At 60.7% G+C, this 55,719-nt stretch carries 54 protein-coding genes (1 of these 54 only partly in view); 36 read left to right on the plus strand and 18 right to left on the minus strand.

What is annotated here, in order from left to right:
* Positions 1 to 56 precede the first annotated feature (56 nt).
* The 4 genes from G502_RS0112910 to G502_RS0112925 are packed head-to-tail and all read left to right on the plus strand — an operon-like array spanning position 57 to position 4,378.
* Entirely contained in the window at positions 57 to 1,118 is a 1,062-nt protein-coding gene (locus tag G502_RS0112910; protein ID WP_022729091.1) for a TRAP transporter substrate-binding protein, read from the plus strand.
* Positions 1,119 to 1,134: 16 nt separating this feature from the next.
* Entirely contained in the window at positions 1,135 to 1,737 is a 603-nt protein-coding gene (locus G502_RS0112915; RefSeq protein ID WP_022729092.1) for a TRAP transporter small permease subunit, read from the plus strand.
* Positions 1,730 to 3,073, plus strand: coding sequence for a TRAP transporter large permease (locus G502_RS0112920; RefSeq protein WP_022729093.1), 1,344 nt, complete (start codon positions 1,730 to 1,732; stop codon positions 3,071 to 3,073). The genes G502_RS0112915 and G502_RS0112920 overlap by 8 nt, the downstream gene beginning before the upstream one ends.
* Positions 3,074 to 3,100: 27 nt before the next feature.
* A complete protein-coding gene (locus G502_RS0112925) occupies positions 3,101 to 4,378 on the plus strand; it encodes a hydroxymethylglutaryl-CoA reductase, degradative (protein WP_022729094.1) in 1,278 nt (425 codons plus the stop codon).
* 12 nt (positions 4,379 to 4,390) lie between these two features.
* Here the strand turns inward: G502_RS0112925 and G502_RS20165 are convergent, their stop codons facing one another.
* The 4 genes from G502_RS20165 to G502_RS20175 are packed head-to-tail and all read right to left on the minus strand — an operon-like array spanning position 4,391 to position 9,028.
* The gene (locus tag G502_RS20165; protein ID WP_022729095.1) at positions 4,391 to 5,164 is read right to left on the minus strand and encodes an HpcH/HpaI aldolase family protein; all 774 of its coding nucleotides are present in this window, start codon (positions 5,162 to 5,164) and stop codon (positions 4,391 to 4,393) included.
* Between the two features lie 15 nt (positions 5,165 to 5,179).
* A complete protein-coding gene (locus G502_RS0112935) occupies positions 5,180 to 5,917 on the minus strand; it encodes an SDR family NAD(P)-dependent oxidoreductase (RefSeq protein WP_022729096.1) in 738 nt (245 codons plus the stop codon).
* The gene (locus G502_RS20170) at positions 5,917 to 8,103 is read right to left on the minus strand and encodes an alpha-ketoacid dehydrogenase subunit alpha/beta (RefSeq protein ID WP_022729097.1); all 2,187 of its coding nucleotides are present in this window, start codon (positions 8,101 to 8,103) and stop codon (positions 5,917 to 5,919) included. The genes G502_RS0112935 and G502_RS20170 overlap by 1 nt, the downstream gene beginning before the upstream one ends.
* Before the next feature lie 16 nt (positions 8,104 to 8,119).
* Entirely contained in the window at positions 8,120 to 9,028 is a 909-nt protein-coding gene (locus G502_RS20175) for an isocitrate lyase/PEP mutase family protein (protein WP_051152228.1), read from the minus strand.
* Positions 9,029 to 9,206: 178 nt separating this feature from the next.
* Between G502_RS20175 and G502_RS0112950 the strand changes: the two genes are divergently transcribed.
* From G502_RS0112950 to G502_RS0112990, 9 genes are all read left to right on the plus strand, one after another.
* Entirely contained in the window at positions 9,207 to 9,968 is a 762-nt protein-coding gene (locus tag G502_RS0112950; protein ID WP_022729099.1) for an SDR family oxidoreductase, read from the plus strand.
* A 36-nt stretch (positions 9,969 to 10,004) separates the two neighbouring features.
* Entirely contained in the window at positions 10,005 to 10,838 is an 834-nt protein-coding gene (locus G502_RS20180; protein WP_051152230.1) for an SDR family NAD(P)-dependent oxidoreductase, read from the plus strand.
* Positions 10,839 to 11,627 carry an SDR family oxidoreductase gene (locus tag G502_RS0112960; protein ID WP_022729101.1) on the plus strand — a complete coding sequence of 263 codons (789 nt, stop codon included), beginning with the start codon at positions 10,839 to 10,841 and terminating at the stop codon, positions 11,625 to 11,627.
* A 2-nt stretch (positions 11,628 to 11,629) separates the two neighbouring features.
* Positions 11,630 to 12,568, plus strand: coding sequence for a 3-hydroxyacyl-CoA dehydrogenase (locus G502_RS0112965; protein WP_022729102.1), 939 nt, complete (start codon positions 11,630 to 11,632; stop codon positions 12,566 to 12,568).
* A 28-nt stretch (positions 12,569 to 12,596) separates the two neighbouring features.
* Positions 12,597 to 13,535, plus strand: a complete 939-nt coding sequence (kce, locus tag G502_RS0112970; RefSeq protein ID WP_026989449.1) for a 3,5-dioxohexanoate:acetyl-CoA acetone transferase — start codon at positions 12,597 to 12,599, stop codon at positions 13,533 to 13,535.
* A gap of 53 nt (positions 13,536 to 13,588) precedes the next feature.
* Positions 13,589 to 14,188, plus strand: a complete 600-nt coding sequence (locus G502_RS0112975; RefSeq protein WP_022729104.1) for a DUF6151 family protein — start codon at positions 13,589 to 13,591, stop codon at positions 14,186 to 14,188.
* Between the two features lie 113 nt (positions 14,189 to 14,301).
* Positions 14,302 to 14,712: a DUF3024 domain-containing protein gene (locus tag G502_RS0112980; protein ID WP_022729105.1), complete on the plus strand. Its 411-nt coding sequence runs from the start codon at positions 14,302 to 14,304 to the stop codon at positions 14,710 to 14,712.
* Between the two features lie 13 nt (positions 14,713 to 14,725).
* Positions 14,726 to 16,417, plus strand: coding sequence for an SWIM zinc finger family protein (locus G502_RS0112985; protein ID WP_022729106.1), 1,692 nt, complete (start codon positions 14,726 to 14,728; stop codon positions 16,415 to 16,417).
* Positions 16,414 to 17,001, plus strand: coding sequence for a hypothetical protein (locus tag G502_RS0112990; protein ID WP_022729107.1), 588 nt, complete (start codon positions 16,414 to 16,416; stop codon positions 16,999 to 17,001). The genes G502_RS0112985 and G502_RS0112990 overlap by 4 nt, the downstream gene beginning before the upstream one ends.
* 49 nt (positions 17,002 to 17,050) lie before the next feature.
* Here the strand turns inward: G502_RS0112990 and G502_RS0112995 are convergent, their stop codons facing one another.
* Positions 17,051 to 19,510, minus strand: a complete 2,460-nt coding sequence (locus G502_RS0112995; protein ID WP_022729108.1) for an ATP-binding protein — start codon at positions 19,508 to 19,510, stop codon at positions 17,051 to 17,053.
* Positions 19,511 to 19,812: 302 nt separating this feature from the next.
* Here G502_RS0112995 and G502_RS0113005 point away from each other — a divergent pair, with 302 nt between their 5' ends.
* Positions 19,813 to 20,937, plus strand: a complete 1,125-nt coding sequence (locus G502_RS0113005; RefSeq protein ID WP_022729110.1) for a zinc-dependent alcohol dehydrogenase family protein — start codon at positions 19,813 to 19,815, stop codon at positions 20,935 to 20,937.
* A gap of 27 nt (positions 20,938 to 20,964) precedes the next feature.
* Here G502_RS0113005 and G502_RS0113010 read toward each other — a convergent pair whose 3' ends face one another.
* Positions 20,965 to 22,212, minus strand: a complete 1,248-nt coding sequence (locus G502_RS0113010; protein ID WP_022729111.1) for an acyl-CoA dehydrogenase family protein — start codon at positions 22,210 to 22,212, stop codon at positions 20,965 to 20,967.
* A gap of 42 nt (positions 22,213 to 22,254) precedes the next feature.
* Here G502_RS0113010 and G502_RS0113015 point away from each other — a divergent pair, with 42 nt between their 5' ends.
* Complete coding sequence (locus tag G502_RS0113015) at positions 22,255 to 23,217, plus strand: LysR family transcriptional regulator (RefSeq protein WP_026989451.1); 963 nt, start codon at positions 22,255 to 22,257, stop codon at positions 23,215 to 23,217.
* Positions 23,218 to 23,221: 4 nt separating this feature from the next.
* Here the strand turns inward: G502_RS0113015 and G502_RS0113020 are convergent, their stop codons facing one another.
* The gene (locus G502_RS0113020) at positions 23,222 to 23,803 is read right to left on the minus strand and encodes an exopolysaccharide biosynthesis protein (protein WP_022729113.1); all 582 of its coding nucleotides are present in this window, start codon (positions 23,801 to 23,803) and stop codon (positions 23,222 to 23,224) included.
* A 339-nt stretch (positions 23,804 to 24,142) separates the two neighbouring features.
* On the opposite strand from G502_RS0113020, the gene G502_RS0113025 reads away from it, so the two are divergent.
* The 10 genes from G502_RS0113025 (at position 24,143) to G502_RS0113070 (ending at position 33,243) form a co-directional block, all read left to right on the plus strand.
* On the plus strand, positions 24,143 to 25,441 hold the full coding sequence (locus G502_RS0113025) for an ABC transporter substrate-binding protein (protein WP_022729114.1): 1,299 nt from the start codon (positions 24,143 to 24,145) through the stop codon (positions 25,439 to 25,441).
* Between the two features lie 80 nt (positions 25,442 to 25,521).
* The gene (locus G502_RS0113030) at positions 25,522 to 26,427 is read left to right on the plus strand and encodes a branched-chain amino acid ABC transporter permease (protein ID WP_022729115.1); all 906 of its coding nucleotides are present in this window, start codon (positions 25,522 to 25,524) and stop codon (positions 26,425 to 26,427) included.
* 3 nt (positions 26,428 to 26,430) lie between these two features.
* Positions 26,431 to 27,435, plus strand: a complete 1,005-nt coding sequence (locus G502_RS20185; protein WP_022729116.1) for a branched-chain amino acid ABC transporter permease — start codon at positions 26,431 to 26,433, stop codon at positions 27,433 to 27,435.
* A complete protein-coding gene (locus G502_RS0113040; protein WP_022729117.1) occupies positions 27,432 to 28,172 on the plus strand; it encodes an ABC transporter ATP-binding protein in 741 nt (246 codons plus the stop codon). Before G502_RS20185 ends, G502_RS0113040 begins: the two co-directional genes overlap by 4 nt.
* Before the next feature lie 4 nt (positions 28,173 to 28,176).
* Complete coding sequence (locus tag G502_RS0113045; RefSeq protein WP_022729118.1) at positions 28,177 to 28,854, plus strand: ABC transporter ATP-binding protein; 678 nt, start codon at positions 28,177 to 28,179, stop codon at positions 28,852 to 28,854.
* Positions 28,855 to 28,943: 89 nt separating this feature from the next.
* On the plus strand, positions 28,944 to 29,690 hold the full coding sequence (locus G502_RS0113050) for an SDR family oxidoreductase (RefSeq protein ID WP_022729119.1): 747 nt from the start codon (positions 28,944 to 28,946) through the stop codon (positions 29,688 to 29,690).
* A gap of 127 nt (positions 29,691 to 29,817) precedes the next feature.
* Positions 29,818 to 30,807 (plus strand): cyclase family protein, encoded by a 990-nt coding sequence (locus G502_RS0113055; protein ID WP_081649807.1) that lies wholly within the window; start codon positions 29,818 to 29,820, stop codon positions 30,805 to 30,807.
* A gap of 119 nt (positions 30,808 to 30,926) precedes the next feature.
* A complete protein-coding gene (locus tag G502_RS0113060) occupies positions 30,927 to 31,649 on the plus strand; it encodes a spermine/spermidine synthase domain-containing protein (RefSeq protein ID WP_022729121.1) in 723 nt (240 codons plus the stop codon).
* Positions 31,650 to 31,780: 131 nt separating this feature from the next.
* Positions 31,781 to 32,596 (plus strand): undecaprenyl-diphosphate phosphatase, encoded by an 816-nt coding sequence (locus G502_RS0113065; protein ID WP_022729122.1) that lies wholly within the window; start codon positions 31,781 to 31,783, stop codon positions 32,594 to 32,596.
* Positions 32,593 to 33,243: a class I SAM-dependent methyltransferase gene (locus tag G502_RS0113070; protein WP_026989452.1), complete on the plus strand. Its 651-nt coding sequence runs from the start codon at positions 32,593 to 32,595 to the stop codon at positions 33,241 to 33,243. The genes G502_RS0113065 and G502_RS0113070 overlap by 4 nt, the downstream gene beginning before the upstream one ends.
* Positions 33,244 to 33,255: 12 nt before the next feature.
* Here G502_RS0113070 and G502_RS0113075 read toward each other — a convergent pair whose 3' ends face one another.
* The 4 genes from G502_RS0113075 to G502_RS0113090 all read right to left on the minus strand — a co-directional run bounded on the left by G502_RS0113075 (position 33,256) and on the right by G502_RS0113090 (position 36,704).
* On the minus strand, positions 33,256 to 34,017 hold the full coding sequence (locus G502_RS0113075) for an ADP-ribosylglycohydrolase family protein (protein WP_022729124.1): 762 nt from the start codon (positions 34,015 to 34,017) through the stop codon (positions 33,256 to 33,258).
* 91 nt (positions 34,018 to 34,108) lie between these two features.
* Entirely contained in the window at positions 34,109 to 34,675 is a 567-nt protein-coding gene (locus G502_RS20190) for a cysteine dioxygenase family protein (RefSeq protein ID WP_022729125.1), read from the minus strand.
* Positions 34,676 to 34,685: 10 nt separating this feature from the next.
* On the minus strand, positions 34,686 to 35,552 hold the full coding sequence (locus tag G502_RS0113085; RefSeq protein ID WP_022729126.1) for an NAD(P)-dependent oxidoreductase: 867 nt from the start codon (positions 35,550 to 35,552) through the stop codon (positions 34,686 to 34,688).
* A gap of 135 nt (positions 35,553 to 35,687) precedes the next feature.
* Positions 35,688 to 36,704, minus strand: coding sequence for a 1-aminocyclopropane-1-carboxylate deaminase (locus G502_RS0113090; protein ID WP_022729127.1), 1,017 nt, complete (start codon positions 36,702 to 36,704; stop codon positions 35,688 to 35,690).
* A gap of 140 nt (positions 36,705 to 36,844) precedes the next feature.
* On the opposite strand from G502_RS0113090, the gene G502_RS0113095 reads away from it, so the two are divergent.
* Positions 36,845 to 37,363, plus strand: coding sequence for an Lrp/AsnC family transcriptional regulator (locus G502_RS0113095; RefSeq protein ID WP_022729128.1), 519 nt, complete (start codon positions 36,845 to 36,847; stop codon positions 37,361 to 37,363).
* Between the two features lie 17 nt (positions 37,364 to 37,380).
* Here G502_RS0113095 and G502_RS0113100 read toward each other — a convergent pair whose 3' ends face one another.
* The 3 genes from G502_RS0113100 to G502_RS0113110 all read right to left on the minus strand — a co-directional run bounded on the left by G502_RS0113100 (position 37,381) and on the right by G502_RS0113110 (position 40,570).
* Positions 37,381 to 38,031, minus strand: coding sequence for a dioxygenase family protein (locus G502_RS0113100; RefSeq protein WP_022729129.1), 651 nt, complete (start codon positions 38,029 to 38,031; stop codon positions 37,381 to 37,383).
* 43 nt (positions 38,032 to 38,074) lie between these two features.
* Entirely contained in the window at positions 38,075 to 39,043 is a 969-nt protein-coding gene (gene acuI, locus G502_RS0113105; protein ID WP_022729130.1) for an acrylyl-CoA reductase (NADPH), read from the minus strand.
* 102 nt (positions 39,044 to 39,145) lie between these two features.
* Positions 39,146 to 40,570: an FAD-binding oxidoreductase gene (locus G502_RS0113110; RefSeq protein ID WP_162140981.1), complete on the minus strand. Its 1,425-nt coding sequence runs from the start codon at positions 40,568 to 40,570 to the stop codon at positions 39,146 to 39,148.
* 231 nt (positions 40,571 to 40,801) lie between these two features.
* On the opposite strand from G502_RS0113110, the gene G502_RS0113115 reads away from it, so the two are divergent.
* Positions 40,802 to 41,887, plus strand: a complete 1,086-nt coding sequence (locus G502_RS0113115; RefSeq protein WP_022729132.1) for an endonuclease/exonuclease/phosphatase family protein — start codon at positions 40,802 to 40,804, stop codon at positions 41,885 to 41,887.
* A gap of 24 nt (positions 41,888 to 41,911) precedes the next feature.
* Here the strand turns inward: G502_RS0113115 and G502_RS0113120 are convergent, their stop codons facing one another.
* Together G502_RS0113120 and G502_RS0113125 are read right to left on the minus strand one after the other, a co-directional pair.
* Positions 41,912 to 43,039: a CaiB/BaiF CoA transferase family protein gene (locus G502_RS0113120; protein WP_026989458.1), complete on the minus strand. Its 1,128-nt coding sequence runs from the start codon at positions 43,037 to 43,039 to the stop codon at positions 41,912 to 41,914.
* A gap of 129 nt (positions 43,040 to 43,168) precedes the next feature.
* A complete protein-coding gene (locus tag G502_RS0113125; RefSeq protein WP_026989459.1) occupies positions 43,169 to 43,918 on the minus strand; it encodes a class I SAM-dependent methyltransferase in 750 nt (249 codons plus the stop codon).
* A 194-nt stretch (positions 43,919 to 44,112) separates the two neighbouring features.
* Between G502_RS0113125 and G502_RS0113130 the strand changes: the two genes are divergently transcribed.
* The 9 genes from G502_RS0113130 to glpK all read left to right on the plus strand — a co-directional run bounded on the left by G502_RS0113130 (position 44,113) and on the right by glpK (position 54,136).
* A complete protein-coding gene (locus G502_RS0113130) occupies positions 44,113 to 44,877 on the plus strand; it encodes a DeoR/GlpR family DNA-binding transcription regulator (protein WP_026989460.1) in 765 nt (254 codons plus the stop codon).
* Positions 44,878 to 45,001: 124 nt separating this feature from the next.
* Positions 45,002 to 46,549: a glycerol-3-phosphate dehydrogenase gene (glpD, locus tag G502_RS0113135; RefSeq protein WP_022729136.1), complete on the plus strand. Its 1,548-nt coding sequence runs from the start codon at positions 45,002 to 45,004 to the stop codon at positions 46,547 to 46,549.
* A gap of 4 nt (positions 46,550 to 46,553) precedes the next feature.
* Positions 46,554 to 47,642: an ABC transporter ATP-binding protein gene (locus G502_RS0113140; RefSeq protein WP_022729137.1), complete on the plus strand. Its 1,089-nt coding sequence runs from the start codon at positions 46,554 to 46,556 to the stop codon at positions 47,640 to 47,642.
* Positions 47,643 to 47,658: 16 nt separating this feature from the next.
* Positions 47,659 to 48,744 (plus strand): ABC transporter ATP-binding protein, encoded by a 1,086-nt coding sequence (locus G502_RS0113145; RefSeq protein ID WP_022729138.1) that lies wholly within the window; start codon positions 47,659 to 47,661, stop codon positions 48,742 to 48,744.
* A gap of 3 nt (positions 48,745 to 48,747) precedes the next feature.
* Positions 48,748 to 49,629 carry a carbohydrate ABC transporter permease gene (locus tag G502_RS0113150; protein WP_022729139.1) on the plus strand — a complete coding sequence of 294 codons (882 nt, stop codon included), beginning with the start codon at positions 48,748 to 48,750 and terminating at the stop codon, positions 49,627 to 49,629.
* Positions 49,626 to 50,423 (plus strand): carbohydrate ABC transporter permease, encoded by a 798-nt coding sequence (locus G502_RS0113155; protein WP_022729140.1) that lies wholly within the window; start codon positions 49,626 to 49,628, stop codon positions 50,421 to 50,423. Before G502_RS0113150 ends, G502_RS0113155 begins: the two co-directional genes overlap by 4 nt.
* A 12-nt stretch (positions 50,424 to 50,435) precedes the next feature.
* The gene (locus G502_RS0113160; protein WP_022729141.1) at positions 50,436 to 50,720 is read left to right on the plus strand and encodes a DUF2160 domain-containing protein; all 285 of its coding nucleotides are present in this window, start codon (positions 50,436 to 50,438) and stop codon (positions 50,718 to 50,720) included.
* Positions 50,721 to 50,796: 76 nt separating this feature from the next.
* Positions 50,797 to 52,518, plus strand: coding sequence for an ABC transporter substrate-binding protein (locus tag G502_RS0113165; RefSeq protein WP_022729142.1), 1,722 nt, complete (start codon positions 50,797 to 50,799; stop codon positions 52,516 to 52,518).
* Between the two features lie 112 nt (positions 52,519 to 52,630).
* A complete protein-coding gene (gene glpK / locus G502_RS0113170) occupies positions 52,631 to 54,136 on the plus strand; it encodes a glycerol kinase GlpK (RefSeq protein WP_022729143.1) in 1,506 nt (501 codons plus the stop codon).
* A gap of 5 nt (positions 54,137 to 54,141) precedes the next feature.
* Here the strand turns inward: glpK and G502_RS0113175 are convergent, their stop codons facing one another.
* Entirely contained in the window at positions 54,142 to 55,167 is a 1,026-nt protein-coding gene (locus G502_RS0113175; protein ID WP_040488275.1) for a YeiH family protein, read from the minus strand.
* Positions 55,168 to 55,347: 180 nt separating this feature from the next.
* On the minus strand, positions 55,348 to 55,719 hold the 3' portion of the coding sequence (locus G502_RS0113180) for a haloacid dehalogenase type II (RefSeq protein ID WP_022729145.1). Its footprint extends 288 nt past the window's final position; the window shows 372 of its 660 coding nt (coding positions 289-660); its start codon lies off the right edge, out of view — the gene reads right to left on this strand; the stop codon is at positions 55,348 to 55,350.

Below are 55,719 nucleotides of genomic sequence, written 5' to 3' on the forward strand. Positions count from 1 at the left end.
ATAACCGGCCCCAAGAAGCTGGAAAGCCGCAAAATACATAATTGGGAGGACAGTAAATGAAAGTTCCCTTTAAAACCTGTGCGCCTGTCGCTGCGGCTGCCGCACTGGCCTTTGGCGTCTCCACGTCTGCTGCAGCACAAGGGCCGTCCGAGTTGGACGTAGCCAGTACCTTTCCGAAAAACCTGACTTATCTGGGCGAGGGCGGTGAGAAGTTCGCTGACCTGCTTGCGGAAGTTACCAATGGCGAAATCACACTGAACATTCATGGTGATGGAGATCTCGTGCCCGCGCTGGAGGTCTTCAATGCCGTCAGCCAGGGCTCCGTCCAGGCTGGCTGGGACTGGATCGGCTATTGGGGCGGCACCGTTCCTGTGGCCGGTCTGGCCGGGGCCATGCCGTTCGGGCCCGATCCGGAGCTGTTTCTCGGCTGGATGTGGGAAGGCGGCGGACTGGAGATTCTCCAGAAGGCCTACGACGAATACAACGTCCAGGTTCTGCCCTGTCACCTGACAGCCCCGGAATCAGGCGGTTGGTTCAATCAGGAGATCAACTCGCCGGAGGATTTCGAGGGCCTGACAATGCGCATCTCGGGACTGGGCGGTAAGGTCCTGAACAAGCTGGGCGCCTCGACGCAGTTGATTCCGGCCAGTGAGCTCTATGTAGCCCTGGAACGCGGTCGCATCGATGCCACTGAATTCTCTCTGCCGATTATCGACGATAGCCTCGGGTTTGCCGAGATCGCCGACTACTACTACTTCCCGGGTTGGCATCAGCCGGCCAGCTGGAACTCCTTCATCATCAACCAGGATGTCTGGGACCAGTATACCGAGGAAGAGCAGGCCCAGTTCTGGGCCGCCTGCAAGGCGAACATCGTCTGGTCCATGGGCTCTGCGCCAGAAGCCCAGGCTGAAGTTCTCGAAAGATTCGAGGCTGAGCATGGCGTCGAGGTGAAGCGCTTCCCCGACGAAGTCCTGGATGCCCTTCGCGAGGCATCCCGGGAAGTCCTTGAGGAAGAGGCCGAGAACGACCCCTACTTCAAGGAAGCCTATGAATCCCTGCAGGCCTATATGGAAACTGCGGGCCGTTGGCAGGAACTGCAGACCTTGCCGAAAGAGTGATCAGGGTTCCTGATCCATGTCCTTTTTCAAAGGAATAGAACGAGTGGGCCGCGTGCTGGGAGAAGCCAGCGCGTGGCCCGGTCGTTTGGCATCCTGGCTGATTCTGCCGGTGATCGTGGCAGCCCTTTGGGTCGTGATCGGAAGTATGCTCGGTGTCGGCACCATCGCTCAATGGGACGAAGCTGTTCTGCTGTTCTCCGACCAGTTGACCCTCACCGGTCTGGTTGAACTGCAATGGCATCTTTTCGGCGTGATGATCATGCTGGGCGGTGCTTATGCCTTGCGGGAGAACAGCCATGTTCGCGTCGACCTGATCTATGCGAACGTTGGGCGGAAATGGCAGCGTATCATAGATATCATCGGCGACCTCGTTCTGCTGCTGCCCTATTGTGCCCTGATTGCGTGGCTTTCCCTGGGCTTCGTCGATATGGCCTTCCGCTCGGGTGAACAATCGGATTATGGGGGTTTGGCGGATCGCTACCTGATCAAGGCGATTTTGCCCATCGGGCTTTGCATACTCTTCCTGGCTGGTCTGGGGCGTATCCTCGAGAACCTGGGGGCACTGCTATCGGGCTCGGATTCCGAGCAGGATAAAGGAACGCAAGAATACAATGGGTGAATACACACTCCCGCTTCTGATGATCCTGGGGCTGATGTGCGGGATCTTCACGGGCTATCCCGTCGCGTTTGTTCTGGCTGGTCTTGGTATTCTTTTTACCTTCATTGCGGACCTGCCCTTTCTCTATCTGGGGTCTGTCGTCAATCGAACCTTCACGGGGGTGATCGGCAACTGGCTTCTGTTGGCGGTGCCCCTTTTCGTGTTCATGGGGCTGATGCTGGAGAAGTCCGGCTTGGCCAAGAACCTGCTTTTGTCCTTGGAGCGGCTTTTCGTAGGCATGCGTGGCGGTCTGGCCGTTTCCGTGGCGTTGCTCGGCATTGTCATGGCGGCCTCGACCGGGATTATCGGGGCCTCGGTTGTGATGCTCGCCATGCTGTCGCTTCCGGTCATGATGAAACAGGGATATGACAAGTCTCTGGCCGTCGGGACCGTGTGTGCAGCTGGGACATTGGGAATTCTCATCCCGCCCAGTATCATGCTGGTACTTGTGGGGGATATTCTGCGCATTTCCGTCGGTGATCTCTTCACGGCTGCAATCCTGCCCGGCCTGCTGCTTGGCGTGATCTATATCGGCTACATCATTGCTGTTGCCATTCTCCAGCCACACAAGGCTCCGGTGAATGTCATTGAGGACGACAGCGGGCGGCTTTCGGTCATCCTGCAATTGGTTAAGGATCTGATTGCGCCCATCCTGCTGATCATGGGGGTGCTGGGGTCCATCATCGCCGGCATCGCAACCCCTACGGAGGCTGCGGCTGTAGGTGCTGCGGGTACGATCCTGCTGGCGGCCATCAACCGGACGCTGAACCTCGATACCCTGCGCAGCTGCGTGTACGAGACAGGAAAAACCTCCGCCATGATCCTCTTCGTGGCGATCGGGGCGACCTGTTTCAGTGCTATCTTCAAGCGCATTGGCGGCGAGGACATGATCTTCGATGCCACGACGGCGCTGGGAACCGGCCCCTATGGCACGCTGATCGTCCTCATGCTGATCATTTTCATTCTCGGCTTCTTCCTGGAATGGATCGAGATCAGCTATGTGGTCCTGCCTCTCTTCGCACCGATCGTGGCGGCGCTGGAATTCGGCCTGGATATGCATAGCGGGGAACGTCTGGTGTGGTTTGCCATCCTGGTGGCCGTCAATTTGCAGACTTCCTTCCTGACACCGCCCTTTGGCTATGCGCTTTTCTACCTGAAAGGCGTGGCGCCGCCGGAAATTTCCATGAAGGACATCTACGGCAGCATACTGCCCTTTGTCCTGCTGCAGCTTGTCGGGCTGGCGTTCTGTCTGGCATTCCCAAGTGTTATCCTCTGGTTGCCGCGTGTCCTGGGGTAGCGCTCTATTCAAGAATGAGTTGAGCCAATGAGTGAAAAGAAATCTTCGCGCATAGGCGGTTTCTATAAGCTTTCCCGTGAAGAAAGACTCGATGCCGTAAAGGATATGGCCGGCCTGGCGCAGGAAGACATCGACAAGCTGCTGTCCAAGGAAACCCTGCCTTTCGAACTGGCGGACCGTCTGGTCGAGAATGCTGTTTCCAGCTTTGGCGTGCCCCTGGGAATCGCCACGAACATGCTGGTAGATGGGCGTGATGTTCTGGTGCCCATGGCCACAGAGGAGTCCTCGGTCATCGCGGCAGCCAGCAACGCGGCCCGCCAATGCCGGGACAGCGGCGGATTCCACACCTCCCTCAGCGCCACGGAGATGATTGCCCAGATTCAGGTTCTCGGCCTGTCCGATCCCTGGGCAGGACGTGCCAAGATCCTGGAGCACAAGGCAGAGATCGAAGAAATCTGCAATGGCTGTGATCCTATGCTGGTCAAGCTGGGCGGCGGTTTTCGTGACCTTCAGGTCCGTGTCCTGCCGTCTTCCCGAGGCAGCATGGTGGTTACCCATATCATAGTCGACACGAAGGATGCCATGGGCGCCAATGCCGTGAACACCATGGCGGAACGCCTGGCACCGACATTGGCTTCCTGGACTGGCGGCCGGCACCATCTGCGCATCCTTTCCAACCTGGCGGATCGGCGCCTGGCGCGTGCACGCGCTGTTTGGCCCAAGGATGCGATCGGCGGTGAAGAGATCGTCGATGCCATGCTGGATGCAGCCGAGTTTGCTGAAGTGGACCCTTATCGCGCCGCCACCCACAACAAGGGCATCATGAACGGCATATCGTCCGTGGCCCTGGCCACCGGAAACGACACTCGGGCGATCGAGGCTGGTGCCCATGCCTATGCGTCGGCCTCCGGCTCCTATCGGCCGCTCAGCCATTACGAGAAGACGGCCGAGGGCGACCTGGCGGGCAGCATCGAGCTGCCGCTGGCGCTGGGTCTGGTGGGCGGTGCCACCAAGGTTCATCCCATGGCCCAGGTCTGCCTGAAGATCCTGGGCGTTGAGAACGTCGTTGAGTTCTCGGGCATCGTGGCGGCTGTCGGACTGGCCCAGAACTTTGCCGCGCTCAAGGCCCTGGCGACCGTGGGCATCCAGAAGGGGCACATGACCCTGCATGCCCAGAATGTCGCCATTGCCGCGGGTGCCACGGGCGAGGAAATCGCTTCTGTGGCCTCAGAACTGGCCCGGCGCGGCGAGGTGCGCGGTGATGTGGCCGAGACCGTCCTGGCGGAGATCAGGGCGAAGAAGTAGCGCCCACTTGTCTCAATTCTTCAGGTGAGCGGTGTAGCGGCTGCAGTAATCCGCCATCAGCAGCTTGTCGGTTCCGATGGTGAAGGCGCTGACCCCCTGAGCCCGCCATTCCTGCATTTCACGGCGTGCCTGGTCCATATCCGGTGAGAAGACGGGCATGATGACCGGTAGGTCCGCTTTCCTGGCTTGCGCTGTCATGGTTTCCAGGGCTGACACGACGTCAGGATGACGGAAATTGCCCTCCTTGCCCATGGCGACCGACAGGTCGAAGGGGCCGAAGAGAACGGCTTTCAGCCCCTGCGTAGCGGCAATGTCCGAAAAGGCTTCCACACCAACCGGGCTTTCGACCAGCGCCATGACCCCGCTGGAGCTGTTGGCCTTGGCCGCGTAGTTCGGCCAGTCGCGCACGAATTGATCACCTGAGCGCACGCAGGGGCAGGCGCCGCGCCGTCCATGGGGTTCATAACGTGCTGCAGCTACGGCAGCCTGTGCCGCTTCGGGGGATTCGATCTTGGGCACCAAAACGGTTCCAGCGCCCGCATCCAGGGCTTTCATGATCATCCAGGATTCGTTCGTGGGCACACGCACGATGGGTTCCAGGCGATTGGCGTTGCAGGCGCGTATCAGATCGGCTGCCGTTTCCAGCCCGAAGACGCCGTGTTCGGTGTCTATGATTGTAAAGGCGAAACCCGAGGCCGCGATGATGTCGACCACCTCCGCCGAGGCGATCTGGGACCAGGTGCCGAGGATCGGCGCTGGCGCGTCCAGAAGGTTCTGGAAGCTCATGAGGATAAGGCTCCTTCAGTTCATGAAGACGCCGCCGTTCACGTCCAGGATGGTTCCGGACATGTAGCTGGCGGCGCCGGTCAGCAGGAAAACGATCGGCCAGGCGATCTCCTCTGGCTCGGCCATGCGGCCGAGGGGTATGCGGGAGAGGTCAAAGTCCTGGCCGCGCGTCATGGGTGAGGAAGTGGCTCCGGGGGCCACGCCATTGACCAGAACACCATGAGGCGAGGCCCGCCGGGCCAGCCACTTGACCAGGGTATTCACACCGCCCTTCGAGGCCACGTAGTGCGGGCTGGCATTCAGGCCGCCCATGCGCCCGGCGACAGAACTGACGATGACCATCCGCCCATCCTTCTGTTCCTGCATGATGGGCAGGCAGGCGCGGGCACAGTGAATCACGCTCAGAACATTGGTCTGCATGACCTCGTCGAACACGGTATCCCAGCCGTCCTCCATCCAATCATCCCAGGGGCACATGGCCGCCAGGGCCACCAGGCCATCAATGCGTCCCGCGTCGCCGATCAGCTGTTCGACGCTGCGCCGATCCGATATGTCACAGGCCTGTGCATGGACTTTTGTGCCTTCTGCCTGGAGTTCTTCCTGAAGCGGTTCGAGGCCGCCCTGGTCGGTCAGGACCAGGTCCGCACCAAGCCGGGCCGTAAGACGCGCAACTGCAGCGCCAATGCCACCGGCCGCGCCCGTGATGACGATCTGCTTGCCCTTGAGGCTAAGGCCGTTCGGTAGGCCGCCCATCACGCGGCCGCCTGCTGGGCTGTGTCCGCAAGCATCCCGCGCAGGGTTTCCTCGATATCGCTTTGTCCAGCGACGGCAGCCTGTTCCAGGACTTTGGAAACCGTGGGGGCCGCCCAGCGCCCGACCACACGCTTGACTGGCTGGTCCAAGTGGTCAAAGCAGCGTCTCTGAATCTCGTCGGAGAGGAAAGCGCCAATACTGGTGCCGCGTGTGCTCTGTTCGACGATGGCAACGTTGTTCGTCTTCCGGACCGAGGCCTCAATGGCGTCGAAGTCGATATCTCGCTGGGACAGGGTGCGCAGGTCCAGGATGTCGGCAGAAACACCCATTTCCTTCGCCGTGTCTCGCGCCAGCTCGCACATGGTCAAGGTGGTGAGCAGGGTTACCTGGTTGCCGTCCGTCACCTTGCGCGCCTTGCCGATGGGTATGTGGTAGTCGAGTTTCTCGGGAATCGGCCCTGTCTTCTTCTGCAGAGACTGATGCTCCACGACCAGGACAGGATCCTGACAGCGCAGGGCCGAATTCATCAGGCCGGCGTAGTCAAAGGGGGTTGCCGGCGCCACGATGCGCCAGCCGGGGAACATGGCGAAGACCGCCGAGGGGTCCATGGAGTGCTGGGAGCCATAGCCTTCCGTCCCCGGTATCCGGCAGCGCAAGACCAGCGGCACCGGATAGCGTCCGCCGAAGAGGTGACGCATCTTCGCGATCTGGTTCAGCAGGGCATCGGTCGCGTTGAACATGAAGTCCGAATACATCAACTCGACGATAGGTTTCATGCCCGCAGACGCCATGCCGGCTGCCATGTTGCAGAAGCCGTTCTCGTTGATCGGCGTGTTGATGACGCGATCCGGAAAACGGTCCATCAGGCCCTTGGTGGCACCCACCGTGCCGCCGCCCATGTTTGCGACATCCTCGCCCAGCACATAGATGCTTTCGTCTTCCGCCATGCGCTCGGCCACCACACGGGGCATGACATCGATCAGGCGCGCATCGTCCAGTTCATTGGCTGCATAGTCCTCCGGTTCCGCAAAGCGTGCACCCTCAAATTCGCTCAGGTCGCCGGTAATGTCATTGTCGACCGTTGCGGGATCGGGCCAGAGGTCGGGTTTGATGCGCGCGGAACTGCCGCGACCTTCGACGCAAGTCTCCACCGCGGCTTCGACTGCTTCCTGTACCAGGCTTTCGATATGCTGGCTGTCGTCCTTGCCCAGGATCTTGCGCTTGTCCAACTCCGCAATGAGAAACTCCACGGGATCCTTCTTGCGCCAGGATTCTTCCTCATCCTTGCTGCGGTAGCCGAAGGCGCTGCCCGGATAGGGCGCGCTCTGGTGGTAATAGCGATAGACATCGGCCTGGATGAGAACGGGGCCCTTCTTGTCGGAGATTTCCTTTGCGGCCCATTCCGCAGCACGGTAGGCGGCAAGCGGGTTCATGCCGTCCAGCTTGATCGAGGGGATACCATGACCCTGGGCCCGGGTCAGGAGCTCGCCCTCCCGCGTCGACTGTTCGATGGACATGGATACGGAATACTGGTTGTTCTCCATGAAGAAGATCATGGGCAGGTCGTAAAGGGCCGCGAGGTTCAGGGCCTCGTGGGCAGTTCCCTGGTGGATCGCGCCGTCACCGAAAAAGGCCACTGTCAGGTCGCCGCTGTTTCGTACTTTCTCGGCCCAGGCGATGCCGCAGCCAATGGCCATGCCGCTGGCGACGATAGCCTGGGTGCCGACAACGCCGACCGCGTCGTTGCGCAGGTGCATGGAGCCGCCACGGCCTCCGGACCAACCTTCCTTTAGCCCCAGGATGTCGGCCAGAAGCGTGCGGGTGATTTCCCGCATGTCGTCAGGCAATTGTTTGGCCTTGGTCGGGTCGAAGTCCTTCGCCCACAGCGCGTGCAGCATCTTGGCCACGACCTGGTGGTGGGCGCGATGGGTCGCTGTGACCTTCGTCATGGGCGTCAGCGCCGCCAGACAGCCGGCGGTGGCGCCTTCCTGGCCGATGCTGGAATGGGCGGGGCCGTGAACAAGACCGCGCTTGTCGAGGTCGAGAATGGCCTCCTCGAAGCGGCGGGCACCCAGCAGCAGGGTGAGCGTGCGCTTGGCCTCTTCCGCCGTGAAAGCCTTCCAGTCCTTTTCCTCAAGGGAGAGTTGATACATCGGAGTCTGGTTGCGAATCTGCTGTGTCTTCATGGGTTCGTTTCTTCCCTCAGCTTTTGTCGTTCTTTGTGGTTTTTGCCTTTTCCCTGTCCCCGTCTCGAGCAACTGCTTCTTCACGCTGTCGCATCCCATCTACGCCTATGAAGTCACTGAACCAGTCGAAGGACGTCATGGCACGCTCCGCGTGATCTGGTGTAACTCGGTCGGCGTCCTTCATCTTCATGTAGAAATCCTGCATCGCGCGCGCCGCAGTGAAAAGCGATGTGAAAGGATATATAACCAGCACGATCCCGAGCGCGCGATAGGTCGCGCTTGTCTCGAAGGAACCCGACCATCCGGGCACGCCGCCGCAGATCGCCAGAGGCCCCTTAACCAGGCGGGAGAGTTCCTGCAGTTCCTCGAATGAATAGTTTTCCGCGGCAAAGCCCAGGTCTGCCCCAGCGGCGAAGTAGCTGTTCAAGCGCTTGGCTGCCGCCTCCAGCCCTTCGCTGTCCTTGGCATCCGTGCGGGCAATGACCAGAAAATCCGTGGAGCGCCGCGCTTGACAGGCGGCACGAATCTTCGCTGACATCTCGTCGGTCGGGATCACCTTGCGCCCGGGCAACCCCCCGCAGCGTTTCGGGCTTCCCTGGTCTTCGATGTGCAAAGCCTGCACGCCCTGCTTTTCCAGGCGTCGGGTGGTTTCCCAGACCTGCGCCGGGCCACCATAGCCGGTATCCGCGTCACAGATGACCGGGATATCGACGGCTGAAACGATCCGTCCGGCAATTTCCACCAGATCAAACAGCCCGGTGAAGCCCAGGTCCGGCAGGCCGAAGCTGCTGGCTTCCACGCCATAGCCAGATATGGAAACGGCCTCGAAGCCGGCTGTCTCGGCTATACGGGCGCTGACGCAGTCGTACACGCCCGGTGCAAGTACACAGTCTCCTTCCGCAAGCTTGCGCTTGAGATCGGTCATTCTTTCAGTCTCCCATCCATCCTTTTTTTGGAGCAACCCTAGCCCATCAGCTTTTGGATCGATAGTCTGTATCTCAAACCGTTTTGCGGCGCTTGGTGACATGCACCGCGAGGCAAGCAGAACAAGGCCTGCCACGGTCTCGTGCAGGACAGGCCATCCAGGGAGACAGGAAACAGTCATGACAAGTGGGGATCAGGACGCTTATGTCGTCGTGACCGGTGGCAGCCGGGGAATCGGGGCTGCGACTGCGCGTGTTGCAGCGCAGGCTGGATACAATCTGGCACTTACCTACAAGAGCAACCGGGCAGCCGCCGATGACGTCATCAAGGCTGTGGAGTCGGAAGGACGCCGTGCGGTGGCACAGTCCTTCGACATGGCCACAGGCAATGTCGAAGAGCTATTCCGTGCCTTCGATTCAGCTGGCCTGGGGCGTCTGCATGGTCTTGTGAACAATGCCGGCATCACGGGACCCATCAAGCGGCTGACCGAGATCGACCAAGCCATGCTGGATGATGTCTTCCGAATCAACATCACCTCCCTGATGCTCTGCATGAAGGAGGCCGCCCTGCGCATGTCGACGGAGCAGGAGGGCATTGGGGGCACGATCGTCAATGTCTCTTCTCGTGCAGGCCAACTGGGCGGTGCAGGGGAGTGGATCCACTATGCCGCCAGCAAGGGCGCGGTGGACACCCTGACAGAGGGCGCGGCGAAGGAACTCGGCAGCGAGGGGATTCGCGTCAACGCGGTTTCCCCCGGTCTGATCGAAACGGAGATTCACGCCGCAGCCGGTGCGCCAGACCGGGTGGAGCGGATGGTCAGCGGCGTTCCGCTGGGGCGGAGCGGCACGGCCGAGGAGGTGGCCGAGGTCATTGTCTGGCTGCTTTCAGGCAAGAGCAGTTATGTCTCTGGCGCCAATATCTCGATCTCTGGTGGACGCTGAGCCAGGAGGACATCAATCCGAGCTAGGGAGACAGCCTTGAGCGCATTGGAGCAGGAAAAGGAAAGAATTGCCATCGTCACCGGAGGTGCCAGTGGCATTGGTCTGGCGGCGGTCGAGCGCCTTCTGGCAGACGGCTACCGGGTCATCGGCGCGGACAGAAACGGGGAACAGCTGGCAAACTTGACCCAGGACAAGCCGGAGGTGGCCTGGCGGGAGCTCGATGTCAGTTCCCAAACTGAGATCGACGGCTTCAGGCAGGAGGTCGACAGCCGGTTCGGCTGTCCGCATGTGGTCGTGAATGCAGCCGGCATCATGCAGGACAACGTCCCGCTGGATGCCATGGATATGGAAGAGCACGATCGCATTTGGGATGTGAACTATCGCGGCAGTTTTCTCATGTGCCGGAACTTCGGCTTGGCCATGTCTGCTCTGGGGCGCGGCGTCCTGATCAATATTGCCTCCATTACCGCCCTGCGGCCCCTGCCGCTGTTTGCCTACGGTCCCGGGAAAGCCGCCGTGGTGTCCATGACGGAAAGCCTGGCCGGACATCTGGGCCCATCCGGGGTGCGCGTGAATGCCGTTGCCCCCGGCTTCGTGCTGACGCCGCCCATCAAGGCCAAGATCGAAGCGGGCCTAAGGGATGCAGAGGATCTGTCCCGATCGGCGGCGCTTCAGCGCATGGTCACACCGGAGGAGATCGCCGAGGCCATTGCCTTTCTGGTCAGCGACAGGGCCGCGGCGATCACCGGCATCACGCTGCCGGTGGATGCAGGCTGGCTGGCCGGCTCTTCCTGGGGCACTTATGGGGGCCTGCGTGTGTCCGAGCAGACGCAGGACTCAAGAACAAGAAACCAAGAAGGGATGGAATAGATGACACTTGCAAACCTACTGAGGCCTGATTCGGGTCTGAGGGTGCTTGTAACCGCCGGAGCCGGTGGCATCGGCCGACGTATCGTCGAGGGCTATCGCGAGGTTGGGGCCCGTATCGCTGTCTGCGATGTTTCCGATGATGCCCTCTCAGCCTTTCGCAGCGAAATACCCGATGCATTGGCCGTCAAATGCGACGTGGCGGATCGCGAAGCAGTGGCGGACATGGTTCGTCAAGCCCGCGAGGCGCTGGGTGGCTTCGACGTGGTGGTCAACAATGCCGGTATATCTGGCCCCACAGGTACGGTTGAGGATCTGGATCCCGTGGAGTGGGAGCGCACGCTCCGCACCGACCTGGATAGCCAGTTCTACATTGCCCACGAAACGGCCCGGGACCTGAAGGAAAGCCGCGGCAGCCTGATCAACATCGCCTCGGTGGCGGGGCGTCTGGGGTACGCCTATCGCACGCCCTATGCCTCGGCCAAGTGGGGGATCGTCGGCTTCACCAAGAGCCTGGCCGCGGAAATGGGTCCGGACGGCGTGCGGGTGAACGCGATCCTGCCCGGTATTGTCGAGGGCGAGCGCATTCGCGGCGTGATCTCGGCCCGGGCTCAGGCGCTGGGGGTTTCCTACGAGGAGATGGAGAAGCGCTACCTGGCGAATGTCTCCCTGCGCCGCATGGTCAGCGCGGATGATGTGGCCACCACCTGCCTGTTCCTGACATCGCCCGGCGGGGCGAACATCAGCGGCCAGGCGATCAGTGTCTGCGGCAATGTCGAGGTGTTGATGTGAGTATGGAGACGACCTCAGTCGCCCTGATCGGCGGCGGGCTGATCGGCTACAGCTGGGCGGCGATCTTTGCGCGCGCCGGCTGTCACGTCCGGATCTATGATGCCTCCGAAGAGCAACGCGAACGCCTGCCAGGCCTGCTGAAAGCGCAGCTCGAAGAGCTGGAGGCCGCCGGGCTGGCCGAGGATGCGGCGCGCGCCATCGCGCGCATCTCGGTCAGCGACAACATGGCAGAGGCCATCGAGGGCGCCGATCATATCCAGGAGAACGGACCGGAGCGCCTGGAAGTCAAGCAGGAGCTCCTGAAAGAGGTGGACAGCCTGGCCGACGAAGCCGCCACCATCTCCAGCTCGACCTCGGCCCTGCTGCCCTCGGCCCTGTCCGAGCAGCTCGCTGGCCGGCACCGCTTCCTGGTGGCCCATCCGGTCAACCCGCCGCACCTGATACCCGTGGTGGAACTCTGTCCGGCCCCCTGGACGGAGGAGGCTGCCATGGAGAAGGTCCGGGTCTTGATGCAGGCGGTCGGCCAGAAGCCGCTGATGATGAAACGCGAGATCGATGGCTTCATCCTCAACCGCCTGCAGGGTGCGCTGTTGCGCGAGGCCTTTTCCCTGGTCGAGCAGGGCTATGCCCGGGTCGAGGATGTGGATGCCGCCGTTTCCGATGGGCTTGGCCTGCGCTGGTCCTTCATGGGACCCTTCGAGACCATCGACCTGAATGCGCCCGACGGACTGGCCGATTACGGCCGGCGCTATCGGGAGATGTACGCCAATATGGCGGGCTCGGAGGCGAAACCCTGGTCGGACGCCCTGCTGGCGAAGGCCGAGGCCCAGCGGCGGGAGATCCTGCCCGCCGAGAAACTGCCCGCGCGCCAGCGCTGGCGCGATGCCCGCCTGCAGGCCCTGGCCCTGCACAAGCGGGACCAGGACGAGCGTGAGAAATAACCAGATCAGTTTGGAGGACAACAAGCCCATGGCCGCGACAAGCAAGAACAAAGTCATCATCACCTGTGCCGTGACCGGCGGCATCCATACGCCGTCCATGTCGCCGAATCTGCCGGTGACGCCGGACGAGATCGCCGAGCAGTCCATCGCGGCCGCCGAGGCCGGTGCTGCGATCCTGCACCTGCATGCGCGCGATCCGGAGACGGGACGTCCCACCCAGGACCCCGAGATGTTCGGGCGCTTCCTGCCGCGGATCAAACAGTCGAGCGATGCCGTGGTGAACATCACCACCGGCGGTAGCCCACACATGAGCGTCGACGAGCGCCTGCAACCGGCCAGGCACTACCAGCCCGAGGTGGCCTCGCTGAACATGGGCTCCATCAACTTCGGCCTCTTTCCGATGCTGGACCGCTACAAGGAGTTCAAGCACGATTGGGAGCGCCAGCACCTGGAAAACAGCCGGGACCTGGTGTTCAAGAACACCTTTGCCGACATCGAGCACATCCTGGAAACCTGCCAGGCCAACGGCACGCGCTTCGAGTTCGAGTGCTACGACATTGGCCATCTCTACAACCTGGCGCACTTCCTGGACCGTGGCCTGGTGAAACCGCCGCTCTTCGTGCAGTCGGTCTTCGGCATCCTGGGCGGGATCAGTCCGCATCCGGAGGACATCATGCACATGCGGCGCACGGCCAACAGGCTGTTCGGCGACGACTATCGCTGGTCGGTCCTGGGCGCTGGCGCCAGCCAGATGCGGGTGGCCTCGATCGCCGCCTCCATGGGCGGCAACGTGCGCGTGGGCCTGGAGGATTCCCTCTGGGGGGCGCCCAAGAAACTGGCGGAAAACAATGCCGAACAGGTAAAGCGGGTGCGCCAGATCCTTGAGGGCCTCTCCCTGGAGATCGCGACACCCGAGGAGGCGCGGGAGATGCTGTCCCTCAAGGGCGGCGACCAGGTCAACTTTTGACCAGGCAGGCCGCTGCTGCTGGAGTGGGGCGTGGAATCTGAGCGGGAGTGCCGATGACGAGCCTGGGCATTCGTTGCCATTGCGGCTGCCTGCAGGGGACTGTGCGTCCCCGCGGCTGCGTGAACAGATGCCTCTGCTACTGCGACGACTGCCAGGCCTTCGCCTGCTTCCTGGGGCGGCAGGAGGAGATGCTCGACCCCTACGGCGGTACGGAAATCCTCCATCTCTCCCAGGACGAGATGAGCCTTGCCGAGGGCAGGGGCCAACTGGCCTGCATGCGCCTGACGGAGAAGGGGACCCTGCGCTGGTACGCGACCTGCTGCAGCACCCCCATAGGCAACACGGTTCCCAACCGCGGCTTTCCGGTGGTCGGTCTTGTCCGCGCTTGCCTGGATGCTGATGAAGACATGCTGCAGAACACTGTCGGTCCCATCCGCATGCAGGTGTTTACGAAATACGCGCTGCAAGCGCCTGCACCGAAGGTTAGAGGCCTGTTCCGTGGTGCGATATGTGTTCTCCGTATCATCGGGAGGGGTTGGCTGAAATCTGCGCATCGCCACAGCCCCTTCTTCGATGCACACACGGGCAAACCCGCTGTCGTGCCGAGAGTCCTGAGCCAGGAAGAACGCGCGCGTGTGAAGGTCCTTGAATGAGACTGGTTCGGCTGCAGGCAGTTGTAGAGGTAAATGAGGGCCGTTCTTTCGTTTGCAATCGGTTTATTCAGGGCTTTATCACTCCTGAAGCGGAGGCAAAGGAGTAGGGTTTCATGGCGAAGACCGAGAAAAGATGGGTGCGCATCAGGAAACTGACGCGTGAGGAGAAAGAGGATATGGCGTGCCGGTGCGAACGCTTTCTCGAAGAGTTTCTGCGTCCCACCTTTATTCCGGAAATCCGGCCGAGCGAATGGAACTATCCAGTGGATCTATTCGGGAAGTGGCACGGTCACCGCTACAGCTTCATTGTGCGGTACCGTTCAGGCTTTCCCGATACCGACGGAGAAGAGTTCGATGCCCCCTTCGCGCGTCTCGATCACGTCGAGGAGAAGCCGGACAGGGTCCTGTTCGACGTGATGTGGAAGCGGCATACGGGACAGTGGTGGCCCATCAAGCCGGAACTGGAGCTCGAGGATGCCCTGCAGGAAATCAGGGAGAACGAGGTCCTGCATCCGCCCATGTGAGGCATGATTGACGATGTACTGTGACACCGAGCTCCTGAAAGAACTGGCTGGTCCGAAGGTTTTTGCACGCGGCGAAGAGTATTTCCGGAACGGCTGCGTCGTATTGCTGTCCCTTGAGGAGACTCAGATCTGGGCAAGGGTGTACGGCAGCGAAGTCTACGAAACGCTTTTGGATAACGACGAGGACGGCCTCGACGGGGAGTGCAGCTGTCCCGCCTTCGAGGACTGGGGTTTCTGCAAGCACATGGTCGCCGTGGGGCTGGCCGCCAATGCAGCGCCAGAGACGCCTGCCGGGCCGTCGGGGCTCAGTGATATCCGGGAAATCAGGAGATCCCTGCAGGACTGCAGTCATGAGGCTCTGGTCAAGCTGGTGGCGGACTTCGCCGAGTACGATGTGGGCTTCTTTCGCATGCTGCGGCGAAGGCTGCAGTTGATGCCGAGTGAGGAGCCGGAGGCCGAGGTGCGTTTGCGAAGCCATATTGAAGTATCTCTCCATCTGCTCCACGCGATGGAGGACCGCCACGACGACACCGGATATCGCGAGCTCTGCGAGCTGATATCAAGCCTGGAGGATTGGGTTGCACAGGGACAGGCGACTGCTGCCCTGCGCCTGTCCGGCCATCTGATCGATCGCCTGCTGGAGGAGATGGATGACTATGCCTGGGCTTCGGGCGATTGCGGGGCGCTGATAAAAGAGGCGGCTCGGGTAAACCTCATGGCCTGTGAGCTCGCTGCTCCCGATCCCGTGGAACTGGCTTCGGACATCTTCGGGCGCGAGATGAAGGGGGCCTATTTCGGTTCCGCCTGTGGCGCGGCCTTCTATGTAGAGGTACTGGGCAAGGCAGGTCTCGCAGAATACAGGCGCTTGGCGGAGGAAGCCTGGCAAAAGACTCCGGCCAAGGCACCCGTTGATCGAAGTTGGTTTCAAATGCCGGATAGGCAGGACGGGCGTCAGCTATTCCGCCTGATCGCGATTAAGGATTACTTAGGCGAGCTGGACGGTGATGTCGATGCGCGCATTGCTGCACGCAAGCGAGACCTTTCGTCTATCCGGAAGTACCAGGAGCTCGTGCGTTTCTGCCTGGAGCAGGGGCGCCCGGCAGAGGCCTTGGGTTATCTTGAGGAAGGCCTTTGGGTTTTTCCCGAAGCCACAAGCCATCGTAATCAGGCCCTTGATTTTTGTGATCTGCTGGAAAGGCTGGGACAGAAGGCAAGGGGCATTGACCTGTTGCTGGAGGCCTTCAGCTCTGAACCGGACGAACAGATCTATGGCCGGCTTGCCCATCTGGGCGGAGAGGCGGCCGCCGAAAAGGCCGTCGCCGACCTGCGTGCCCGGCTCAGGGAGGAACAGGGATTCAAGCGCAGCCGAATGGCGGATGTCCTGCTACGTATCCTGATGGGGCGGCAGGATTTCGAGCAGGCCTGGACGGTGGCGGTTGACAACAAGCTTCCTGCAGCAAGCCTTATGAAGCTAGCCAAGGCCAGCGAGGCGGCCTATCCAGACAGGGCGCGTGCGGTCTATGAGCAGGAGGTCGAGCGCCTTGTGAACTCGGGCGGCAACGAGAATTATCGCAATGCCTGTGGGTTGATTTCCAGACTCGAAAAGCTGCAGAGCCCGAATTACCACAAGGAGTACGTCGAAGGACTTGTGCAGCGTTATCGGCGCAAAAGGAACTTCATGAAGCTGCTGGAGCAGAGAGCATGAAGAAGGCCGTCATCGACGAGCAGAACCGCCACCTGATTCGCCAGCAGGAGCTTTTCCGCAAGGCGGCGGATGTCGTGGTGCGCGCTTGGAAGCCTTTCGAAGAGGTGCAGGCCATCGCCGTCGTCGGCTCGGTGGCCGGGCCGCTGTGGAAAGAGGTTCCGCGCTTTCGCGAATTCAGGCGTGCGCGCATCGAGGTTTGGCACGAATGCGGCGACTTGGATATTGCGCTCTGGCTGGACTCCCAGGATCGGCTCGAAGATTTGCGCCGGGCCAAGGACCGTTGCTTGCGGGAGGCCAATGAGTCCGGCGAGGACGTTTCCACGCCTGGCAATCTGGTGGACACCTTCCTGTTCGAACCGGAGAGTGGGCGATACCTGGGGCGTCTCTGTCGCTATAACGAGTGTCCCAAAGGCAAGGCGGACTGCGAGGTGCCGGGATGTGGCCGCATTCCCTTCAACAAGAAAATCCCGGAGTTCGTTCCCTATGCCGACCTGCTGAACCAGGCCCGGACCAACCTGCTCTATGAACGGACCCAAGGCGTACTCCGCTCAGCACTGGAGCTGCCACCCACGCCACAATCGTGAATTCCATTTCGGCGAGAGGGCATAACGTTTCTCTTTGGCGTGCCGTGGATCAGGTTTTGGATATGTGGCGCAGGAGCGTTTCCGCCAGGCTATTTCGGGTATAGGGTTTACGCAGCACCTCGAAGCCCTGTGCCCTGTCCGGCGACAGGGCCGCGCCCGGATCGTGGCCGGTCGTGATGATGACGGGCAGCCCGGGGTGTGTTCTGCGCAGTTCCTTGGCGAGTTGAAGGCCAGAGCGGCTTCCGGGCATGACCATATCCGTCAGGACCAAGTCAACGGTCAGGCCCTTTTCCAGTTGCTGGAGGGCATCCTGGGCATTTTCCGCGGTCGTGGTTGTGAAGCCGATCTGCTCGAGCATGAGGCGGGTTTGTTCGCGCACAAGTTCATTGTCTTCGACCAGCAGAAGCCTTTCACCATTTGCACCGGCGCGCTGCGGCTGGGCCTGCGTGACCCCCTGTCCCTCCGAAGCCATCGGGAAAACAAGGTCGATTGTGGTGCCCTGGTCGAGTATTGATGTCAGGCGCACGTCGCCGCCCAACTGGCGCATGAATCCCTGAACCATGGAGAGACCCAGGCCCGAGCCCTTGCCCACGTCTTTTGTGGTGAAAAAGGGTTCGAAGATTCGGTCGAGGATATCCGGCTCAATACCTGTCCCATCATCTTGTAAGCGCAGGCCGACATAATCGCCCGGAGAGAGTTCATGGAGGTCTCGGGCCGGCGTCAGCTTTTGTGGATCAATGCGGAAGGTGCGCAAGCGCAGGCACCCGCCTTCCGGCATGGCATCGCGCGCATTGGCGGCGAGATTCAGGAGTGTAGTCGTCAACTGGGCGGAATCCGCCTTGCAGGCCGGACAGTCCCGCTCCGTGTCAATCTCGAGACGATTGATCTCGCCCAGGGAGGAATGCAGCAAGGGTTTGACCTCCTGCAGAAAGGCGTTGAGGTCGATGGAGCGTGTGACAAGGGCCTGGCGGCGCGAGTAGGCGAGAAGCTGATTGGTCAGACCACCCGCGCGCTCAGCGGCGTACATGGCGTTTGATGCAAGTTTGTACTGACCAGAGGTTTTATCCAGATCATCAAGCAAGGCTTCCAGGCTGCCGACAATAACGGTCAGCAGGTTGTTGAAGTCGTGGGCCAGGCCTCCGGTCAGGCTTTCGATCGTCTCCAGGCGCACGCGCTCGGCCCGCTCTCGTTCCAAAGCCGAACGGTGGCTGATGTCGCGAATGATGGTCAGTGCGCGTTTTTCCCCGTTCTTCAGGCTTACGAGGTTCGATGTGATTTCGGTTTCGAGGCTGTCTCCATCCTTTGTCCGGAAAGTCAGTTCACCAAGGTAGAAGCCGTGCTTGGCACGTTCGTTCAGGGCTGTTCTGGCGCTCTGGTCCTGGGGGAAGAAAAACGCTTCACGGCTTCTTCCAATAACCTCGTCCGGCGTATAACCCATCATTTCGCATGCGCGTCGATTTGCGGCCAGAACGATCTCGTCATCACCGACGGCCCCGCTGGTGGACAGATAGACAGCTCCATCGCCCATGTTGTCGAAAAGGAATTGGTAGAGTGATTCCTGTTCGGCCTTTTCCTCGTGGGCCTTGCCGATTTCCGATTGTCGCGTTTCCACGGCATGGAGGATGCTGTGGAAACGCGAAGCCAGGCTGTGCGCAAACGAGGCATGACTGCGTTCGATGGGCACCAGCTTGTTGGGTACGAGGATGAGGATGCCGCGCAGCTGTGCGTTATGGCCGCGAAGTGCGATAGCATGGGCCTTGTCTGCCCAGTGATCATCTGTCGTCAGTCCATCGAGGGGGACCGGCACCACATCATTGCTGCCGCTGCGCAGGGTCTGAGCCGCCAGCGGTCGCAAGGCGCGTGCCGTGGTATCGTCCAGGCGCAAACTGCAAATCTCACCTTCCGGATTGGAGGTATGCGCGTCGATGGAATAGAGGGCAGCTGCGGCGCAATCCATTTCGTTTGCTTCGAGGATTTCATGCAGGCGGCTGGCCAGTTCCCGGAAGCTTGTGTCATTCGCCAAGCCAGCGTCCAGGCCGTTTATCGCTTGCCGTCGCTTGGCGATCACGTCGCCGGTTCGCTCCGTGGCAATGGAGACAACCCCGAGCGTTTCACCGTCCGCGGTCAGGGCTGGGCTGTAGGAGAAATCAAAATAGCACTCTTCCGGCACCCCTTTCTTCGCGAGAGGCAGCAGGCGGCTTGAATATGTCAGTTCCTGTTGCGTCGTGCGAACCTTCTCGAAGGCCGGCCCGAGAAAAGCCCAGATCTCCTGCCAGCTTTCATGAGCGGGCATGCCGAACGACTGAGGATGCTTGTCTCCGAGTATCGGGTTGTAGGCGTCATTGTAGACTTGGACGAGATCCTTGCCCCATGCGGTATAGACCGGGAAGCCCGAAGCCATGGCCATGCGGATCATGGCCTTCATGTCGGGATGCCAGGTTTCGGCGCATCCAAGAGACGTTTGATGCCAGGGAAAAGTTTCGAGCAACGTTCTGTTGCTTCCGTCCATCTTGCCTCCTGAATCTCGGTCTACAGACAACTTTTGGCCGAAAGCCCAGTCTATTTTACTTTCAGCCGTGAGGAAATAGAGGAAATCTGTCCTTAGAATAAGGTATTTTCGTAAATTTCTTGTCGAAATTGCCGAGCTTCCCGGAGGCGTCCCCCGGAATGCCAGCTGCGGGCTTGTACGCACAAGCCTTGCTGAAGAATACTTTCCTGGATTGTTTGCCATTCTCCGCGTGATGATTAGCATTCCGGAATGGGAACGCCTGGCCATCACTGGGCCGTTCATCTTGAACAAAGGAAACAGCCATGAAGACACGCGCCGCGGTTTTGAATGAATCGCCTGTCGAACGCCCCTATGCCGAAACACGCCCCCTGAGGATCGAGGAGGTGGAGCTTGATGAACCGGGACACGAGGAGGTGCGTGTTCGTATTCGTGCTGCAGGCCTCTGTCATTCAGACCTCTCGGTGATCAATGGTGACCGGCCGCGCCCGGTGCCCATGGCGCTGGGTCATGAAGCGGCCGGCGAGGTCGAGGCGGTGGGCCCTGGCGTGAAGGATCTGGAGCCGGGTGACCGCGTGGTGATGATCTTCATGCCGTCCTGCGGGCACTGCATGCCTTGTGCAGAGGGACGTCCGGCACTCTGCGAACCCGGAGCGGAAGCCAACGGTGCGGGAACCCTGTTGGGTGGCGCCATGCGCATTCATCGCAATGGTCAGGACGTCTATCACCATGTGGGCGTCTCGGCTTTTGCCGAGCGGGCCGTGATCTCGCGCCATTCCATGGTGAAGATCGACCGTGAGCTGCCGTTCGACCATGCTGCGCTGTTTGGCTGTGCCGTGCTGACCGGCGTCGGAGCCGTGGTGAACACCGCGGCCGTCAAGGCGGGCCAGACCGTGGCCGTCATCGGTCTTGGCGGCGTCGGCCTGGCGGCCATTCTGGGGGCACAGGCAGCCGGTGCTGCACGCATCGTTGCCGTGGATCTGTTGCAGGAAAAGCGCGACTTCGCCCGCCAGCTGGGCGCAACGCATGCTATCGACCCGCGCGATGAAGAAGCCGTGGCGCAGGTCAAGGAATGGACCAACGGTGGGGTCGATGCTGCCGTGGAATTGGCAGGATCGGTTCCGGCCCTGGACTTTGCTTATCGCATCACGCGGCGCGGCGGCACCACGGTGACCGGCGGGCTGGCGAATCCCGAGAAGAAGCTGGAGATCCAGCAAGTTTCACTGGTGGCCGAGGAGCGCACGTTGAAGGGCAGCTACATCGGCAGCTGCATTCCCTCACGCGACATCCCGCGCTATATTGAGCTGTTCCGGGCCGGGCGCCTGCCGGTGGACCGCCTGATGACCGGCCGCGGTACGCTGGAAGACATAAACGAGGCCTTCGACCGCCTGGCCGACGGCACCGCCGTGCGCCACGTCATTACGCCGTAGCGACAAGTATGAGACAGGCCCCGTTCCTCAGAAGGAGCGGGGCAGGCCCAGGACCTTCTCCGCCACATGGGAGAGGATGAGGTTGGTGGAGATCGGCGCGATCTGATAGAGGCGCGTCTCCCGGAACTTGCGCTCCACGTCGTATTCCTCGGCAAAGCCGAAGCCGCCGTGCGTCTGCAGGCAGGTATCCGCTGCGTGCCACGAGGCCTCCGAGGCCAACAGCTTGGCCATATTAGCCTCGGCTCCGCAGGATTCTCCGCGGTCATACATGTCTGCAGCGTGCTTCACGGCCAGGTGCGCGGCATGCAGTTCCACATGATTGCGGGCAATGGGGAACTGTACGCCCTGGTTCTGTCCGATGGGCCGGCCGAAGACCTTGCGCTCGTTGGCGTAGTTGGTGGATTTCTCGATGAACCAGCGGCAGTCGCCGATGCATTCCGAGGCGATCAGGATCCGCTCGGCGTTCATGCCGTCCAGGATATAGCGGAAGCCCTTGTGCTCCTCGCCGATGAGGGCGTTGGCTGGAATCTCCAGGTCGTCGAAGAAGATCTCCGTCGTCGAGTGGTTGATCATGGTGTTGATGGGCTGGATGCGCAGCTTGTCGGCCGGGGCCTCGCGCATGTCGACCAGGAAGACCGACAGGCCGTCGGTGCGCTTTTCCAATGAGCCTTTCGGCGCCGTGCGCGCCAGCAGGATCATCAGGTCCGAGTGTTCTGCCCGGCTGGTCCAGACCTTCTGGCCGCGGATGATGTAGCTGTCGCCCTTGCGTTCGGCCGTGGTCGAGATCGACAGCGTGTCGGTGCCCGCCCCGGGTTCGGTTACACCGAAGGCTTGCAGGCGCAACTCGCCCGAGGCGATGCCAGGCAGATAGGCCTGTTTCTGTTCCTCGCTGCCGTGCCGCAGCAGGGTGCCCATGGTGTACATCTGGGCGTGACAGGCGGCACCATTGGCGCCGCAGGCATGCACTTCCTCCAGGATCGTGGCGGCTATCGAGAGCGGCAGGCCGCTGCCGCCGTATTCCTCGGGGATGAGCGAGGCGAGCAGGCCGGCTTCGGCCATCGCGTTCACGAATTCGGTCGGGTAGGCGCGTTCGCGATCGAGCTTGCGCCAGTACTCGTTGGGGAAGCGGGCACAAAGGGCGCGTACTGTGTCGCGAATGGCTTCGATCTCGGCGTTTTCGGGCGCTGTCGTGGTCTCGTTCATCTCGGGGAAAGCCCTGTTGTTCTCACTGATCCGTATAACCGATGCGTGGTGAAAGAACTTGGGATGGTCCATGCTATAATGCAAAGATAATATATAGCTATCCTCAATAAGAAGATGATATGGCTGAGCGCCATGGATATTCGCCACCTGCGCTATTTTGTAACCATCGCCGAAGCGGGGTCTCTTTCGAAAGCGGCGGAACACCTGCATGTCGCCCAGCCGGCACTCAGCCAGCATGTGCGCAACATGGAGCGGGACCTGCGCACCGAGTTGCTTTTCCGGTCTTCGCGGGGCGTCCAGTTGACGGAAGCTGGCCAGCGATTGTTGCAGCATGCGCGCCATTTGATTGATCAATTCGATCAACTGGAAGAGGTCGTGCGTGCAGAGGATGTCGAGCCCTCGGGAGAGGTGCGCTTCGGTGTTCCAGGCACGGTCAGCCAGATGCTCAGCGCCCGTTTGATTCAGGAGGCGTCGCGACGCTATCCGGCGATACGCCTGCGCATAGCGGAGGCCATGAGCGGTTTCATCTTCGACTGGTTGCGTGAAGACAAGATCGATGTGGCGGTTCTCTATCGCGGCGTGCACAGCCGCGGCATTCGTTTGAAGCAGGTCCTGTCCGAAGAACTGAGATTGTTTGGGCCGGCGGATGCGCGGCTTGGCAATGGAAAACCCGACCAGGAGTCTGTGGACTTCTCGGAAGCCATAGGGTTGCCCCTGGCCATACCGAGCCGAGGACATGGCTTGCGTGACCTGCTGGATGATGTGGCATCGCAGCACTGTGGCCGAACATTCGAAGCCCATACCGAAATCGATTCCTATGCACCGATTAAAACCTTGGTCGAGGAGGGGCTGGCCTTCTCCATACTGCCGGCCATGGCGATAAAGGCGGAGTGCCAGCAAGGACGTCTGGTTTCCTGGTCCATCACCAATCCGGAGCTTCGCAGGAACATCTTTATTTCAGTGCCCGCAGACCGGCCCATATCCGCGGCCACACTTGCCATCGAGAAGTTGTGCTATGAGCTTCTGCATCAGCTTGTGCAGGAAGGGACATGGGAGGGGCGGCTGGAAGAAGATTGACGGCCTATAAAAGAAGCCCGACTTCAATTGCCGACCAGATTGCTGCTGCACTGAGAGCAAGTGAAAGAAGGGCAGTGACATAGGCGATTGCGAGCAGAATGCCATCTTCTTCCAGAAAGGCGAATGCCAGAAGCATGATGGTGAGGATAGGGACCACATGACTGAACGGGACGGGGATCAGCATTGTCGCCCCAAGCAATAGCATGACAGACCCAACCGTGCGTTTTCGCGCCTGGAAATGAATCCTCCAGCGCGGCCGAACGACCCGCTCGAGCAGGCGTAGGGGGGGAAGAATACGCCATACGAGGCGCTGCAAGCGCACCGTGGAAAACCTGCGCTGGGCGATTCTCCTGGGCAATGTGGGCGCGGCCCGTCCGAGAATCATCTGGATTGCAGGTATGAACAGCAGCAGGCCTGCAAAGAGGGAGGCGCCAGGCAGCAGCCCAACAAGCGCAATGAGCAGTATCACGATACCGAAAGACCGTTCTTTCAGGTTGGCCACGATCCAGCCAAGCGCGACACTGCCAGTGGGCGTCTCCTGCAGCAGGTTTTCGAGGATTTTCGAGGTGGGTATGTGAGACGACATTTACGAAATCCCGATGCAGCCGCGCGTATTTGTCGGATGGCCCGCGCTTTCAAACTGATCATGCGGCCCTGCGCAACTCAACCGTGCTGGGAAAGAACGCAGACAGAGCCAGTGATAATGTGAATGCAGGGTGCGGGTTCCGAATGCATTTTCCCCGCCTATACCTCATCTTCTTGCCGCCATAAGAATTTCTTATGGCGAATAAAGCGAAATAATCTTTGCATCTGATTTAAACTTCAACCACGCTTCTAAATCGATAAAAATGGAACAAGGTGACAGCAATTCGTTCTGTAACTGTTCCGGTAAGCATCAAGAAAAAACAAGGGAGGAAATGAGAAGATGAAATCCGTATCCATAGCAGCGCTCGGACTTGCTGCGCTATTGCCATTCCAGGCGGTGGCTCAGGACAAGCCCGAGGAGATCAATATCGGCATTACGACGTTCACCTCCGGACCGGCTTCTGTCTTCGGTGTGCCAGGCCAGGAGGCAGCTCGCATGCTCGCCGAGAACCTCAATGAGGCCGGCGGCATACAGGGCGTTCCGGTTTCCTTGAGCTTCATTGACGAAGGCGCAGGGGCCGAGACCCTGACCACCGAGTATCGGCGGCTTGTCCAGGACGAGAACGTGGACGTGATGTTCGCGTCGATCTCGTCGGGCAACTGCATCAACATTGCGCCCTTGGCCGAAGACCTGGAGATGCTGAATATCCTCTGGGATTGCGGGACACAGCGTATTTTCGAGGAGGCTGATTACCGCTACAACTTCCGGACCCAGGCCAACGCCACGCCAGAGATGCTGGCGCCGCTGCTTTATCTTCTGAAGAACAACCCGGATTTCGAGACAATTGCCGTGGTCAACCAGGATTACGCCTGGGGGCGTGACAGCTGGGAGTTGTTCTCCACGGCGCTCAAGCAGCTGAAGCCGGATGTCGAGGTTGTCGGCGAGTTCTTCCCGAGTTTCGGTGCCTCGGACTATTCCGCGGAGATTTCCCGTCTGCTGGCCACGCAGCCAGATGTCATTCTCTCGACGTCATGGGGCGGCGACCTGGATACCTTCGTGCGTCAGGCCAACCAGCGTGGTCTTTTCAACAACTCGCAGTTTGTTTTGCCTTTGGTGGAATCGTCGCTTGAACGTCTTGGCAGCGACCTGCCGGACGGCGTGATTGTTGGCGGTCGTGGCGACCACTACTTCCTGCATCCCGAGTACAAGGATGGTGAAGAACTTCAGGATTTCGTTGCCCAGTACCGCGAACGTACCGGCGACTACCCGATCTATCCCGCTTTCCACATGGCCCAGGCCTTCGCAGCCCTGGAAGCAGCTTATGACAAGGCGATTGAAGCCAATGACGGTGCCTGGCCCGACCGCGAGCAGTTGGTCGATGCCATGGAAGGCCTGGAATACCGCGGTCACGGCCGTCCTTTGACGATCCGTGAAGACAATCAGGCCATCGAGGCCCAGCTGATCGGCACCACCAAGCATGTCGACGGATATGATTTCCCGATCATCGACAACATGATGATCTTCGATGGTGCGGATCTCATGCCGCCGGTGGGTGAGAATTCGATCGAATGGATCGAAACCCTGGACGAAAGCTTCGTGGAAGAAGTCTCCGCTGACGAGTATCAACACGAAGAGTGATCCTTTGATCGGGGCCGCGTGGTTGTTCCATCCACGCGGCCCCAGCTTTTCTGCGTAATCCAGAGTTTCGTGTAAAATCCATGTCCCTGCAGATTCTTGTACTCACCGTCCTGGACGGCATAGCCTACGGTTCACTCGTATTCCTGGTGGCTGTCGGGCTGACACTGGTTTTTGGTGTCATGCGGATCCTGAATGTTGCGCATGGCAGCTTCTATGCGCTTGGTGCCTATGCCGCGGCCAGTCTCGGCCTGGTGCTTTCCGCCTGGGGCATATCCGCCTGGTTCGCCTACCCGCTGTTCATTGTGGCGGCCGTTGCCGTCGGCGTGTCTGTTGGCGGGCTGATGGAGCGCTTTATCCTCAGGCGCATCTATGTTCGCGAAGAGTATCTGCAACTGCTTGTGACCTTTGCCATTTTCATGATCCTGGACAATGTGCAGCGCCTTGTCTGGGGCGTTCAGCCCTATTTCTACACCGAGCCGCTGAGTCTCATGGGGAACGTCACAATCGTTGGCATTCCCTATACAGCCTACCAGATCATCTTTCTGCCGCTGGTCGCACTGTTCATTCTTTTCGGCTTGCGGTGGTTCCTGCGCAAGACCCTGGCCGGTTCCCTGATCGTTGCGGTCACCGAGGATCGAGAGGCTGCAACCGCGATCGGCATCAATGCGCGCAAGGTCTTCTTCCTGACCTTCATCATCGGAACGACCCTGGCATCCCTGGGTGGCGCGCTGGATTCACCGACAACCTCGGTCCTGCCGGGAATGGGGGCAGATATGATCGTCCTGTCCTTTGCCGTCGCGGCGACTGCCGGACTGGGCCAGATCGGGGGGGCGGCCATCGCTGCACTGCTGATCGGACTGGGGCGCTCGAGTGCTGTCTTCTTCATGCCGGAACTGGAAGTCGTCGTACCTTACCTGATCATGGTGATCGTCCTGCTGTTCCGGCCCGAAGGCCTGTTTGGCAAAACCACGGCGAGGAAGATCTGATCCATGCTGATGCGCATCGTTCTGCCCGTCGTCGTCCTCATCGCCATCGTCCTGCCGCTTGTGACAAGCGGTTGGGATGCCTTCCTGACCCTGGTCTGGGCCAAGGCCCTGCCGGTACTGGGAATCATCCTGCTTCTGCAGGCGGGGCAGGTGTCTTTCGGTCACGCCATGTTCTTTGCCACGGGCGCCTATACGGCCGGTTTCGTGATACGCGCGATCCCGGGCGGGGAAATTGTCATCGCGCTTGCCGCAGCCATCGGAGCCTCGGTCGTCGCGGGCTTGTTGGTCGGCGTTTTCGTGGTCCGCTATCGCTATATCTTCTTCGCGATGTTCAATCTGGCCTTCTCGATGGTGTTCTTCTCCCTGCTGGAGAAATTCATCCATATCACGGGCGGTTCGGATGGCCTCAGCATTCCTCGACCCGAGGTCCTGGGACAGGCGATGGAGCGTTCGGAGTACGAATTCGTCCTGTACTACCTGGCTTTGGCCCTTCTTGTAATTTGCCTCTACGGCGTGCACCGTTTTCTCGACAGCCCCTTGGGCCACACCCTGAAAGCCATCAAGACGAACGAAACACGTATCGAGTACCTTGGCCTTTCGCCCCGGCGCGTGCTGCTGATCGCCTACATCATCTCGGCGTTCCTGGCCGGTCTTGGCGGAGCGCTGGTAGCTGTCTTCCAGGGGATCGCCACACCGGAATATGCCTATTGGGTGCGCTCGGGCGAGTTCGTCTTCGTGGCCATCCTGGGCGGTACGGGCAATGTCTTCGGCGCGCTGGCCGGCTCGTTCGTATTTGAATACATCCGGGTGACTGCCACGGCCTATGTCGGGGATACCTGGCAGTTGACCCTGGGCCTCGTGCTGCTGGTCATCATCCTCTTTGCGCCCAGTGGGCTCGTCGGCGTCATCAATGACATTCGGGGCTATCTGAAGAAGGATCCGGTCGCTTCCGGACACAACAAGCGACCTGCGGGCAAGACGGAAAAGCAGAGGGGAGAAGAACAGTGACCGCTCTGATTTCCGCCAAGGACCTGGCCATCAGCTTTGGCGGCGTTATTGCTGCCGAAGGTGTTTCCCTTGACGTCTTCGAGGACGATCATCTTGCCATCATAGGACCCAACGGTGCCGGCAAGACCACCTTCCTGAACATCTGTACAGGCTACCTGAAACCCAGTGCCGGCAGCGTGACCTTCCAGGGCAAGAGCATACTGGGGGCCTCTCCGCGTGCCATCACCCGCATGGGAATCGCGCGGGCCTTCCAGATACCGCAGCTCTTCACGGAGCAGACCGTTCTGGAGAACATGCTGATCGCCGTTGCCTCGCAGGCACGCCGCTTTGCTCCCTTCACGCCGCTCATGAACATACCGGAGCGCAAGGACGCCGAGCATCTCCTGGAGCTGGTCGGCTGCGACGATGTATCGGACCGTCCCGCCTCGGAGTTGCCAGAGGGCAAGCGCAAGCTGGTCGACATCGCTTTGGCGCTCGCCCTCAAGCCAAAGGTGCTGCTGATGGACGAGCCAACTTCGGGCGTCGCTTCTTCGGAGAAGTTCGAAATTATGGACACCTTGATCACCGCATTGCGGGAACAGCAGGTAACCTCGGTTTTTGTCGAGCACGATATGGAAATGGTCTCACGCTATGCCAACCGGGTCGCTGTCTGGAATGCCGGGCACATCCAGAGCCAGGGAACGCCGGACGAAGTCCTGCAGGATCCTGAAGTCGTCAGAACCGTGATCGGAGTATAGGGCGATGCTCGCACTCAAGGACCTGTCGGTTTCCATTGCCCGAATCCCAATCCTCAGGAATGTCTCTTTCGAGGTTCAGGAAGGCGAAACCATTGCCTTCGTTGGCCGTAATGGAGCCGGCAAGACGACGACTCTGCGCGCCATCATGGGGCTGGTCGCGGCACAGGGGTCGATCGAGCTGAATGGCCGGGCCATCGATGAGGTGCAGGCGCATGAACGCCCAGCCTTGGGAATCGGTTATGCGCCCGAGGATCGGCGCCTGTTCTCGGCCTTTACGGTCGAGGAAAATATCCTGCTGCCGGCACGCGTTGCGCGGCTGACGCAGGAAGAAACCAACCGCAGGCTTGAGCGCGTCTATGGCATCCTGCCGGAACTGAAGGAAATGGCGAAACGGCCGGCCGGTTCGGTTTCAGGCGGGCAGGGAAAGATGGTCGCGCTGGGGCGCGGTCTCATGCTCGGAACGCATCTTCTGCTGCTGGATGAGCCTTTCCAGGGACTGGCGCCTGTACTGGCCAATCGTTATGCCGAAGCCTTGCGGGCCTTGCGTGACACGGATCGTTCCTTGTCGGTAATCATAACGGAATCGAATCCAGGGCTGTTGAAGAACTTCGCCAGCCGCATGATCACCATTGAACGCGGTGAGATCGAAAGTATCGAGGATGTCTCTAAGGTCGACGCATAAGCGTTGACCCAGCTCCGGATATGGCTCTGTGAGCTGTACCATCCGGAGCTTCGAGGCAGGACAAACAGACGAGAAGGGAGATACAAGCCATGCGCCTGAAAGGAAAGACTGCCCTTGTAACCGGCGGTGCCTCGGGTTTCGGAGCCGAGATAGCAGCCACCTTCGCACGTGAAGGTGCGACCGTCACGATCATGGATATGAACAAGGACGGAGCCGAGCAGCAAGCCGAGAAGATCGGTGACGGCACCAAAGCCGTTGCAGGCGATGTGACCAAGCGCAGCGACGTGGATAATGCGGTCAAGACGGCGGCCGAAAGCGGGCGCGTCGACATCGTGGTCAACAACGCCGGCTGGACGCACAAGAACAAGCCGCTCCTCGAGGTGAGCGAGGAGGAATTCGATCGCATCTACGACGTCAACGTGAAGGCGATCTATCACATGACTAACGCCGTCGTGCCGGTCATGAAACAGGCCGGCAGTGGCGTGATCCTGAACATCGGATCCACGGCCGGCATTCGCCCGCGGCCCGGCCTGACCTGGTACAACTCCAGCAAGGGTGCAGTGAACCTGTTGTCGCGTTCCCTGGCGGTCGAACTGGCTCCCGACAAGATTCGCGTGAATTGTGTGGCGCCGGTCATGGGGGCGACGGGCCTGCTGGAAAGTTTCATGGGCGTGCCCGATACACCGGAGAATCGCGAGAAGTTCATCTCCACGATTCCTCTGGGTCGCATGTCGGAACCCCGCGATATTGCCAATGCCTGTCTCTACCTTGCATCCGACGAAGCTGACTTCATTACCGGCGTCGTCTTCGAGGTTGATGGCGGGCGCACAGTCTGAATTCCCTTGGTCAACGATAAGAGAGATGGAAGACAGCTTTTGATGGTTATGGGGCGTTTACAACACGAATAGGGAAGGCCGTAGAAACGGTTTTCCCATTCCAATTTTCAAGAAAGGGAGGAAAAGGATGTCAGGAAAACCGTTTGCTTTGGCCTTTGCGGCCGTCGTGTCTGCGGGACTTGTCGCGTCCAGCGCATTTGCGCAGGACGATGAGCAGGAGTGGCCCGCCAACGCAGCGGATGCACCGGAATGGTGTCAATCCGAATGGGGCGCCGAGGATGAGATCGGGTCTGCAAATCTGCTGTCTGAAGAGCTGGTTCTCGAGGCGGCCAAGCTGGTCAAGACCGGCAAGACCTATTCCCTGGGCGCCGAAACCAATTCCGAGACCCCGGCCTTCGGCCCGCGCAGCTGGGCACTGGTGATCAACCAGCCGGGCCAGGTGGGCGGCGTCGGCCTGGGCCCCAACAAGATGAACTACAATGATGACATCTACATGGGGTATGTCGGCACGGGCTCGCAGATCGATGGCCTGGGCCACATCGGCGTCGACAACGTCTTCTACAACTGCCACCACAACAGTGATTTCGTCCAGGCCGACGGGCTGACGAAACTGGGTATCGAGAAGATCCCCAACTTCGTCACTCGCGGTGTCGTACTCGACATGACCGATCACTTCGACCAGGACGTGCTGGACGAGGGCACCGCCTTCAATCGCGCGGAGATCGAGGCCCAGGCCGAAAAGCAGGGGGTTGAGATTCGCGAGGGCGACGTGGTCCTGTTCCACACGGGCTGGCTGTCGCTGGTGGGCGAGGATGACGACCGCTATATCGCCGGTGAGCCGGGCCTGGGGCTGGACGGCGCCAAGTACATGGTCGAGAAGAACGTGCTTGCCGTGGGCGCGGACACCTGGGGACTGGAGGTCATTCCCTTCGAGGAAGGCACGGGAGTCTTCGAGGTGCATCAGGAACTGATCGCCAAGAATGGCATCTATATCCTGGAGAACATGAAAACAGACGAGTTGGCGGCCGACGAGGCCTGGGAATTCATGTTCGTCATGGGACATTCGAAGTTCACGGGCGGTGTCCAGGCGATCATCAATCCGACTGCCATCCGCTAATTCACCAGGTTGCAACGTGTATCACCCGGGCGGTTGTAATAGACTGCCCGGGTGATTTTTCTTCTGCCTGTTTCGCGTCCTGTCCTTGAGGGACAAGCTGTACCCTTTGGAGGCCTTGCTTGAGTCTGTTGTTCGAAGAGCTGGATTATCGCCCGACAGATATCGGTGCTTTGTCCCTGCGCCGACGCAGGGAACTTTCCCTGGGTGTTGATGTCTACGAGATCAAGCTGGGCGAGGAATTCCTGATGTCCAGCCTGTTCACGGCCTCCGAGGTGGCGCTGGCAAACCTGGGGCTGGCGGAATTAAGCGGGGCGGAACTCAATGTGCTGGTGGGTGGCCTGGGACTTGGCCATACGGCACATGCTGTACTGGAACACTCTTCGGTATCGAACCTGGTGGTCGTGGAGGCCCTGGAGGCCGTGGTCGACTGGCACACCCAGGGCCTGGTCCCATTGGGACAGACGCTGACATCCGATCCCCGTTGCAGCTTTCAGCACGGCGATTTCTTCGCCCTGGCAACCTCGGACAAGGGGTTGTCCGGCCTCTCTCCCGAGCGTCCGTTCGATGCCATCCTGGTGGATATCGATCATTCCCCGGAATTCCTGCTGGATCCAGGAAACGCCGACTTCTATGGCCCCGATGGCCTGAAGCGTTTTGCCGCCCAGCTTTCCCCCGGCGGGGTCTTCGGCCTCTGGTCCAATGAGCCACCGGATGCGGCCTTCACTGAACGTCTGTCCTGCGTCTTCGATCAGGCGCGCGGCGAAGCGGTCACATTTCACAATCCGCTGCAGGGCAAGGACTTCACCCAGTGCGTCTATCTGGCCCGCAACAGGTCCGGATGAACAATCGAGCCTGCATCCCGTTCCATGCTTTTCCTGGAGGGCAGGAGAGGCTATGCCATGGGCACTGCCCGGCCGGGGGATTGAGGCAGGGGATGTAAGGCAGCGGAACCGATAAAGGGCGGGGTGGCCTGATGGATATACTGCAGATCTTTGTTCTGGCCGTCGTTCAGGGTATTACCGAGTTCCTGCCGATCTCTTCGTCCGCCCACCTGATCCTCGTCCCTGTCCTGACGGGCTGGCCGGACCAGGGCCTGTTGATGGATGTGGCCGTGCATGTGGGCACTCTGCTTGCGGTCATCACCTATTTCCACCGGGATGTTCTGTACCTGGTCCGGGGAGGCTTCCAGGTTCTGGGCCTGAAGTACGGCTCTGAGGCCCGTCTGGCGCTGCAGATCGTCGTGGCGACAATCCCAGTGGTGATCGCAGGCTTCCTGATGAAGGATCTGATCGCAACTCAGCTGCGCAGTACGACCCTGATCATCGGCACAACAGCGGGTTTCGGCCTGCTGTTGGCCTTGGCCGACTGGCGCGCACAGAAGGCAGAGGGAACCATGCCGGGACTTGGCTGGCGCGAGGTTGTCATCATCGGCCTGGCCCAAGCGCTGGCCCTGGTGCCGGGCGTCAGCCGCTCCGGCATCACCATCACGGCGGCCCTGTTCCTTGGATTGCGGCGCACCGAGGCGGCGCGTTTCTCCCTGTTGCTGTCCATCCCCACGACGCTGGCCGCCGGAACGCTTGCCGGTCTGGAGCTGGCGGATACAGGGGATGTTGCGCTGCAACTCGATGCCGTACTGGCCGGCTTCCTGGCCTTTGTCAGCGCGCTGGCCGCGATTGCCGCTATGATGGCCTGGTTGAAGCAGGCCTCCTTCATGCCTTTCGTTGTCTATCGGCTGCTCCTGGCCGCCTTTCTGGCGCTTCTGGTTATCCTGGGCCTGATTGGCGGATGAGTGGCCGTGAAGCCCCTGCCTGTCCCGTTTGTCGCGGGCTAGATGTGCGTCATTTCGGGCGCATCGAGGAAAAGTCTTATTGGCGCTGCGAGGCCTGTCTGGCGACATTCCTCGACCCAGTTGCACGTCTGAGTGCTGAGGCGGAGAAGCAGGTTTACCTGGAGCATGAGAACGATCCCCATGATCCTGGCTATCGCCGCTTCCTGTCAAAGCTGGCCGATCCACTCTGCACGCGTCTGCCGGAAGCGGCGGAGATTCTGGATTATGGCTGTGGACCCGGGCCCGCCCTGGCCGATCTGCTGCGCGAGGCGGGACATCTTGTGCGGCTCTACGATCCCTTCTTTCATGCTGACGAGTCGAGCCTGGAGCCAGGATATGACGCCGTGACCTGTACGGAAGTGGTGGAGCATTTTCATGATCCGGCCAGGGAGTTCGCGTATCTCGGCGGTTTGCTGCGCCCGGGTGGCTGGCTGGCGATCATGACCTGTTTCCAGACCGAGGATGCGCGTTTTGCCAACTGGCATTACCGCCGCGATCCGACCCATGTGGTCTTCTATCGCGAAGAGACCCTGAAGCTATTGGCCGAGCGTCACGGCTGGTGCTGCGAGATCCCGGGCAAGGATGTGGCCCTGATGCAGGTGCCTTGAAAAATTGAAGGTCTACCGACCGCAGGCCCGCTCAAAACGAGTCAGGGCGTCCTGGAGGTCGGGTGTCAGATGGTCCCGGGATTGCGCGGCGACTTCATCCGGCAGGCCATACAGCGCCTCGGCGACGGCCCCCGTGATACAGGCCAGGGTGTCGGTGTCCCCACCCAGGCAGATCGCGGTGCGCACGGCCTCTATCCAGCTTTCGGAGGTGAAAGCGGCCGTCAGGGCTGGGGGGAGGGTGCCGGCGGCTGACACATCGAAGCCACCGCCTCTGAGCGCCCGCTGCGGGCTCAGGTCATAGCCGAAATCTTCTGTCAGGCGCTGCTGGACCCGGGCAGGCTCATGGCCCTTGCGCAGGCAGAAAATGGCAAGGGAAACCGCCTGTGCTGCGGCAACGGCTGAAGGATGGTCATGGCTGACGGCGGCCTGGGCTGCAGCCTGCTCCAGAACGGCCTCCTCGCTGTCGGCCAACCATCCGATGGCTGCCGTGCGCATGGGGGCGCCGTTGCCCCAACTGCCGTAAGGACCCGCATCGTCGGTCATGGCCCAGCGGATGAACATACCCCCGTAACCGGCATGAGGGTGGCGCCGTACGAAGTGGCGCAGGCGCGCGGCATAATGGGCCTGGTCGAGAAAGGCATCGGCCACCGCCAGGCTGCAAACGCTGTCGTCCGTGAAGCGGCAGTCGGCATGCCAGAACGTGAAGTCTTTCGGCGGGCAGGGATGCCCTTCAAAGCGTGAGCCTATGATGTCGCCAGCGATTGCACCCAGCATCTTTACACTCCTGCCAGACTATGGACGTGGGGTCTCCACATGCTTCGTCAAGCCAGGCGAACAGGGGCTTCGATGCTCTGGTGAACTTGATCTATGGAAGCGGCAGGCCGACTGCCTGGTTGGAATAGTCCGAGGTGAAACTGCGATAACTGCGCTGGTCAGGGTCCCACATGATGCGTTCCAGGCGGCCAATGTCCGCGCCATAGACGTGCAGGCTGATGCTCGGAACTTCGCTAGCGCATTCCACTTCGTGGAAATCCAGTTCATCCGGGCCTACTGTCGTGACCTCACCTGCGGAGAGCAGATGGCTATCCAGGAAGTGCGGGGCCTCCTTCATGTCGGGATCGACGGCATAGCGGCTGTTGCGCTCACGGCCCTCGAGCGTTCCGACAGCGCCCCAGGTGCGATGGTGATGAATCCCGGTTACCTGGCCTGGGGCGAAAACGTCCTGAACCACACAGAAATCGCCTTTTGGCGAAAGGTGCAGCAAGTAGGAACCATAAGGCAGGCCGGGCTGAAGGGTGCGATAGCGCGGGTCGGGGGCTTGCCAGCCCGTAGTAATCAGTTTTGAAAGCTCGGCGGCGACGGCTTCGGCCGGCGTGGCCGACCGTGCCGCCGCCTGTCCACGTTCCAGGAAGCGTGCAAAGGCATCCTGCATGTGAATCGAGTCAGTCCTTCAGGTTCTTGAGCAGGCTGGAGGTGTCCCAACGGCCACCGCCCATGCCCTGGACAGCCGCGTAGAACTGGTCGACGAGCGCGGTGACCGGCAGCTGAGAACCATTCCGCTGGGCCTCCGCCAAGGCGATGTTCAGGTCCTTGCGCATCCAGTCGACGGCAAAGCCGTGGTCGAACTTGTCTTCCAGCATGGTCTTGTGCCGGTTGTCCATCTGCCAGGACTGGGCTGCGCCCTTGCCGATGACATCGAAGACCTTTTCGCAGTCCAGGCCAGCCTTCTGGGCGAAGTTCACGCCTTCCGCCAAGCCCTGGACCAGGCCGGCGATGCAGATCTGGTTGACCATCTTGGTCAACTGGCCGGAGCCGGCCGTGCCCATAAGGGTAACGGCACGGCCAAAGCATTCCATGGCGCTCCTGGCACTTTCGAAGGTCTTTTCGTCCCCGCCGACCATGATGGTCAGTACGCCATTCTCGGCACCGGCCTGGCCACCGGATACGGGGGCGTCCAGGAAGCCTTTCCCTTCGGCCTTGCAGGCTTTCTCCACCTCGCGGGCCACCTCTGCCGAGGCGGTGGTGTGATCGACCAGGATCGCTCCGCTCTTCATTCCGGTCAGGGCGCCGTTGTCGCCGTAGACCACCGTGCGCACATCATCGTCGTTGCCGACGCACATGAAGACGATATCGGCATCGGCCGCTGCTTCCGCCGGTGTCTTGCCGCTGCTGCCGCCGTGCTCCTTGGCCCACTTGTCGGCCTTCTCACTGGTGCGGTTGAAGACCCGGACTTCGTGTCCGGCCTTGGCCAGATGTCCAGCCATCGGGTAGCCCATGACCCCCAGTCCCAGAAACGCCAGTTTTGCCATATCCTATTCCCCCTGTAGTTTGCTTTGGTGTGGCTATGTTGGGCGCAAGGTTAGAGCCTTTACCGGCAAGCGACAAGGTGTCGCTTGGGCGTGTCCGGATCTGATCGTACATAGCCTCTTCCGCATTTTCCTGCATCACCCGTCCCTGAACAGGTAGCTGTAACCATTGATCGCCGGCACGCCGCCCAGGTGGGCATAGAGTACCCGCGCGCCGGCCGGTATTTCGTCGTGTCGGATCATGTCGATCATGCCCTGCATGGATTTTCCTTCATAGACCGGGTCGGTCATCATGCCCTCCAGACGGGCCGACAGGCGGATCGCTTCCAGCGTCTCCTGCGAGGGCAGGCCATAAGCGGGATAGGCATAGCGGGTGTCGAGCACCACCTCGTCATCCTCGATGGGGCGGCCCAACTCGATGAGCTCCGCCGTGCTGCGCGCGATGCGCAGGACGGCGTCGCGCGTTTTCTGCGGTTCCGCCGAACCGTCGATGCCGATCACGCGATCAGCGCGTCCATCGGCGGCAAAGCCGGCCACCATGCCGGCCTGGGTGCTGCCGGTGACCGCGCAGACGACGATGTAATCGAACTTGAAACCCAGTTCGGCCTCCTGTTGGCGCACTTCCTCGGCAAAGCCCACGAAGCCAAGGCCGCCCAGTTTGTGGTCCGAAGCCCCGGCGGGGATGGCGTAGGGCTTGCCACCCCGCTGGCGCACATCCTCGAGCGCGTTCTCCCAGCTTTCGCGGATGCCGATGTCGAAGCCTGCGTTTACCAGTTCCACCTCGGCCCCCATGATGCGGCTCATCTGTATGTTGCCGACCCGGTCATAGACGGCGTCGTTCCAGTCGACCCAGTGTTCCTGCACCAGCCGGCATTTCATCCCCAGTTTCGCGGCCACGGCGGCGACCTGGCGAGTATGATTCGACTGGATGCCGCCGATGGTGACCAGCGTATCGCAACCCTGTTCCAGCGCCTCCGGGACCAGGTATTCCAGCTTGCGGACCTTGTTGCCGCCGAAGGCGAGTCCGCTGTTGCAATCCTCGCGCTTGGCCCAGATATCCACCTTGTCGCCCAGGTGGGCGCTGAGCCGGGGCAGAGGCTCGATGGGGGTGGGGCCAAAGGTCAGTGGATGGCGCTTGAACTGCTCGAGTTTCATCTGAATGTCTCCGAAAGCCTTGTGAACGAAATCTGACGTAAGGAAAGTCAGTCTATGCGCAATCAGTCATGAATTCCCTGCTTTCTTTGTTCGGCTCCTTGCGCTAGATTGCCTTTTGTGCCGTGAAAAGAGAAATTGAAATGAACAAGGACGCCCGTCCGCGCAATAAAGTTGAGGAAGGTGAGCTCGGACTGTCGGCACTGGACCGGATCGATCGTCGGATTCTCAATCATCTTCAACAGGATGCCCGGATGACGAATGAGGAGCTGGCCCAGAAGGTCGGTCTGTCGCCGGCGCCCTGTTCGCGCCGGGTCAAGCGCTTGCGTCAGGAAGGCTATATCCTGCGTGACGTTTCCCTGGTGGATACGGCCAAGACGGGGCATGCACTCATCGCCTTCGTCAGCGTGGAGCTGGACCGTCAGCGCGAGGATGCCCTGGCGGCGTTCGAGCGGCACATCGCAGCCCAGTCCGAGGTGCAGCAGTGCTATTTCATCTCGGGCGAGAGCGACTACCTGCTGCTGGTCTCCTGCCGTGACATGGAGCATTACAACGATTTCGTGCGCGATGTGCTGGCGCGCGAGCACAACATCCGGCGTTTTCGCACCAGCTTTACCCTGCGCCGCGTCAAGTACGATACGGCCGTGCATATCGAGGAATAGGGTTCGGGCAGGGGGCCTCAGCGCGGCAGAACGATGGAAAAGTGACCTTCCCAGAGGGCTCCGACCTCGTCTTCGCGGGCTTCTAGCTTCACGGTCAGGCGTGCCTTCTCTGCGTCATCGAGACGGTTGTAAAGCCAGTCATTCTCGTTCAGCGGCTCTCCGGCCACATACATCTGGGTGGTCAGGGTCTGCCCCGCGGGGGAATGGACCTTGAAGTGGATGTGCGGTGTGCGAGAACCGTAGGGCACGGGGCGAATGGTGCGAAAGGCATAGCGTCCTTCGCTGTCGCTGCGTGTTGTGCCATAGCCCTGGAAATGGGGATCGCGTTCGCCCGACCTGTCATCGCCGCTGTGCAGGTAGCGTCCGCCGGCATCGGCCTGCCAGATCTCGATGCGGCAGTCCGGATAGGGATCGCCTTGCGGGTCGGAGACCCTGCCTCTCAGGTCCAGGATCTCTCCTTCGGCCCGGCCGTTCGTTTCGGCGATCCGGACGAGATCGCTGTCCCGGTCCTCGGGCAGGGAATCGGGATAGAAGGGCCCTTCTGTCTGGGCGGGGGTCAAGCCCTCAGGCGCCGTGCGCGCAAGGGCAGGCAGCCGCCCACCAAGGGCTGTGCCGACCAGGACCAGCGGCCCGCTCAGCAGGAAAATCCTTCGCGTCAAATAGGGCATGTCTCCGTCCTTTCCGGCGTTCCACCCGAAAGGCGGCGCCGTTTCAAGCTGCGATATCGACGATCATTCGGCCGCGCACCTTGCCGGCCAGGATATCGCTGGCGGCCGGAATCACCTGAGTGAGCCCCACCGTGTGGCTGATCCGTTCCAGGGCTTCCGCATCCAGCTCCCGGGCCAGGTTCTCCCAAGCCTGCAGGCGTAGCGCGCGCGGTGTATAGACGCTTTCCACACCGGCCAGGGTCACGTTGCGCAGGATGAAGGGCGCCACCGTCGTCGGCAGGTCCATGCTGGCTGCCAGCCCGCAGGCGGCGACGATGCCATCCTGCTGCGTGCTGGCCAGGATGTTGGCCAGGATCTGTCCGCCCACCGTATCGACAGCGCCGGCCCAGATCCCTTTCTGTAGAGGCTTTCCGGGCTCGCTGTAGCCGGTTCGGTCGATTACCTCGCTGGCCCCCAGGTCCTTCAGGTAGCCCTCTTCCTCGACCCGGCCGGTCATGGCGCTGACCTGATAGCCGCGTCCGGCCAGCAGGCTTACGGCGACACTGCCGACGCCGCCCGAGGCGCCCGTGACCACGACCGGGCCGCTGTCGGGTTTCAGACCCAGGGCATTCAGGCGCATGACGCAGAGCATGGCCGTGAAACCGGCCGTGCCGATGGTCATGGCCTGGGCAAGCGTCATGCCCTTTGGCAGGGGAACCAGCCAGTCGCCCTGGACGCGGGCGCGTTCCGCGTAGCCGCCCCAGCGCTCTTCGCCCAGACCCCAGCCTGTCGAGATGACCGCGTCTCCGGCCTTGAATTCGGAATGGTCGCTTTCTGCCACGACGCCGGCGAAGTCGACGCCGGGGATCATGGGAAAACTGCGCACCACCGGACCCTTGCCGGTGATGGCCAGGCCGTCCTTGTAGTTGAGGGTGGAGTACTTCACGTCGACGAGAACGTCGCCCTCGGGGAGCTCGGCCTCATCCACCTCGGTGAGTTCGGCGTGGGTCTTCTTGTCCTCGCCGCGGGTCAATAGCAGGGCACGAATGGCTCAGTCCTCCCGTTTGCATTCAATGGACAGAGCTGGACGATAGCGTAGCTTTCGAGTGCCCGCAAATTTCCCACAGGTAACGTCTTAGAGCACCTTGCCGGGGTTGAGCAGGCCTTCGGGATCCAGGGCCTTCTTCAGCTTCTCCATGACGGCGATTTCGGCTTCGCTGCGATAACGGCGCAGGGCGTCGCGTTTCATGGAGCCGACACCGTGCTCGGCCGAGAAGCTTCCCCGATACTCCTGCACCAGATCATAGACCGCCCAGGTGACCTCTTTCTTGCGCGTTGCCAGACTGCCGTTGGGGGTGTCCTCGTCGTGACAGATGTTGAAGTGCACGTTGCCGTCCCCGACGTGTCCGAAGGCGATCAGCATGGCGTCTGGCGCAATGGCATTGACCTTCTCCGTGGCGGTCTCGATGAAGTCGGCCATGTCGGAGATGGGTACCGAGACGTCATGCTTGAGAAGGTGCGGCATGTCGTTGTGGGCCTCGACGAGGGCTTCGCGAATGCGCCAGAGTTGGGCGCGCTGGCTTTCGCTGCTGGAAACCGTTCCATCCAGGACCAGGCCTTCCTCCATCAGGCGTTCGATCAGGCTTTCCAGCATCTCCTGAAGGCCGGAGCCTTTCTTGCTGGCGGAGACCTCAAGCAGGGCATACCAGGGATAGTCGCCCTCGACAGGATCTACCACATCGGGCACGCGGTTGCAGGCCAGAGTGATGCCGTTCTGAGGCATCATCTCGAAGGCCGACAGGCGGTCGTTCGTGCTTTCCCGGGCGATGGCAAAGCTTTTCATGACGGCTGGCAATGAGGGGAAGGCCAGAAGGGCACATTCACGCTCGGCCACAGCCGGGTAGAGTTTCAGGACCGCGCCCGTCACGACGCCCAGGATGCCCTCGGAGCCTATGAAGAGCTGCTTCAGGTCGATGCCCGTGTTGTCCTTGCGCAGCGCACGCATCATGTCGAGGACCGTTCCGTCGGCCAGCACCACTTCCAGGCCCAGGATCAGATCGCGCGTATTTCCATATCTCAGGACCGCAGTGCCTCCTGCGTTGGTCGAGATCGAACCGCCGATCTGGCAGGAACCTTCCGCCCCATAGCTGAGCGGGAATAGGCGGTTGGCGTCGGCGGCCGCCTTCTGGACATCGGCCAGGATGCAGCCGGCGTCCACGGCCATTGCATGGTTCCTGTCGTCCAACCAGCGCACCTTGTTCATGCGTGCGAGGCAGAGGATAACCTCGTGATTGGGACGAGAAGGCACGCCGGCGCCCGTCAGTCCGGTGCGCCCGCCCTGGGGAACGACCGAAAGGCCGTGTTCGGTGCAGAGGCGCAAAGCTTCGGCCACCTGTTCGGTGGTTTCCGGACGCAGGACAGCCAGGGGCGCATTGTCCACTTCTCCCATGAAGTCGCGCCCATAGTTCTGGGCTTCTTCGCCGGTTAGCAGACCCTTTGGACCAAGCATTTCCTCAAGGCCTTCCGGCAGGCCAGACTGCTGCATCTTCAGCGTGGACATGTCTTTATCCTCCATATTCGCCCCAGGGGGCGTGTCGTCTTGCTCACTTGGGGGAATTGTCGACGTCCTATCCCGATCCTGCAAGGGCGTTGCTGTGCTTTCCACGTGCAGTGGAGTGTTGGCCAGTTGGCCGGCCGCTCATGATTTTGACATCGAGCTTGCCGTGTTCCCGCTTGCCACGGGCCGGAAGGGCGCTAGCCTTCAGGTGTTACAAAGACATGGGATCGACAGATGCTGCGTTTGCTGCGTGCCGTACTTTGGGGATTGGGGGCGATTCTTGTGGTCGCGACCCTGCTGCCCTTCTTCCCGGGCGAAGCCTGGTGGATCCGCATTTTCGACTTTCCGCGCATGCAGCTGGCCGCCCTTCTGGCCGTCGTATTCCTGCTGTGCCTCTTTGCCTTCGATTGGCGCCAGGCAAGGTTCTGGGTTCTGGCTGGCGCTGTTCTGCTCTGTCTTGGTTATCAGTCGGCGCGCATGCTGCCCTATACAAGCTATTGGCCGAAACAGGCACTGACGGCTACAGAGGCTGAGTGTCCGGAGGACCGGCGGCTTAGTTTGATGGTGGTGAACGTCCTGCAGGATAACCGGGACAGCGAGGCCGTGCTGGAGCGCATCGCTGCGCATGAACCGGACCTGCTTTTGCTGATCGAGACCAACGCGTGGTGGGCGGATGCCCTGGCGCCTCTGGAAGAGGACTACGCAGAAATCGTGGCGCAGCCGCAGGAGAACAAGTACGGGCTGTTGTTCTTCTCGCGTCTCGATCTGATCGAGCCAAAAATCCGGCGGTTGGTCGAAGATGAAGTGCCGTCGGTCCATACACGCGTTCGTCTACGTTCAGAAATGGAAGTGGCTTTCTATGGCCTGCATCCGCGCCCGCCTGAGCCAAGTCAGGACACCGAGGAGCGCGATGCCGAGCTTGTCTTGGTCGGCCGTGAGGCGCGCGAAGTGGATGCGCCGGTGATCGTGGCTGGTGACCTGAACGATGTGGCCTGGTCGGACACAACCCGGCTGTTCCAGGAATTGAGTGGCCTGCTCGATCCCCGTATCGGGCGCAATCTCTATCCCAGCTACCATGCAAAGTGGCCTTTCCTGCGCTGGCCCATCGATCATGTCTTCTTTAGTGCGGACTTTATGCTTATGCAGATGAGTCGGCTTGAGCCAGTCGGGTCCGACCATTTCCCCATTCTGGTCGAACTCTGCCATCAACCGGCCAATGAAGGTCAGGAGAACGCACCCGATGCGGAGCCGGAAGACCAAGAAGAGGCGCGGGAGACGGTCGAGGAAGGCCGTGAGGCTGCCGAGGAGGGCGAGGAATAGAGTCTGAACGCGTTTCCCGTGGTCTCAGGAGCCCGAGAATTCCTCGCGAACGCATTTGTCGTCGGCGCCCAGGTCCGGAACCGCTCCGTAATGATCCTCGATCTCAGGAGTAATGGGCGGCGGTGCCAGTACCTTGACCTCGCCGGCCGAGGTCTCGACCTGGATGAAGCGGTTCTGGGGATGGGTGACGACATCCTCCATGGTGGAAAGCTTGCCGTAGGCGACATTCGCTTCATTCAGTCTCGCGATCACCTCTTCGCGGTCCAGTTTGGAGAAAACGCCGTTGATGATCTCGTCCAGGGCCGGTCGGTTGGCCACGCGGTCCGGATTGGTGGCAAAGCGCGGATTCTCGGTGATGTCGGGGCGCTGCAGAACGATCTCACAGAGGTTTTTCCATTCGCGCTCGTTCTGGATGGAGAGCAGAACGGATTTGCCGTCCCGGCAATCATAGGCACCGTAGGGGGCAATGGTGGGATGGCGCAGTCCCTCGCGCTGAGGTGTTTTCTGGCCATAGTGGTGCTGCAGGTAGGGCACGTTCATCCAGTCTGACAGACTGTGATAGAGCGAAACCTCGATGCCGCGCCCTCCGTTGCCGCGTTCACGGGCAAAAAGCGCCTGCAGAATGGCCTGCTGGGCATACATGCCGGCGGCAATGTCACAGACGGATACGCCAACCCGAGCCCCTGATTCCGGCGTTCCGGTAATGTTGGCCAAGCCCGTTTCGGCCTGGACCAAGAGGTCATAGGCCTTCATATCGCGGTAGGGTCCTTCCATGCCATAGCCGCTGATATCGCAGGTGATCAGCTGCGGATAGTGCTCACGCAGGCTCTTGCTGCCGAAACCGGCGCGCTCGGTGGCGCCGGGCGCCAGGTTCTGGATGAAAACATCCGCCTTGGAGAGCAGGTTATGCAGCAGTTGCTGATCCTGCGAGTCCTTCAGGTTGAAGCGGACGGACTCCTTGCCGCGATTGAGCCAGACGAAATAGGCGCTGAGACCATTGACGCAGCGATCATAACGCCGGGCAAAATCGCCTTCCTCGCGTTCCAGCTTGATGACGCGTGCTCCGGCATCGGCCAAGCGTGACGAAGCATAGGGAGCTGCCACCGCCTGTTCCAGCGTGACAACGAGAAGGCCTTCAAGATCCTTGGGCATGTCGGAAACCGTTTCTTCCATCCTTGTCCGGGTTCATGGGAAGAACATCGGTGATTTGCCCGGGAAGTTCAAACCCCACCGGATGTTCGAATCCCCCGGGGTGGTATCCGGGTGGTTGGAAGCATCCGCTCAGCCTTCACGCCTGGCTGCAAAGCGCAGGCGTACGTAATCGGCGGTCCAGTTGCCTTCCTCGTCGCAGAGGATGGGGCGCAGTCGATCGGTGACTTCCCGCAGGATCTCGGCGCGCTCGTTGTCTGAAAAGGGTGCCAGAAAGGCTTGGGCAAAGATTTCCAGCCAGGCCGTGAGGTCCGACGGCAAGGGCGTGGGGCGGGGAAAAGTCGAGATTTCCACCACACGGAAGCCATGGTTTTCCAGGCGGCGTGCATAGGCATCGGCGGAGGGGAAATACCAGGGGCTGAGGGACAGTGGGTCCTGTTTGCGCCGGCTGAGAGCTTCGTGGAGCGCCGTGCGAATGGCGGCCACGTTGCCGTGCCCTCCGAACTCGCCGACGAAGCGCCCGCCAGGTTTCAGCGCCTTGGCGACACCCACCAGGACGCGATCCGGCTTTGTCATCCAGTGCAGGGCTGCATTCGTGAAGACTGCATCGAAGGGGGCATCGAGCACCAGTTCCTGCCCGTCCATCAGGCGTGCGTCCAGCCCGCGTGCCTGGCTGGCGGCTACCATATCCGGTGCGGAATCGGTGCCAACGACCTCGGCGCCGCTGGCGGCAATCACCTCGGTCAGCGCCCCATCGCCACAGCCCAGATCCAGGATGCGCTCACCGGCCTTGGGAGCCAGAAGGTCGACGACACCCTGGCCCAGGCGTGCGACAAAGCCTGCGTCCTGCTGGTAGCGTTCAGCATTCCAATCCTGTTTCAAAGACGTCCCCATTGTTTTCGCTTTCTGCTGGATTTCCTGGATTAAAGCTCCGTCGGCGGGGCGGGTCTGTCAATGCGCATGAGGCGGGCTGCAGGCGTTCCGCGCATTTGCCGCCTGCGGATTGTTTTGCATAAGCGAAAATTTCTGTATGCTCGAACCGTGAAAAACGAAAATAAGCGAAAATGGAGGCTTTCGTGCAGGACCTTTCCCCGCGGCTAGAACGGATTCTGGAGCAAGCGCGCGAAGCCGGGCGGGTGACCGTGGAAGAACTGGCTACACATTTCCGGGTAACGCCCCAGACCATAAGGCGGGATCTGAATGAGCTTTGCGACCAGCGCCTTCTCAAGCGCGTTCATGGGGGTGCCGTACTGGCCACGGGAATCGAAAACGTGAAGTACGAGGCGCGCCGACTGTTGGCCTCTGAGGAGAAGCAGCGCATCGGACGTCGTGCGGCAGAGCTGATTCCCGACAACTGTTCTTTGTTCATCAACATCGGGACGACCACCGAGGAAGTGGCCCGCGCGCTGGCGGGACATCGCGGCTTGATGGCGATTACCAACAACATAAACGTTATTAACATCCTGCACACCCAACCTGAAATCGAGACGATCGTGACGGGGGGTGTGCTGCGCCATTCAGATGGCGGTATCGTGGGCGAGCAGGCCACGGACTTCATTCGCCAGTTCAAGGTGGACTATGCCGTGATCGGAGCCTCGGCCATCGAGGAGGAGGGCGACCTGCTCGATTACGATTACCGCGAGGTGCGTGTTTCGCAGGCCATTATCGAGAATGCGCGAACGGTTTTCCTCGTGGCCGATCACATGAAGTTCTCGCGCAGTGCGCCGGTTCGGATCGGGCATCTCTCGCAGGTCGACCGCCTCATCACCGACGAGATGCCCCCACCGAGCCTGCGCCGGATCTGCGAGGAATCGGGCGTCAGGATCGAGATTGCGGCTTAGGTCGGGCCGTTTTTCCCGGCTTGAAGACTCTTCAATTGAATGTTCGTTTGTTTTCGGGTAATGTTCGTTTAGAGTTTATACGAAAATAAAAATAATCAAATAGAATCAGGGAGCAGGGAAGCCCTTGGCGAACGAGACGCCCGATATCTATGACCTTGCCATCATCGGTGGCGGCATCAATGGATGCGGGATCGCCCGCGACGCGGCCGGGCGCGGCGCCAGCGTATTTCTCTGCGAGCAAGGCGATTTCGCCGGCGCAACCTCTTCGGCGAGCACCAAGCTTATCCATGGCGGTCTTCGCTATCTGGAATACTACGAGTTCCGTCTGGTGCGCGAAGCGCTGATCGAGCGCGAGGTCCTGTTGCGCGCCGCGCCGCACATCATCTGGCCGCTGCGGTTCGTGCTGCCGCACCACAAGGGCCTGCGCCCGGCCTGGCTGATCCGGCTTGGACTGTTCCTCTATGATCACCTGGGCGGGCGCAAGATACTGCCGGGCACCAGGTCCCTCGACCTGCGGCGCTCGCCGATCGGGGCACCGCTGAAGAGCGAGTTTGCACGCGGGTTCGAATACTCCGATTGCTGGGTAGATGATGCGCGCCTTGTTGTGCTGAATGCCCTGGATGCGGCGCGTCATGGCGCGGAACTTCACCCGCGCATGGCCTGTACTTCGGCCGAACGGCGCGATGGCCTCTGGCATGTGGAGGTGAAGGACGGTGAAACCGGTCAGCAGCGGGAAATTCGGGCCCGAAGCCTGGTCAACGCGGCCGGCCCCTGGGTCTCGGAAGTGCTGGCAAACCGGCTTCATATCAACAGTTCCGAGCACACGCGGCTGGTCAAGGGCAGTCACATTGTCGTGCCCAGCCTGTTCGAGCATGACCGGGCCTATATCTTCCAGAATTCCGATGGACGCATCGTGTTCGCGATTCCCTATGAGCAGGATTTCACCCTGATCGGCACGACCGACGAGGATTTCCAGGGGGACCCCAAGGACGTCCATATCTCGCAGAAGGAAACGGAGTATCTGGTGTCCGCGGTCAGCCAGTATCTGGAGCGGCCACTTTCCACCGATGATGTCATTCACAGCTATTCAGGCGTTCGGCCTCTCTACGACGACGGGGCTGGCGCGGCCCAGCAGGCGACCCGGGATTACGTGCTCTCGCTGGATGCGGGTTACGAGGGCCAGGCCCCCCTGCTGAATGTCTTCGGCGGCAAGATCACGACCTATCGGAAACTGGCCGAGCATGCCTTGCAGAAACTCTCCACCCATCTGCAGGGCCTGTCTGGCGACTGGACAGCCGGAGCCACCCTGCCAGGCGGCGAGTTCGATGTGGAGGGGCAATCCGAGTTGAAGTTGCAGTTGCTGCGCGACTATCCTTTCCTGACGGAGCCTTGGGCGCGTCGCCTGATTCGTTCCTATGGCTTGCGGTCCAGGGAGATGCTTGGCGATTCGAAGGCTCTTGAGGACATGGACCAGCATTTCGGGGCCGATCTGTATGGGCGCGAAGTGGCCTTCCTGATGCGTGAGGAATGGGCCCGTAATGCCCAGGATGTGCTCTGGCGGCGCAGCAAGCTGGGGCTACGTCTGACGGGCGAGCAGGTCGGGGCACTTGAAAGCTGGATCGCCTCCCAGCTGGACCGGCAGGAAGAACAGCTGAAGCAGGCCAAGGGGTAGGGGCATGTCCGTGGAGCTTGTAGAGGTCAGCAAGGTTGTCGGATCGGAAACGCATATCCGGTCGGTTTCCATGAAGCTGGAGGCCGGCAGCCTCAATATCCTTCTCGGCCCCACGCTTTCCGGAAAGACAAGCCTGATGCGCCTGATGGCGGGCCTGGATGAGCCCACGTCCGGACGAATTTTTGCCAATGACCGTGACGTGACGGGCATACCCGTGCGCAAGCGTGACGTGGCCATGGTCTATCAGCAGTTCATCAACTATCCCACACTCACGGTTTACGAAAACATCGCTTCTCCCCTGCGTGTCGCCAAGCGGCCGAAGGCCGAGATCGACAGCAAGGTGAAAGAGGCGGCCGATCTGCTGAAGATTACAGCAATGCTGGACCGCACCCCGCTTGAACTGTCTGGTGGGCAGCAACAGCGGACCGCCCTGGCACGCGCCCTGGTCAAGGGGGCTGAATTGGTCCTGCTGGACGAACCCCTGGCGAACCTGGATTACAAGCTGCGCGAGGAACTGCGCGAGGAACTGCCCCGGGTTTTCAGCGAAAGCGGAACCGTTCTGGTCTATGCCACCACGGAACCGACGGAGGCCCTGCTTCTGGGGGGTAATACCGCCACGCTTCACGAGGGCAGCGTAACGCAATTCGGACCCACGCTGGATGTCTATCGCCGCCCGCATGACCTGCTGACGGCCCAGGTTTTCTCGGACCCCCCCATGAATCTGATGCAGGTGCAGCTTGCGGGCGGTCAGCTCCAGTTGGCCGATGGACAGCACATGCCTGTTGCCGGCCTTCTGCAGGGCCTGCCGGATGGCCGCTATACGCTTGGCATGCGGCCCAACCATCTTGCCCTGGAACGGCCCACCGAGGGCGCTGTCGAGGTCACCGCGGAGGTGACGGTGACCGAGATCACAGGCTCCGAGAGTTTTGTCCATGTTGGCTTTGCAGGTGAGCGCTGGGTCGTGCTGGCGCATGGCGTGCGAGATCTGTCGGCTGGAGATCGGGTGCCGGTCTATATCGACGCTGAACGACTGTTCATCTTCGATGCCGAGCAGCGCCTGAAGGCGGCCCCCGGCTTGCAGGCGGCGGCATAGGGCAGGAGGGAAGACAATGGCGCGCATCGAATTGAAGAACCTGGCACACTCCTACCTCGACACGCCGCGCGATGAGGCCGACTATGCCCTGAAGGAGATGACTCATGTCTGGGAGGACGGGGGCGCTTATGCGCTGTTGGGGCCTTCCGGCTGTGGCAAGACCACACTGCTCAACATCATCTCGGGCCTGCTGGTCCCTTCTCAGGGACAGGTGTTTTTCAATGATCGTGACATGACTCGCGAGCCGCCGGAAACGCGCAATATCGCCCAAGTCTTCCAGTTCCCTGTCATCTACGATTCCATGTCGGTCTATGACAACCTGGCCTTCCCGCTGCGCAACCGGAAATTCCAGGCCACGGAGGTGGACCGCCGCGTCAGGGAGGTCGCCGAGATGCTGGACCTGACGGATCGGCTGAAGCGCAGGGCGGAAAACCTGACGGCCGACATGAAGCAGAAAATCTCGCTGGGGCGTGGCCTGGTGCGTCCCGACGTCAACGCAATCCTTTTCGATGAACCGCTGACGGTGATCGACCCGCACATGAAATGGCTTCTGCGCGGCCAGCTGAAGCAGCTGCACAAGGATTTCAATCATACCATGGTCTATGTGACCCATGACCAGACCGAGGCCCTGACCTTCGCCGACAAGGTGGTCGTGATGTATGAAGGCGAGGTCGTGCAAATCGGCACTCCTGAAGAACTCTTCGAGAAACCGGCGCATACCTTCGTGGGCTATTTCATCGGCTCGCCCGGCATGAACGTCCTGGATTGCAAGATAGAGGGCAAGCAGGCCTGGTTTGGAGAACACAAGCTTGACCTGCCCACAGGCCACGATATCCCCGCCGGCCTGGAGGGCAGGGTCCAGATTGGCATTCGGCCGGAATTCGTGAGCGTGACCCAACCGGAAGAGGGCTTGCCGGCCCGTCTGGAACGCGTTGATGATGTTGGACGCTATCGCATCGCGCGCCTGACCCTGAATGACCAGGAGGTGGCCGCGATACTGCCTGAAGGGAGCACGCTTCCGTCGGATACGGCAGGGGTGCAATTCGAGTCCGGGCACCTGCACGTGTACATGGACGGTCATCTCAGTGAAGGGAGGCCCTGAGTCATGGAACGCAAGGTCAATCAGAAAGCCTGGTTTCTGGTCCTGCCGGTGGTCCTGATCGTCTGTTTCAGCGCGATTATCCCGCTGATGACCGTGGTCAATTATTCCCTTCAGGATACCTTCGGCGGAAATGAATTCTTCTGGGCCGGACTGGCCTGGTTCGAGGACATCCTGAATTCCAGCCGCTTCCATGATGCACTCTGGCGTCAGTTCCTCTTTTCCGGCCTGATCCTTTTGATTGAGATTCCCCTTGGCGTGATTGTGGCGCTTTCCATGCCGCGGCGTGGGCTCGGTGTGCCGGTTTGTCTGGTCCTGATGGCCCTACCCTTGCTGATTCCATGGAACGTCGTCGGCACCATTTGGCAGATTTTCGGGCGTGTGGATATCGGGCTGCTTGGTTGGGCCGTGAACAGTCTAGGCCTCAGTTACAACTATACGACCGATCCGCTCAGTGCCTGGGTGACCGTGGTGCTGATGGATGTCTGGCACTGGACATCCCTGGTCGTGCTGCTGGCCTATGCCGGCCTGCGTTCGATTCCTGAGGCCTATTACCAGGCTGCGCGGATCGACGGGGCCTCTCGCTGGGCGGTCTTCCGCCACATCCAGCTGCCCAAGATCCGCCGGGTTCTGGTCATCGCCATACTGCTGCGCTTCATGGACAGCTTCATGATCTATACCGAACCCTTCGTGGTGACCGGGGGTGGTCCGGGAAGTGCCACGAGCTTCCTGTCGGTGGATTTGGTGAAGATGGCTATCGGCCAGTTCGACCTGGGTCGCGCTGCCGCCATGTCGATCATCTACTTCCTTATCATACTGGCGCTGTCCTGGGTGTTCTACACAGTAATGACGGCCAAGCGGCGCGAGGAAATGGAGATGAACCTATGAAAGGGCGCTGGCTGATCCCGACGATCTATATCGTCCTGCTGATGATCCCGATCTACTGGCTGGTCAACATGTCCTTCAAGACCAACCAGGAGATTCTGTCGGTTCTTTCTCCCGTTCCGCTGAACCCGACACTGGACAACTACATCGTCATCTTCACCGATCCGTCCTGGTATTCGGGCTACATCAACTCGACGATCTATGTCCTGCTCAATATGTTCATTTCGGTGGCAGTGGCCCTGCCGGCGGCCTATGCCTTCTCGCGCTATCGCTTCCTGGGTGACAAGCACCTGTTCTTCTGGCTGCTGACGAACCGCATGGCGCCGCCGGCCGTCTTCGCGCTTCCATTCTTCCAACTCTATTCTTCGGTTGGCCTGTTCGACACGCACATTGCCGTGGCTCTAGCACACTGCCTGTTCAACGTGCCGTTGGCGGTCTGGATCCTGGAGGGCTTCATGTCGGGAGTTCCCAAGGAGATCGACGAAACGGCATATATCGACGGCTATTCCTTCCCGAAGTTCTTCGTGAAGATCTTCATGCCGCAGATCGCCTCGGGCGTCGGCGTTGCCGCCTTCTTCTGCTTCATGTTCTCCTGGGTCGAGCTGCTGCTGGCACGCACCCTGACCTCGGTCAATGCGAAACCGATCGCGGCAACCATGACTCGAACGGTCTCGGCCTCGGGCCTGGATTGGGGCGTATTGGCGGCGGCCGGGGTGCTGACCATCATTCCCGGCGCGCTGGTGATCTATTTCGTGCGAAACTACATAGCCAAGGGCTTCGCCCTGGGCCGCGTGTAAGGGACTTTTGCCATGGAACTCAATCTTCAATGGATGGCCTGGACCTGGCAGACGGGCCTGTTCTTCGCAGGCATTTTCCTGGGTCTGGTGGCCATGTCCCTCTGGCAGCAGGTCTCGCCCACGATTGAGCGGGTCGGTGTCCTGGGTATTGCCACGACACGCGGAGACCGCTTCTTCATCTCGCTGCTTGGCAGTGCGTACATACACGTACTCTGGATCGGTTTTGTCGATCTCGACCTGCTCTGGGCCTCTGCGCTCAGCATCGCCTATGCGATTGCGGTTTTCCGGTGGGTCTAGATTGATGAAGGGGCTGAACGGGCGCCCATGGAAAGCCCGGACGCGTAGAATAAGCAGAATATAGGGAGGAAATCAGATGTTGAGAAAAACACTCTTCACCGCCTCCGCCATGGTACTCGCACTGGGAATCCAGAACGCCATGGCGGACATGGAGGCGGCGGAACGCTGGATCGACGAGGAATTCCAGCCGTCGACCCTGTCCAAGGAAGAACAGATGAAGGAAATGGAATGGTTCATCGAGGCAGCGGAACCATTCAAGGGCATGGATATCAATGTGGTGTCGGAAACCATCACCACGCACGAGTATGAATCCAACGTTCTGGCGAAAGCCTTTGCGGAAATCACGGGCATCAACGTCACCCATGACCTGATCGGCGAAGGTGACGTGATCGAGAAGCTGCAGACCGAGATGCAGTCGGGCCGCAGCATCTATGATGCCTATATCAACGATTCCGATTTGATCGGGACCCACTCGCGCTATGATTCGGTGATCCCGCTCAGCGACTATATGGAAGGCGAAGGCGCGGACGTCACCAACCCCATGCTGGATATCGACGACTTCATGGGGATTTCCTTCACCACTGGGCCGGACGGCAAGATCTATCAGCTGCCGGACCAGCAGTTCGCCAATCTCTATTGGTTCCGCTACGACTGGTTCCAGCGCGAGGATTTCCAGGAGCAGTTCCAGGAGATCTACGGCTACGAACTGGGTGTTCCGGTCAACTGGTCGGCCTATGAGGACATTGCCGAGTTCTTCAGCGAGCATGTTGGTGAGATCGACGGCGAGCAGGTCTATGGCCACATGGACTACGGCAAGCGCGATCCTTCGCTGGGCTGGCGCTTCACCGACGCCTGGCTGTCCATGGCGGGGGCCGGCGACAAGGGCATTCCCAATGGTGTGCCAGTGGATGAATGGGGCATTCGCATGGAGGAGTGCCGTCCTGTCGGATCATCCGTTGAGCGTGGCGGTGCCACCAACGGTCCGGCTGCGGTCTATTCCCTGCAGAAGTACATCGACTGGCTGAAAGCCTATGCACCGCCGGAAGCCGCTGGCATGACCTTCTCTGAAGCCGGGCCGGTGCCGGCGCAGGGCAATGTCGCCCAGCAGATCTTCTGGTACACCGCCTTCACCGCGGACATGGCCAAGGAAGGCCTGCCGGTCGTGGACGAGGACGGTAATCCGAAATGGCGCATGGCTCCCTCTCCGCACGGGCCCTATTGGGAAGAGGGCATGAAGCTGGGCTATCAAGACGCCGGTTCCTGGACCCTGATGAAGGCCACCGAGCCGGATCGCCGAAAGGCCGCCTGGCTCTATGCCCAGTTCACGGTGTCCAAGACCGTCAGCCTGAAGAAGACCCATGTCGGCCTGACCCCGATCCGGGACAGCGATATCCGGCATGAGTCCTTTACCGAGCGGGCGCCGAAGCTGGGTGGCCTGGTGGAGTTCTATCGTTCCCCAGCCCGCGTCCAGTGGACTCCCACTGGCGTGAACGTGCCGGACTATCCGCGTCTGGCCCAGCTGTGGTGGCAGAACGTGGCCGAGGCGGTGACCGGTGAAATGACGGCTCAGGAGGCCATGGACAGCCTGGCTCAGCAGCAGGACGAAATCATGGCGCGCCTGGAGCGTGCCGGCGTCCAAGGCGATTGCGGACCCAAGCTGAACGAACCGCGCGATGCGCAGTACTGGTTCGATCAGGAGGGTGCGCCAAAGCCCAAGCTGGACAATGAGAAGCCCCAGGGCGAGACCGTCAAGTACGATGAACTTGTGCAGCAGTGGCAGGACGCTCAGGAAGACTGAGCTGATTTCCACAAGGATCTGGGCCGGAAACCATATGGATTTCCGGCCCTTTTCTATCCGCAAGGCTGGTTATACAACCATGTAACGGGTTCATGCATAGGGAGGCAAAGTCATGGCCAAGTATGTGATGGCAATTGATCAGGGAACCACGTCTTCACGGGCCATCCTTTTCGACAGGGACCATCAGATTGCCGCCGTGGCGCAGCAGGAGTTCAAGCAGTATTTCCCGCGCTCAGGCTGGGTGGAGCATGACCCCGAGGACATATGGCGCAGCGTGTTGGAAACCTGTCGGGAGGCTATGAACAAGGCGGGGGCTGCGGCCGCTGACATTGCAGCGATCGGGATCACGAACCAGAGAGAGACAACTCTGGTTTGGGATCGCAATACGGGCGAAGCGATACACAAGGCCATCGTCTGGCAGGACCGTCGCACGGCAGACAACTGTGCAGCGATGAAGAAGGCCGGACATGAAAGCGAGGTGCGTTCGCGTACAGGCCTGCTGCTGGATTCCTATTTTTCCGGCACGAAGGTGGCCTGGATTCTCGATCATGTGGACGGAGCGCGTGAAAGGGCGGAACGCGGCGAGCTTGTATTCGGCACCGTGGACAGTTTTCTCATCTGGCGACTGACAGGTGGGAAGCGACATGTCACAGATGCCACCAATGCTTCGCGGACATTGCTTTACAATATCCACAAGGGGACCTGGGACCGGGAGTTGCTCTCCATACTGAACGTCCATGAAAGCATGCTGCCGGAGGTTCTGGACTCGGCTGCCGCATTCGGCGAGACCGAACCTGAACTGTTCGGGGAAGAGATCCCCATCCTTGGTGTTGCCGGTGACCAGCAGGCGGCTTCGGTCGGGCAGGCCTGTTTCGAACCGGGCATGATCAAGTCGACCTACGGCACAGGGTGCTTTGCCCTGCTGAATACGGGCTCGCAGTCGGTGATTTCCCGCAACCGGCTTCTGACAACCGTGCTCTACCAACTGGATGGCAAGCCCACCTATGCCCTGGAGGGATCGATCTTTGTCGCGGGAGCTGCGGTCCAGTGGTTGCGCGATGAACTGGGATTGATCGAGACGGCAGCCGAGACGGCAGAACTGGCGGATCGCTCTGATCCGAACCAGGATGTCTATCTGGTGCCCGCCTTTACCGGCATGGGGGCCCCCTATTGGGATTCAGCGGCGCGGGGTGCCATGTTCGGCTTGAGCCGGGGAACCGGAGTGCCCGAATTTGCCCGTGCGGCCCTGGAAGCTGTGGGCTATCAGACCCGCGATCTGCTCGAGGCCATGCGCGGGGATTGGGGAGGCGGATCCCTGAGCGACACCGTTCTGCGCGTGGACGGCGGTATGGTCGCGAGCGACTGGCTGATGCAGTTCCTGGCGGATATCCTGGATGCGCCCGTCGACCGACCGACGGTCCTGGAGACGACGGCTTCTGGCGCCGCCTACCTGGCCGGTTACAAGGCAGGCTTCTATGAAGAGCCGAAGGTCTTTGCCGAACGCTGGAACCTGGACCGGCGGTTTGCACCGCAGATGTCGGAGAAGGATCGGGCCCGCAAGTACGAGGGCTGGCAGGATGCGATCTCCAGAACCCTTGTGCGTGATCCCGGTGGTTGAAGGCTTCAGATTGTCATCAGGGCGGCAATCACGATGGAGGCGATGAAGACGGTTTCGGCTACGATCATGCCGATGGCACGGCCTCCGACTTTCACCATCTCGACCAGGGAGGTCTTGACCCCCAATGCGGCAATCGCGGTGATGATGCACCAGCGTGAGGCCTCGCTGAGCACGTTCTGAACGCTCTCGGGAATGAGTGTCAGGCTGTTGGCGCCCACGATCAGCAGGAAGGCAATCAGGAAGCCGGGCAGCAGGTTTCCGGCCTTGCCGCCGCCGCTGCCATCCGAAATGCGGCGTGCTGCCAGGGATATGGTCAGGACCACCGGCACCAGCAGCGCAACGCGCAGAAGCTTGATGATGGTGGCCGTATCGCCGGCCTCGTCCGAGACACTGTAGCCTGCGCCCACGACCTGGGCGACGTCATGAATGGTGCCGCCCAGGAAGACGCCGGTCTGGGTGTCGTCGAAATTGAAAAGTCCGGCAATCACGGGATAGAGGATCATGGCGGCCGTGCTGAGCGTGGTCACGCCGATGATGGTGAAGACCGTGTCGCGTTCCTTGCTCTTGTAGTTCGGGAGGACCGATGAGATGGCGGCCGCGGCCGAGGCGCCGCAGATGGCCACCGAACCGGCGGACAGGATCCCGAAACGGCTGTTGAGCCCCAGTGTCCGGGCAGCCAGGAAGCCGAAACCGATGGTCAGCACGACAGCGGCCGCCACGGCCAGCATGACTTCGCCCCCCAGCGCCAGGATCTGCTCCACCGTGATGCGCGCGCCCAGCAGGGCCACGCCGATACGCAGGATCTGCTTTGCCGTGAAGCCCACGCCCGGCGCAAAGCGGGGTTCGGCGGAGACGAAATTGAAGGCCATGCCCAGCAAGAGGGCAAAGAGGATCGTCGGCCCACCGTAGTGATCGGTGATGAAGTGTGCGGCCATGGCAATCAGGATACTGAACAGCAGGCCTGGCAGCAGCTCGGGCAACGCCTGAAACCAATCGCTCAGTTTCCGGGCGGCATCTTTTGTTCTTTTCATGCTTTCGCGTGTTGTCGCGGGACTGACCTGTCCCTCGCGCCCTTCCTCGTGTCTGTCTTCCGATTATGTGATCCAGCCGGATCAACGGGTTGGCGGAGCCCATCATGCACGTGAGAGCGGTGCGGTAAATCGCTATTGCCGTATTTCTGGCATGCGGGCCAAGCGGTGTTCAGTGGACTGTCAGTCAATCAGCTCGGCGACGGCATCCAGGTCCTCAAATTCGTCGAGCGGTGGACTGTCCGGATATTCCTGCGGCTGGCCACTGCGGTTGATCCAGGTTGCACGGAACCCGAAGGCGGCCGCGCCTGCAGCATCCCAGGGGTTGGACGACAGGAAGACCACGGAGCTGGGGCTGACGGAGAAATGATCGCAGCCCATCTGGTAGACACGCGGATCCGGTTTGTAGATTCCGATCTCCTCTATGGACAAGACGGCGTCAAGCAGATCGGTGAGACCGGCTGTCCGGACAGCGGGCTCGAGCATTTCCGGTGCTCCGTTCGACAGGATGGCCGTTTTGATTCCGCGCTCCTTCAGGTCCTGCAGGCAGGTCAC

It is taken from the genome of Fodinicurvata sediminis DSM 21159 (assembly GCF_000420625.1).
GTDB classification, from domain to species: Bacteria; Pseudomonadota; Alphaproteobacteria; order Kiloniellales; family DSM-21159; genus Fodinicurvata; species Fodinicurvata sediminis.

Excerpts from the sequence above, each read along its gene's own strand:
- G502_RS0112910 (WP_022729091.1), top strand. The coding sequence starts at position 57 with ATGAAAGTTCCCTTTAAAACCTGTGCGCCTGTCGCTGCGGCTGCCGCA.
- G502_RS0112915 (WP_022729092.1), top strand. The coding sequence starts at position 1,135 with ATGTCCTTTTTCAAAGGAATAGAACGAGTGGGCCGCGTGCTGGGAGAA.
- G502_RS0112920 (WP_022729093.1), top strand. The coding sequence starts at position 1,730 with ATGGGTGAATACACACTCCCGCTTCTGATGATCCTGGGGCTGATGTGC.
- G502_RS0112925 (WP_022729094.1), top strand. The coding sequence starts at position 3,101 with ATGAGTGAAAAGAAATCTTCGCGCATAGGCGGTTTCTATAAGCTTTCC.
- G502_RS20165 (WP_022729095.1), bottom strand. The coding sequence starts at position 5,164 with ATGAGCTTCCAGAACCTTCTGGACGCGCCAGCGCCGATCCTCGGCACC.
- G502_RS0112935 (WP_022729096.1), bottom strand. The coding sequence starts at position 5,917 with ATGGGCGGCCTACCGAACGGCCTTAGCCTCAAGGGCAAGCAGATCGTC.
- G502_RS20170 (WP_022729097.1), bottom strand. The coding sequence starts at position 8,103 with ATGAAGACACAGCAGATTCGCAACCAGACTCCGATGTATCAACTCTCC.
- G502_RS20175 (WP_051152228.1), bottom strand. The coding sequence starts at position 9,028 with ATGACCGATCTCAAGCGCAAGCTTGCGGAAGGAGACTGTGTACTTGCA.
- G502_RS0112950 (WP_022729099.1), top strand. The coding sequence starts at position 9,207 with ATGACAAGTGGGGATCAGGACGCTTATGTCGTCGTGACCGGTGGCAGC.
- G502_RS0112960 (WP_022729101.1), top strand. The coding sequence starts at position 10,839 with ATGACACTTGCAAACCTACTGAGGCCTGATTCGGGTCTGAGGGTGCTT.
- G502_RS0112965 (WP_022729102.1), top strand. The coding sequence starts at position 11,630 with ATGGAGACGACCTCAGTCGCCCTGATCGGCGGCGGGCTGATCGGCTAC.
- kce (WP_026989449.1), top strand. The coding sequence starts at position 12,597 with ATGGCCGCGACAAGCAAGAACAAAGTCATCATCACCTGTGCCGTGACC.
- G502_RS0112975 (WP_022729104.1), top strand. The coding sequence starts at position 13,589 with ATGACGAGCCTGGGCATTCGTTGCCATTGCGGCTGCCTGCAGGGGACT.
- G502_RS0112980 (WP_022729105.1), top strand. The coding sequence starts at position 14,302 with ATGGCGAAGACCGAGAAAAGATGGGTGCGCATCAGGAAACTGACGCGT.
- G502_RS0112985 (WP_022729106.1), top strand. The coding sequence starts at position 14,726 with ATGTACTGTGACACCGAGCTCCTGAAAGAACTGGCTGGTCCGAAGGTT.
- G502_RS0112990 (WP_022729107.1), top strand. The coding sequence starts at position 16,414 with ATGAAGAAGGCCGTCATCGACGAGCAGAACCGCCACCTGATTCGCCAG.
- G502_RS0112995 (WP_022729108.1), bottom strand. The coding sequence starts at position 19,510 with ATGGACGGAAGCAACAGAACGTTGCTCGAAACTTTTCCCTGGCATCAA.
- G502_RS0113005 (WP_022729110.1), top strand. The coding sequence starts at position 19,813 with ATGAAGACACGCGCCGCGGTTTTGAATGAATCGCCTGTCGAACGCCCC.
- G502_RS0113010 (WP_022729111.1), bottom strand. The coding sequence starts at position 22,212 with ATGGACCATCCCAAGTTCTTTCACCACGCATCGGTTATACGGATCAGT.
- G502_RS0113015 (WP_026989451.1), top strand. The coding sequence starts at position 22,255 with ATGATATGGCTGAGCGCCATGGATATTCGCCACCTGCGCTATTTTGTA.
- G502_RS0113020 (WP_022729113.1), bottom strand. The coding sequence starts at position 23,803 with ATGTCGTCTCACATACCCACCTCGAAAATCCTCGAAAACCTGCTGCAG.
- G502_RS0113025 (WP_022729114.1), top strand. The coding sequence starts at position 24,143 with ATGAAATCCGTATCCATAGCAGCGCTCGGACTTGCTGCGCTATTGCCA.
- G502_RS0113030 (WP_022729115.1), top strand. The coding sequence starts at position 25,522 with ATGTCCCTGCAGATTCTTGTACTCACCGTCCTGGACGGCATAGCCTAC.
- G502_RS20185 (WP_022729116.1), top strand. The coding sequence starts at position 26,431 with ATGCTGATGCGCATCGTTCTGCCCGTCGTCGTCCTCATCGCCATCGTC.
- G502_RS0113045 (WP_022729118.1), top strand. The coding sequence starts at position 28,177 with ATGCTCGCACTCAAGGACCTGTCGGTTTCCATTGCCCGAATCCCAATC.
- G502_RS0113050 (WP_022729119.1), top strand. The coding sequence starts at position 28,944 with ATGCGCCTGAAAGGAAAGACTGCCCTTGTAACCGGCGGTGCCTCGGGT.
- G502_RS0113055 (WP_081649807.1), top strand. The coding sequence starts at position 29,818 with ATGTCAGGAAAACCGTTTGCTTTGGCCTTTGCGGCCGTCGTGTCTGCG.
- G502_RS0113065 (WP_022729122.1), top strand. The coding sequence starts at position 31,781 with ATGGATATACTGCAGATCTTTGTTCTGGCCGTCGTTCAGGGTATTACC.
- G502_RS0113070 (WP_026989452.1), top strand. The coding sequence starts at position 32,593 with ATGAGTGGCCGTGAAGCCCCTGCCTGTCCCGTTTGTCGCGGGCTAGAT.
- G502_RS0113075 (WP_022729124.1), bottom strand. The coding sequence starts at position 34,017 with ATGCTGGGTGCAATCGCTGGCGACATCATAGGCTCACGCTTTGAAGGG.
- G502_RS20190 (WP_022729125.1), bottom strand. The coding sequence starts at position 34,675 with ATGCAGGATGCCTTTGCACGCTTCCTGGAACGTGGACAGGCGGCGGCA.
- G502_RS0113085 (WP_022729126.1), bottom strand. The coding sequence starts at position 35,552 with ATGGCAAAACTGGCGTTTCTGGGACTGGGGGTCATGGGCTACCCGATG.
- G502_RS0113090 (WP_022729127.1), bottom strand. The coding sequence starts at position 36,704 with ATGAAACTCGAGCAGTTCAAGCGCCATCCACTGACCTTTGGCCCCACC.
- G502_RS0113095 (WP_022729128.1), top strand. The coding sequence starts at position 36,845 with ATGAACAAGGACGCCCGTCCGCGCAATAAAGTTGAGGAAGGTGAGCTC.
- G502_RS0113100 (WP_022729129.1), bottom strand. The coding sequence starts at position 38,031 with ATGCCCTATTTGACGCGAAGGATTTTCCTGCTGAGCGGGCCGCTGGTC.
- G502_RS0113110 (WP_162140981.1), bottom strand. The coding sequence starts at position 40,570 with ATGTCCACGCTGAAGATGCAGCAGTCTGGCCTGCCGGAAGGCCTTGAG.
- G502_RS0113115 (WP_022729132.1), top strand. The coding sequence starts at position 40,802 with ATGCTGCGTTTGCTGCGTGCCGTACTTTGGGGATTGGGGGCGATTCTT.
- G502_RS0113120 (WP_026989458.1), bottom strand. The coding sequence starts at position 43,039 with ATGCCCAAGGATCTTGAAGGCCTTCTCGTTGTCACGCTGGAACAGGCG.
- G502_RS0113140 (WP_022729137.1), top strand. The coding sequence starts at position 46,554 with ATGTCCGTGGAGCTTGTAGAGGTCAGCAAGGTTGTCGGATCGGAAACG.
- G502_RS0113145 (WP_022729138.1), top strand. The coding sequence starts at position 47,659 with ATGGCGCGCATCGAATTGAAGAACCTGGCACACTCCTACCTCGACACG.
- G502_RS0113150 (WP_022729139.1), top strand. The coding sequence starts at position 48,748 with ATGGAACGCAAGGTCAATCAGAAAGCCTGGTTTCTGGTCCTGCCGGTG.
- G502_RS0113155 (WP_022729140.1), top strand. The coding sequence starts at position 49,626 with ATGAAAGGGCGCTGGCTGATCCCGACGATCTATATCGTCCTGCTGATG.
- G502_RS0113160 (WP_022729141.1), top strand. The coding sequence starts at position 50,436 with ATGGAACTCAATCTTCAATGGATGGCCTGGACCTGGCAGACGGGCCTG.
- G502_RS0113165 (WP_022729142.1), top strand. The coding sequence starts at position 50,797 with ATGTTGAGAAAAACACTCTTCACCGCCTCCGCCATGGTACTCGCACTG.
- glpK (WP_022729143.1), top strand. The coding sequence starts at position 52,631 with ATGGCCAAGTATGTGATGGCAATTGATCAGGGAACCACGTCTTCACGG.
- G502_RS0113175 (WP_040488275.1), bottom strand. The coding sequence starts at position 55,167 with ATGAAAAGAACAAAAGATGCCGCCCGGAAACTGAGCGATTGGTTTCAG.